We start from the raw sequence: 57,671 nt of genomic DNA, 5'->3' as shown, positions 1-57,671 counted from the left end.
GGATTACCATTAGTATCCAGTACACGGAAAATAACGGTAGAGCTTTCCTGACCACCAACACCTTGCAACGAAATATTCTCAGGCGTTGCACTGACAAACTCCAGGCTACCAGCATCCGCAGCTAATACGTTAACCGTTGCAGACGCGACAAGATTTACGCCACCGGCATTTGCCGAAACCGTAATAGGGTCGTCATTAACGCAACCTTTTGCCAGGTATGTGCTGCTTGCTTTACCATTTGATGTAGTCACAGGTGACGTCATGGTTGCCAGGCCATTGTTTACACAGTTTGACGTAAATTGAACATCTACCGGCAAAGTATAAGGAACGCCGTCTGCATCGACGATATCAACACTTACTACGGTTGTGCCACCTGCAGAAATTTGTTCTAAGCTCAATTGAGCAACGCCTTCAACAAATGGCGAGCCACTTCCCATAATTAATTCTGTAGCGCCCACAACAATCAATTGTTCGCCAGAAGAACCATCTGGCAAAGATGCGGTAACAGTGCCTGCGCCTAAGTCATTGCCGGCGTAGATATCAACGATCGCCTGATTATTTTCATCAGTGATCGCGGTTGGGATTGGAATTTCACCAATATTCGAAGAAAATGTCACAATCACTGGCTCAGACACACCAATAACGGTGGCCACAAGCTTGCCTGGATTCGTCGCATTGATTACCGATGTTTCCACACCGGTATTCGCATCCAACATGCTTAAATCAACTACGATTTGTGAAACCTGATCACCTGCTGTTTCAAAACCCACAGCAGCGCTTTCGCCACTATCGATACTTGCTACGACCGTGGAAGCACCGCCGGTAGCACCTGCTGTCAATCCAATCGTCGCTACCCCGTTATCATTGGTCAATGCCGTGCCTGACTCAACGTCAAAACGACCAAGGTCAGCGGAAAATGTGACAACGATACCGGCAACCGCATCACCGTCTGTTGTGACAGTCGCGGTGACTAAGGCTGGGGTAGCCGCAGTGATATAGTTATTATCAATATCTATAGTTACTGTGGTATTGCCCTGCGGCGTGGTTACGGGTCCTGACCCACTTTCCACATTACCATTTGTAGACTCGCCATCACCTAAGGATTCACCACCACAGGCGGTCAATAGAGTGATAGACAAGAGGAAAAAAAGTTTATGAAACAGCTTCATTTAAAGCGCACTCCCTGAGCATATTTTTATTAGCGACGACCATATTAACCGATAATTTACCAAAGCGTTACACTTGATTACATATTCAAAGAGAAAAATTTCGGTGGCGGTATTCTGACAAATGGTTAACAATAGCGGACACTAACTAGAAACAGGCGCAATGCCTAATAAACAGACAATTTTATGGATAAACAGTTTGCACAAAGCCTAACGACTCGCATCGTAGTAGGTATGGGTGCCGGTATCGCGCTCGGCTTTATTTTCAAGTTAATTCTAAGCTTCGGTGAAAATGGGGAACTCCTCATTCCACTAGGATTGTTCGATTTTGCTATCAGAGGCTTCTTCGTTGATGGCATCTTCCACGTCGGTGGTCAGATATTTATTACCAGTTTAAAGATGCTGGTTGTTCCTTTAGTCTTTGTATCATTAGTTTGCGGTACAACGTCTCTGAATGACACGTCGAAACTGGGAAGAATCGGTGGCAAAGCCGTGGGCCTGTATTTAGTGACCACTGCTATCGCGATATCTCTTGCCATTATTGCTGCCCTTTTGATAGCACCCGGTGAAGGCATTAATATGACCGCAGAAGCCACCTATGCTGCAAAAGAAGCACCGTCTCTGGCGCAAGTCATTATTAACATGTTCCCTAGCAATCCATTTGACGCGTTTGCCAAAGGCAATATGCTGCAAATCATCGTGTTTGCTGTGCTGTTTGGTATTTCGGTGGCTTTGGCCGGGGATGCTGGACAACGCATCGCTAACCTTTTTCAGGATATGAATGAGGTCATTATGCGACTGGTGATTATTCTGATGAATCTAGCTCCTTATGGTGTGTTCTGTTTAATGGTGAAACTATTCACCGATCTGGATTTAGGTGCCATCTGGTCGTTGGCTCAATACTTCCTGGTTGTACTGGGTGTTTTAGCGATTCACGGTTTAGTAACCTACCCGCTACTATTGAAAACGTTAACAGGCCTGAACCCTATTACGTTCTTAAAGAAAATGGAAACGACAGCGCTCTTTGCATTTAGCACCTCAAGCTCAAATGCGACGATTCCATCGACATTAAACACCACGACCAAGAAAATGGGTGTCGATAACTCCATCGCTTCATTTACCGTACCGTTAGGCGCCACATTGAATATGGATGGCACCGCGATTATGCAAGGTGTTGCTACCGTGTTCATCGCTCAGGTATTTAATATCGATTTATCCATCACTGACTTTTTGATGGTAATTCTTACCGCAACACTCGCCTCAATTGGTACTGCCGGCGTCCCCGGTGTTGGCATGATCATGCTAGCTATGGTTCTGGCCCAAGTTGGGTTGCCGGTGGAAGGAATCGCGTTAATTATTGGTATTGACCGTTTATTGGATATGGCACGAACCGCGGTCAATGTTACCGGTGACTCTATGGTAACGGTTATCGTTGGAAAAACCGAAGGACAATTTAACGAAGAAGTCTTTCACACAGACATCAAAGCAACGGATGATAAAGTCGATTTTCATCATCTCAAAGATAAGTAGTCAGATACAATTAATCAATAAATAGAAAAAGCCCGTAGCGGTAATCGCTACGGGCTTTTTTCGTTTTACAAGCCTCTCATCTATTGCTCAGATAGACCTTCATCCATGCGCGTACCTTGGGTTAAACCCTACGGCAATTTCCGGTTAAGCACTCAACAGCATATTGTCGTTACAACTACCTTGAACCACAAAGTCTCCGATACACATATCGCCGCTATAAGACGCTCGATGACGCTCGATGACGCTCGGTAATACTGCAAAGCGATTGGGTAATACCAGATGCAAATACAGACTAATGGAAATCTCCTAATGAAAACCACATTGATAGAAAACGTATGGCGCCATAGTCGCGCTATACATGGCTTTACTTAGGTGCAGAAGATACAAAAATACCGGCCAAAGCCGGTATTTTCATCGTGTAAAATGCCTAGCTAAGCCTTAGCTTGGAAAAATACGATTATTTTGCCACAGCTTTAGGACTACATTTTCAATGGATAAAGATGCCGCTTTACCCAGTTTTTCGGCCAGCCCTTTTTTCATTGAATATTTAACGGCCAGTACTGATCTATCTTTCGCACACGCCATTAAGTAATCATCACTGGTTTGAATCGTATCGACCAACCCCAGTTCTTTTGCTTTTAAGCCAAACCAATGCTCACCAGTGGCAACCTTATCGATATCCAGAGATGGACGATGCTCGGCCACAAAGTGCTTGAATAAATCGTGAGTTTCTTCCAATTCTTCAACAAACTTAGCCCGGCCTTTATCGGTATTTTCACCAAACATGGTAAGGGTACGTTTGTATTCGCCTGCGGTCAGTTGCTCAAACTCAATATCATTTTTTTTCAATAACTTATTAAAGTTTGGTACTTGGGCAAGCACACCAATGGATCCTAAAATAGCAAACGGTGCGCTGATAATTTTATCGGCAACACAGGCCATCATATAACCACCACTAGCGGCGACTTTATCGACGGAAACGGTTAATGGGATATTGTTTTGACGGATACGATCCAGCTGCGACGATGCTAAACCATAGCCATGCACCATTCCCCCTCCGCTTTCTAAACGTACCAGAACTTCATCCTGCTCGTTTGCAACCGATAACACAGCGCTGACTTCTTCTCTTAACCCTTCGACTTCACGGGCATCGATACTGCCTTTAAAATCCAATACGAATAGGCGATGTTTACTTTCTGACTCAGCGTTATCGTCTTTCTTGGCTTTTTGCTGAGCCTTTTCCTGCTTTTTCTGCTCCTTATGACGAGCTTTAAGCGCATCTTTATCCAGCAGGTGGGTCGCTAATTCTTCTTCAACGTCTTTAAATTGCTGAGTCAGATCGGTTAATTCAAGCTCGCCTTTTCGTCCTTTTTGTTTTTGTGCAACGCCTGCGGCAGTTGCAATAATCGCAATAATCGCGATAACAAAGGTAATGACCTTGGCGAAGAACAAGCCATACTCGTAAAGAAATTCCAATTTCTTTCTCCTGGGGATTCAATGGTTAAATTAAAAGTAAAATTAAAAAACAGATACTGATTGATGTTTTGATGTTATCTCATTATGACAAAACATTGAATACAAAAAAGGAGGCTTAGCCTCCTTTTCACGCAATTATTGCAAGCAAATATTACTGCAGAACAACTTCAGTATCCGTCACCGGGATAACCGTACCACCGGTCAGGAAGTATGTTACCACCTGGTTTTGCATTTCCTGTGTCGTACGTGCACTCAATGCTGCATCTGGTGAACCCGCCGTCGGGAACGGAGATAAGATTGAGCCATGATGACCATTAACAAACTTAACCGCACCTGAGATAGGCATACCATCAGTTGATGCCGTTGTAGATTTCACAACATTTAGCATTAGATTATCAATTAACGGCGTTGAACCAGAAATTGGATGATCGGCAACCGTATTCGGGATGACCTGATCCGGCAGGTTATCCATACCATTACCTACAACTTCAAGTACATGGATTGGCGCACCGTTGGCAACTAGCATAGGTGCATAGTTCAGAGGGTCACCCGCATCAAGAATAGACTGCGCGGCGAAAGTAAACTGTGCAAACGTGCTATTAAGAGCCCCCAACTGTGCAGGTGTCAATAACCCAAGGAAATCATCCCAGATAGCAGCTAACTGCTGTGGATCTGCAGCTCCGGCGCCTAACACTTGATTAGCATATTGTTGAAACTCTTCAGAGCTCGAATAAGCTAGATTTGCTTTGATCAGGTTTTCAAACGATGGTGAGGTCACCAGGAAATTAGGAATCGCACCACCTGGTGTCGATAACGTACTGGCTTTCACGTCAAACATCGCATTTAACACCGCGTCCTGCTGAGCACTACCGGTCATTACGCTAGTGTTACTCAATGCAACAAAGTTAACACCGGTAATTGCACCAAGCGACGCACCTAGGAAATAGGTTTGTGACGCATCGATGTTCGCACCTTGGGTAAAATTCAAACCTAAGCGAAGCGCTAACAAATCCGCCGTACTTTGACGTAAGTTATCGCGAGAGTTTAACAGGTTAGCAATATTCAAATAGGCAAATGGATTCACCGACGCATCGATTGGACCATAGCCCCGGCTCGAATGCAGTGGGTGATCAATGGCTACGGTTGCGAAACCGGCAGCAGACAATACCCCACTAATTGCTAACATTTGCTCTTTATTACCTGTAACACCATGTTGCAAAATAACCACAGGCCAACCGTTATCAGGCTCAACCAAATCAGGCAACATACCTAGTGCCGGACGAACCGCATTCGCACTCGCCACATCAGGTACGGTCATCTGCACGTCAACCGCCTGAACTTCTTTCATCTTAGGAATGGGATTGAATTTGGTGATATTACGCTCTGTATCTAATCCAAGTTGAGGTAAATCACGTAAACCAAACTGCATACAGGCACCATCCGACAAAGACTGCGGTTCTGCAGGCAATATTGATGGGTCAATGGCGGCTAAAACAGCGCCTGAATCGCACATGGCGGTCCACGGTTCGGTAATAGCTGGTGTTGGGTCAACAATATTGCCGTCTTCATCTCTGACTGGAACGCCCAAATAATAAGGTACATTTATTTGGCCGGCATATATTTTTGCGCTAGCGTAAAGAGCACCTAATTGCGGGTCACCCGTTAAGCCAAGAGCTTGCGCAGCGTTAATGCCCGTATTTTGAACACCAACGACAGGTGTCGAGAATAAAGCCGTTTCAGGGTTAAGGCTAGCCGCGAGCAATTGCTTGGTAACTAATAATGAATCTTCGATCGACTGAGTGGTGAACGCCGCCGTATAAATAATGCTATCGCGGTTAATATTAAAACCTTCAGCAATGCTTTCAAAACTATTGGTTTGTGCCTGCAACGCTAATTGCGATGGGTCAGCAAGCGGTGTAGAGATATCGGTTCGGATTAATTCATACGTGGAAGACGGAGCAATTGGCAAGCCTTCCGTATCCATTAAGCGATCGGTTAACGCTAAAACGTATGTTGTCTTCGCTTTAAGTGGTTTTAGCGGTACGATGGCTAAATCATTACCGGCAGCCTGGACGATAAAATCTTCACCTAATACTAATTTTGCACGCGGCGCACAAGCCAGTCCACGGGTAAAATCAGGACACTCGGCATCTCCACCAGCGGCAACTTCAAACAAACTTACCGCATCGGTGCTGTATATCGCAACGGGATCAAGGCCAACGCCTTCGGCAAAATTAAAGGACTGAATAAAAGGTTGGTTGGTTGACCAGCCATCGAGTGCGTTTGCCGCCACTAATGGATCCGATAAATTCGTTGGGTCAACAACGGGCAGGTTTAAGGTGCCATCGGTTGTTCCGGAAAACAGGATGTTGTTGGGGAAAGAAAGTACCCCGTTAGAAGGATCGAAAGCTACCGTAGAAATCGGTTTAACAGCCTCGCCAGAATTCTCATTGACAACATCATCAATGGATTCAGAATCACATCCACTTAGGCCCAAGGCGCTGGTAACCGCCAGACATAGTAAGAGCTTTTTCATGTATTCTCCCCAAAAGCCAGTAAAGTCTTTATTTCTTGTTGTTTTTACAAAGTCACTTTACAGTTCATTGTTATTTTAAAAGTACCTGTTCTGTCATTTCTCTTATTAAATTAAGAACAGATATAACTAGTTAGACCAGTTAGTTTTTTCTAACTTAGCTCAAGATGGCAATCTAATCTAGCGTTTTTTTGCAGAAAATAAAGCAAAACCGGCTTTTCTTATATAAATTATTAATAAATTCTCGAAAGCCAAACTTAGCCTAGGTAGAATACCTCTATCAGTTTCCTTTATCTATATTCTTATGATTGATTATCAACCGAGTGCGCAATGTTTAGCCAATAAAACCCTTTTAGTTACAGGTGCGGGTGACGGCATTGGTAAGCAGGCATCGATTCACTATGCAAAGTATGGCGCGACGGTCATTTTGTTGGGTCGTACTGTTGCCAAGTTGGAACAGGTTTACGATGAAATCGTAGCCGCAGGCTACCCGGAACCGGCGATTGTCCCTTTGGACATGAAAGGTGCAACACCGCAAAACTATCAAGATATGGTGAATACCATTACCGACCAGTTTTCTCGATTAGACGGCGCTCTGTTAAATGCGTCGATGCTGGGCGAGCTTACCCCGTTTGTGAATATCGCCGGGCAGATTTGGGATGACGTTATGCAAGTAAACCTAAATGCGCAATTTTATCTCGCGCAAGCATTGATCCCAGCGTTGCAAAAAGCCAACAATAGCTCATTATTGTTTACCACATCAGGCGTAGGTAATCAGGGACGAGCATATTGGGGACCTTACAGTATCTCAAAATTTGCCACCGAGGGCATGATGCAGGTGATTGCGGATGAATATGAAAAAAGTGGCCTTCGCACCAATGCGATCAACCCTGGCGCTACAGACACTAAGATGCGACAAACCGCGTTTCCCGCGGAAGATAAAAGCAAAATAGCAAGCGCCGAAGCCATTATGCCAGCATATATTTATCTGATGTGTGATGACAGTATCGGGGTTAACGGTCAGCGCATAAACGCCCAATCGTAAATGATGATGACGCCATAATGATGGCGTCGCACTTGCCATTGCCCAGGGGCACCTAGTGCCAACGTCCCTTCGTCATCCGTGGCTGGTCGTTATAATCCTTTACCGTTTCAATATCACCATAGCCATATTCCTGGTATATCTGCTGAATAATCAGGTGTTGCTCAAATCCATGTTCAATATACAACATTCCGCCGCGCTTTAAATAGCATCGACTGGTGGCGATAATATCGCGGATATCTTTAAATCCCTGCTCCTCGGCGACCAGAGCCGATTTTGGCTCAAAGCGCACATCCCCCTGAGAGAGATGCGGATCCTGTTCATCGATATATGGCGGGTTGGATACGATGACATCAAATTTACTGGCTTTGGACACGTTTGCAAACCAGTCGCTTTGATAGATATTTACCCCTGCGATTTCTAACTGCTCGGCGTTACTTTTCGCAAGCGCAACCGCATCATCATTAAAATCAACGGCGTCAATTTGCCAATCGGGTTTTTCGTGGCCGAGCGCTAAAGCAATAGCGCCAGTGCCGGTACCTAAATCCAATAGTCGAATATTCGATAATGCCGGGTAGTCATCCAAGACGGTTTCCACCAGAACTTCGGTATCGGGTCTTGGGATCAATGTACATGGGGAAACGTTAAAGGGTAATGACCAAAACTCTTGCTTACCCAGTAAAAAAGCAATGGGCTCGCCTTGAGACCGTCGATTTAACAGCTGCAAGAAATCGTTGTGTTGTTGCCCGGTAATTTCTTTTTCCGGCCAGGCAAGTAAGTAACTGCTGCGAACATTCAGCACAAAAGCCAACAATAGTTGGCAATCGAGCTTAGGGCTATCGACAATCTGATGTTCCACTAATTGCTGCTGCCCCCGTTGCAAGACTTTGGCAATGGACAAGCATTGAAAATCGGTTTTAACGCCGTTTTCTACACCGTTTTCTACACCGTTTTCATTAGCGGTTTGAGCAGCGGTTTTTTCAGATGAGCTCACAGGCGTATCGATAGTTAATTTTGTTCAGCTAGCGCGGCTAACAAGTCCGCCTGATTTTCCTGCATGATAGGTTCTAAAACCAATTGCAAGTTACCTTCAATCACTTCATTTAAACGATACAAAGTCAGGTTAATACGGTGATCTGTCATCCGGCCTTGCGGATAGTTATAAGTACGGATCCGCTCTGAACGATCACCACTAGCTACTAGGTTACGACGGGACGATTCTTCTTCACTGCGACGCTTTTCATCTTCAGCCTGCTGCAACCTGGCTTGCAATACCGACATCGCCTGAGCTCGGTTTTTATGCTGAGAGCGCTGATCCTGACACTCAACGACAATGCCTGTGGGCACGTGCGTTATACGTATAGCGGAATCGGTTTTGTTAACGTGCTGTCCGCCAGCCCCTGATGCCCTGAAAGTATCTACTTTCAAATCAGCTTTGTTAATTTCTATGGCTTGTGCTTCCGGGATCTCAGGCATCACCACAACGGTACAGGCGGATGTGTGAACACGCCCTTGCGATTCGGTTTCCGGCACTCGTTGCACACGATGGCCACCACTTTCAAACTTCATCTGACCATAGACGCTATCGCCATTGATTTTAACAATGACTTCTTTGTATCCGCCGTGCTCACCTTCATTCATATTCAGCACTTCGGTACTCCAGCCTTGTTTTTCCGCATAGCGCGTATACATGCGGTACAAATCACCTGCGAAAATTGCCGCTTCATCACCACCGGCACCGGCACGAATTTCAACAAAACAGTTGTTGTCGTCGTTTGGATCTTTAGGTAGCAATAAAATCTGTAGTTGCTCGGTCAAAGATTCAATCGCCTCTTTTGCGCCTTTGAATTCTTCCTGAGCCATCTCACGCATATCCGGATCATCATCCTTGAGCATTTCCTGAGACATTTCCAGATTATCTTGAGCCTGCTTGTACTCGTTAAAGACTTTAGTCACTTCTTCAAGCTGAGAAAATTCTTTGGAAAGCGCGCGAAATTTTTCCTGATCGGAAATGACATCCGGATCAGATAATAACGCCTGAACTTCTTCAAAACGTTCAACCAGAATTTCCAGTTTTTGATAGACAGATTGTTTCATTTAATTTGAATTCGCAATGTTGTTTTTTAAGAGTCTTTTTTATCTAAATCAAAGACATCGTGCAGATAAATAATTTTATCCAGTTCGCCACCCTGCGCGGCATTTTGAATGGCACGCGTTGGCGCATGCATTAGATTATTGGTTAACTTGGTGGCAAGTTCGGCGATAACCTGTTCAGGATCTTTACTATTGGCCAGTTGTTGTTTGGCTTTTTCCAACAACATATCGCGTCGTTCCATACACTGTTGACGATAAGCGATTACCGCATCCTGCGTATTCAGCCCGCGCAACCAAGCCATAAAATCATCGCTTTGACTACCGACAATGGTTTCCGCCTGTTCTGCAGCTTTACGACGGTTTTCCAGATTTTGCGCAACGATGCCCTGTAGATCATCGACGGTGTAAAGAAATACATCTTCAAGTTCCGCAACCTGTTCTTCAATATCCCTTGGAACAGCGATATCCACCATAAATATCGGACGGCGACGGCGACGAGATAACGCGCTTTCAATCATCCCCTTGCCGATAATTGGTAAGGTCGAGCCGGTTGAAGATATGACAATGTCCGCATCGCCTATATGCTCTGGGATCTGCGCCAGCGTAATAACATCGGCACCGACGCTCTTGGCCATATGTTCAGCGCGCGCTACGGTGCGGTTCGCAACCGTGATTTTACCAACCTGATTGTCATATAAATGACGAGCAACCAGCTCAATGGTTTCGCCAGCACCAATCAATAACACTTTGGTTTGTTTTAACTGACCAAAAATATGCTTGGCTAAATTTACAGCCGCAAACGCCACAGACACGGCACTGGCACCAATTTCGGTTTCCGTTCTGACTTGTTTAGCAACCCCGAACGTGCGTTGGAACAACCGTTCCATGATGATTTTCATCGAGCCCGCAGCTTTTGCCTGACTGTAGGCTTGTTTCATTTGTCCGAGTATTTGCGGTTCGCCCAAGATCAGCGAGTCTAGCCCGCAGGCAACGCGCATCATGTGATTCACCGCTTGTTGATCATGATGCCAGTATAAGGTTGGCGAAATAATACTCGCAGGCACCTGATGATATTGCTCTAACCAACCCGTAACTTGCTGCTTAACCTCATTAACGGGTTGCTCTTGCACGAAATAGAGTTCAGTTCGATTACAGGTCGACAGGATCGCGGCTTCTTTGCAGGACAACTCACTAACCATTTCCTGCAGCGCATTGGTTAAATTGTCTGGACTGAATGCTATTTTTTCACGCACAGACACTGGGGCTGTTTTGTGATTAATTCCAACGGCAAAAATGGGCATAGGTTAGAAGCTGTGGTCCGGTTGTCGAATAAGGCTTATCTTGTTATCTTTGCTGCGTTCAATACGCAATATCGATAATAACAAGAAACAATGTTGCTAATTTTACGAAATTAAACGGATGATTGAAAGTACCCTGATAAATGTGGTGCAATATATGCCACTCAAATTCGCCATTCTATTTTGGTAATAATGTAATTTATGACTCTACCTATTGCGCGTCCAACCCCGAGCCTGCTCTCTGCAACACGTATCTCAGGCTTAAAACAATGGCGTTTAATCTTACAAGCCGCATTAATTTCGACCACATTGAGTGCCTGTGCGCTATTTAGTCAGCCCCCCGAACCGCAAAGCGTTGCCGCGCAAAAACTGCGTCAACAGCAAATGACAGAAATTAGCGAATGGCTGGTAAAAGGCAAAATTGCATTTATGCAAGGCTCTGAACGCAAAAGTGCCAACCTCTATTGGCGTCACGATCAAGATCAGGTGATGCTAAATTTAACCACGTTTCTTGGTGTAAACGTGTTAACCCTATCTTCGATTGATTCCGGTTATGAATTAAAAATCGATGGTAAACGCTACACCGGTGAACAGTTACAGCCTTTATTAGCGGGCATTTCCGGTATTCAATTGCCTGTAGATGATCTGACGTACTGGATAAAAGGTGCAAAAGCGAAACCTCAGGATGCATTATTTTTTAATTCGGAAAATGGTTTACCGGCCAGAATTCAGGCACGGCGTGATAATCAACTGTGGCAAATTGATTACCAGGCATTTACCAAAGTAGATGATCATTACATGCCCAGTAAATTAACCCTAAAACATGGCCAGCTCACGATCAAACTGGCAATTTCTGACTGGCAACTCGATTGATAGAGCCTGGCGAACAAAATCTATGAATACATCACTCTCTTTTTCGTCGGTGGCAAAAATAAATCGATTTTTGCACATCACCAATCAACGCGCCGATGGTTATCATGAGCTGGAAACCGTTTTTCAGTTTCTCGATTTCGGCGACAAGCTCACATTCACACGTCGTGACGATAACAACATCACCTTAACGCCAGAAATACCAGGGGTGCCACTTCAGGAAAACCTGATTTACCGAGCCGCACTATCGTTGAAAAATGCAATTCAAGAGCACTGTGCATTGACACATAGTTCAGCCCCCCTGGGTATGGATATTGTGCTGGAAAAGAAGTTACCCATGGGCGGTGGCTTAGGCGGTGGTTCATCGAATGCGGCAACCACTCTACTGGCATTGAATAAAATTTGGGATTTGCGCCTGAGCCGACAAAATCTGGCCGACATTGGCTTAGCGCTGGGAGCAGATGTGCCGATTTTTGTTCACGGTCACAGTGCGTTTGCCGAAGGCGTCGGGGAAATCATTACCCCGGTCAACATTGACTGTCCGGTATTTTTAATTACTGTGCCTTCGTGCCATATATCCACCGCCAGTATATTCCAACATCCGGATTTGCCTCGTCACACCAAAAAACTGACGACACAGCAAAGAGCCCACCTGGATCTACAGGCGTGCCATAATGACTGTGAAAAATTAGTCACTAACCTGTATCCCGAGGTTGCCAAATTAATGGCTTGGTTGTTAGAATACGCCCCGTCTCGACTGACCGGTACAGGTGGTTGTATTTTTTCCAGTTTTACCTCGCTGGAAGAAGCCAGACAAGTACAGTCGAAACTGCCTCCTGATGTGCGTTCATTTATCGCCAATGGGGTAAATTCATCACCGGTTCTGGCCGAGCTTGAACGGGTGAGTTAAGAATATTTGGGGTATAGCCAAGCGGTAAGGCAGCGGGTTTTGATCCCGTCATTCCAAGGTTCAAATCCTTGTACCCCAGCCAATTTGCGAGTTGCATGCAACTCGCAAATAACAACACCAGGCAATATTCGTAAGAAAGTTGTCTGCGTGTAATATCACATTAAAACTTAGTTTTAATGTACTAACATTAATGATGTCTAAGTTTCTGAGGAACAGACAGTGCCTGACATGAAGATTTTTGCGGGTAATGCCACCCCTGAACTGGCTAAGAAAATTGCAGACCGCCTTTATATCGGAATTGGCGATGCAAAAGTTGGCAGTTTCAGTGATGGCGAAATCAGCGTTGAAATTACCGAAAACGTCCGTGGCGCGGACGTATTTATTATCCAATCTACTTGTGCACCAACTAACAATAACCTAATGGAATTGATCGTCATGGTCGATGCATTACGTCGGGCTTCTGCCGGCCGTATTACCGCGGTTATGCCCTACTTCGGTTATGCTCGTCAGGACCGTCGCGTTCGCAGTGCTCGTGTTCCTATCACCGCAAAAGTTGTTGCGGATTTCCTGTCCAGTGTTGGTGTTGACCGGGTACTAACCGTTGACCTGCATGCGGAGCAAATCCAAGGCTTCTTTGACGTTCCGGTAGACAACGTTTTTGGCTCACCAATTCTTTTAGAAGACATGTTAAATAAAGATTTGGAAAATCCGGTTGTGGTTTCTCCGGATATCGGTGGTGTTGTTCGTGCACGCGCCGTAGCCAAACTGCTTGATGACACAGACTTAGCGATTATCGATAAGCGTCGTCCGAAAGCGAATGTTTCTCAGGTAATGCATATCATTGGTGACGTTGAAGGTCGCGATTGTATTATTGTTGATGACATGATTGATACCGGCGGTACACTTTGTAAAGCGGCTGCGGCTCTGAAAGAGCACGGTGCTCGCCGTGTATTTGCCTATGCAACTCACCCTATCCTTTCCGGTAATGCTGCCGAAAACATTGCCAACTCAGAAATCGATGAAATGATCGTTACCGATTCCATCCCATTGAAACCTGAAATTCAAAAACTGGATAAAGTTCGTCAATTAAGCCTTGCCGGCATGCTTTCTGAAGCCATCCGCCGTGTGAGTAATGAAGAGTCTATTTCGGCAATGTTTAAAGCCTAACCTCAGGTTTTAACTGGCGATATTCAATATTTTTAGAAAAAGCACGCATCCGGCGTGCTTTTTTATTTTTAGGGTGTGAAATTTCTCAACAAAGTGTTATCATGCCGCGCCTTTTTAGCAATAGGATCTGTCCTTTGTTGAAAAGCCCCCTTCTGCGGAAGGGTTAGAGATTATTTTTTGGTCGCGAAAAATAATTAAATTTTACTTTAAATTGAGTACATTACTATGGATTTATTCACATTAGATGCTGAAGTGCGTACTGACATGGGGAAAGGTGCGAGCCGCCGCCTACGTCATGCGAACAAAGTTCCAGCTATCGTTTACGGTGCAGGCCAAGAGCCAGTATCTATCACTCTTGCGCACAACAAAGTTTTCCGTGCACAGGAAGAAGAAGCGTTTTACTCGCACGTATTAACGTTGAACATCGGCAAAGACCCGGTTGAAGTTGTAATCAAAGATATGCAACGTCACCCATTCAAGCCGCAAATCATGCACATGGACTTCTTGCGTGTTGATGCTAAGAAAGAGCTACACACGAATGTTCCTCTACACTTCATCAACGAAGACGTAGTTGCAAAAACTGGTGCGGTTATCACTCACTCTGCGAACGAAATCGAAGTAACCTGTTTACCAGCAAACCTTCCTGAGTTCATCGAAGTTGACGTGAAAGACTTGGAAATTGGTCAAACTATTCACTTATCAGACATCGCGCTTCCAAAAGGCGTAACATCTGTTGAGTTGTCAAAAGGTGAAGACCACGACCAGGCTGTTGTTACAGCTAGTGCTCCTAAAGGCGGCAGCGGCAGTGATGACGATGCAGCTGATGAAGCAAGCAGCGAAGAAACCACTGAAGAATAATCGCTGAGGAATCTCCTTGACGACTAATATTCAATTGGTTGTGGGCCTGGGTAATCCAGGCCCCGAATACTCCAAGACTCGCCATAATGCTGGTGTCTGGTTCGTAGAAGAACTCGCCCGCATGCATAATATTACCCTGTCTCCGAACACTAAATACTTTGGCCTTTATGGCAAAGGCTTAATTGCCAATCAATTAGTACACCTGCTGATCCCAACCACATTTATGAATCGTAGCGGTCAATCTGTGGCGGCACTGGCTAATTTTTTCAAAATTCCGGTTGCCGATATTCTGGTTGCTCACGATGAGCTGGATCTCGATCCCGGTGTGGTAAAAATTAAGCAAGGTGGCGGACATGGTGGCCACAATGGTCTGCGCGACATTATCGCGCGTATGGCAAACAATAAAGATTTTTATCGGTTGCGGATTGGCATTGGCCATCCGGGACACAGAGACCGGGTGACAGGGTTTGTATTGGGTAAAGCACCTCAAGCCGAACAAGGTCTGCTCGATCAGGCAATAGACGAAGCCAGCCGTTGTTTTTCAATCTGGCTTGAGCAAGATCTTAAAAAAGCCCAAAACCGACTTCACACTTTCAAAGCGACAAGCTGATTATCTACAGGAATTTATCATGGGATTTAAATGCGGTATTGTTGGATTACCTAATGTTGGCAAATCTACCCTGTTTAACGCACTGACCAAAGCGGGCATCGAAGCCGCAAACTTTCCGTTCTGTACCATAGAACCAAATACCGGGGTTGTTCCGGTACCGGACCCTCGTCTGGATAAACTGGCAAAGATTGTAAATCCAGAACGTGTTATTGCTACCACGATGGAATTCGTTGACATCGCCGGTTTGGTTGCGGGCGCGTCAAAAGGTGAAGGTCTGGGTAATAAGTTCCTGGCTAACATCCGCGAAACAGACGCCATCGGTCACGTTGTGCGTTGTTTTGAGAACGATAATATTGTTCATGTCTCGGGTAAAGTGGATCCTGTTGAAGATATTGATGTTATCAATACTGAGCTTGCCCTTTCGGATATGGAAACCGCGGAACGTGCCATCCAGCGTCAGGCAAAACGCGCCAAAGGTGGCGATAAAGATGCAAAATTTGAAATCCCGGTTTTAGAAAAAATTCTAGCTCATGTTGAACAGGGCGAAATGATCCGCTCTTTGGATTTAAGCAAAGAAGAAAAAGCTGCGGTTGCCTACCTTAACTTTTTAACCGCCAAACCAACCATGTACATTGCTAATGTCAATGACGATGGCTTTGAAAATAACCCATACCTTGACCAGGTGCGTGCAATTGCCGAAAAAGAAGGGGCGGTTGTCGTACCTGTCTGCGCGGAAATCGAAGGCGAACTTGCTGAGATGGACGAGGAAGATCGCGTTGAATTTATGGCAGAGATGGGCTTAACCGAGCCTGGTCTTAACCGCGTTATTAATTCTGGCTACAGCCTGTTGCACTTGCAAACCTATTTTACCGCTGGCGTTAAAGAAGTTCGCGCCTGGACCGTAAAAGTTAACGCAACCGCACCACAAGCGGCTGGTGTTATCCATACTGACTTTGAAAAAGGTTTCATCCGTGCCGAAGTGGTAGGATATGACGATTTCGTTGAGTGTAATGGTGAATCCGGTGCAAAAGAAGCCGGTAAATGGCGTTTGGAAGGTAAGGACTACCTTGTAAAAGACGGCGATGTGGTTCACTTCCGTTTCAACGTTTAACGGATAAAACCTTCTCGACAACAACCGGCTTGATGCCGGTTGTTTTGTTTTGAACGGTTTTTAATAATACCAATCACATTAAATTATTGCTCACTCAGTGAGAATTTAAAGGCTTTTAGGCAAGGCTTTGATTGCAGAGAATGGTCGCTCCATTGTCAAAATCAGTAACGCAGCATAAATGCCTTTAAAACTCACCCGCAGGGAGTTAGTGAGAGGCCCATTTACTGCCCTATATTTCATTAATATAGAATGACTATATCAATAAAATCTATGTTGTAAATGAACCTCGGCCCTAACTCTGAGTTGTGCACAAACTTAATGTGATTGGTATAAACCGCTTCTGGCAATCCTTGTGACGACGTAGCTCTTTTCGCTCTCACTTTCAGCTTTCAGCTTTCAACTACACCCTCTGGCATATCTCCTACATCCAGAAAATTCTAGGTGTTTTCAACTCCGTTTATTTTGATTTATTTTCGTTAAAAGATGGAAAAATCAAGCCATTGGATTATTTTTAATAAGCATAGTAATGAGAAAAGCGTAGCGATTTCATCAGCTATCAAAAAGAGTTATTAAAATCCAACACCAAATGGCTAATGGCATTTGCTAAAGATGCAATCGGCTAAACATGTCACGTGAAAAAATGTCATTGGTTTACAGAGTGACACAATGAATCACGACGTTGGCATTTTATTATCTTATCTATTCCCCTATAAATTGGATGCTGGGGTTATGCATTACATAAACGCAATGTTGCAACCGGAAACCGCAACTGAGCCGAAATATTCAGGTGTGATATGAAAACCTTAACATCCACGTTCGCCCTACTCGCATTGTCCTCCTCGTTGCAGGTATTTGCCAATGAAAGCGATGGTCCGACGGTATTACTCTGGGGCGACACTCATCTACATACCAATTTATCCCCAGATGCCTACGTTAACAAGAACACCAATGTCGATCCCGATACCGCTTACCGATTTGCCAAAGGCATGCCGGTAATGTCTGATGACACTAGAGCGAAAGTTAGATTGCATACACCCTTAGATTTTCTGGCAGTAACCGATCACGCAGAGTACGCCGGTGTACCCAAAATGCTTTGGGATGGTGATGAAGAATTATCAAAAACGAAAACCGGTGCACGTTATATCGAGATGATTAAAGATGGCAAAGGCACCGACGTATTCTTTGAATTAATTGCCGACGTTAATGCCGCTAAACCTAATATGGAACTACATAGTCAACGGGTACGGGATACGGTCTGGAAACAAATTTACGAGGCAGCAGAAAAACATAACGAACCGGGCAAATTTACCGCCTTGATCGGTTGGGAGTGGAGTTCATTGCCAAATGGTTCCAACTTACACCGAGTCGTGTTTATGCCGGAAGATGCGTCCGTGGCGGAAAAATTTACCCCCTACAGCGCGTTTGAAAGTGACCGCCCGGAAGATTTGTGGAATTGGCTGGAAAAAACGGCGGAAGAAACCGGGGCAAATTTTGTTGCGATTCCACATGGCTCCAACATTTCCAATGATCTAATGTTCCAAAACGTCGACAGTGATGGTAATGCCATCACCAAAGAATACGCGAAAACCCGTATTCGCTGGGAACCCGTTATCGAAATCACCCAAATTAAAGGGGATTCAGAAACCAAGAGCGAGTTGTCTCCGGATGATGAATTTGCCGATTTCGAAACCTATGAACACTTAATTAAAGTCGGTGGCACAGAGGAAGAAAGAGAAGCAGATCCTGCGGCAAGTTACGTGCGCAGTGCCCTTATGCGAGGATTGGAAATCGAGCAAAACGTTGGCGTAAACCCTTATAAGGCAGGTCTTGTCGGTTCAACTGACGCACACACAGGCCTTGCAAGTTCCGAAGAGGATAACTTCTGGGGTAAATTTTCTATTGATTCAAAACCAGAAGGCAAAGATCTCGAAGGGGCGCCAGGCGTAACGGGTTGGGATATGTCAGCATCGGGTTTGGCTGCGGTGTGGGCTAAGGAGAATACCCGTGAAGCCATTGTCGAAGCATTTAAGCGCAAAGAAGTTTATGGTACGTCAGGACCGCGAATCAAGCTTAGAGTTTTTGCCGGCTATGACTTTAAAGACAACGATGCCGAATCTGCGGATTTAGCCAACATTGGCTATGACAAAGGCGTTCCTATGGGTAGCGATTTACCTCCTGCGGGTAAACGCGATAACCCAAAATTGTTGATTCAGGCGGTAAAAGACCCTGTTGATGCAAATCTCGACCGAGTACAGGTTGTTAAAGGTTGGGTTGATGATTCCGGTAAAGCTCAAGAGAAAGTTTATAACGTCGCCTGGTCAGGTGAACGCAAACAATCCAGCGATGGCAGCATCGAGGCAGTTGGTAATACCGTTGACATGGATACTGGGTTGTATACCAATGACATAGGTACCGAGCAGTTAACCGTTGTCTGGGAAGATGTGGATTTTGATCCTGATATGCGAGCCTTTTACTATGTCCGGGTTCTGCAAATTCCAACGCCTCGTCATACACTCTTTGATGCATTGGCGTTAGGCATTGAGCACCCCGAAGAATACGATGCAGTGATCCAGGAACGCGCCTACAGTTCACCGATTTGGTATACCCCTAAATAGCGGGCGAATCGATAATAATCTGGGGGTTGCTTCAAAGGAGCTGTACAAGCCCCATAAAATGGTTACACCAGTGTTGCAAAAGATGCAGTAAACGCGGTTATATTATGTCAGATTAAGTTAAATCTGGGAGGGGCTATTTAGCCATCGTTGCAAGATGCCATTCCCACATTCATCAATAAAATAACAAGGTATATGATGATTTCTCAACTATTTCGCGAGCCACTGCTGCACTTCCTGCTCTTGGGAGGATTCATTTATTGGGCCTTTGAGGCGTCATCTAATGATAGCACTGACACCATATTGGTGGATAAAAAAAATCTGCTGACCTTTATGCAGTACCGCTATCAGGCTTTTGACCCGCAACAGGCAGACAAGACATTTAACAACCTCCCCCCGGAAAAATTGCAGGCGCTTATCAAGGAATATACCCAAGAAGAAGCATTGTATCGCCAGGCACTGTCATTAAACCTCGACAAAAATGACTACATCATTAAAAAACGCTTAATCCAGAAAATGGAGTACATCGCTGAAGATTTTAACCTGCCAGATAATGCAGATAACCCGGATAATGAGCAAACCCTGATTGCTTACTTTAACGGACATCAACAAGACTACGTTCAGCCTGACTACATTACCTTTACTCACCAGTTTTTTTCCAATGACAGCAAAACAACATCATTATCTGCACAACAACGAGCTTTACAGGCACTGGATCAATTAAATAATGGCGATAGTGGCTCAAAAGCCATCAAACAAGATTTATTTATGTACAACCGACACTATGCAGAGCGCCCACAATCTTTGGTCGCCAGCCATTTTGGTGATCCCTTTGCACAACAGTTATTTACCCAAACCACGGTAAATGAAGCGCTTTGGCAAGGCCCGTTTGAATCTCCTCATGGGTGGCACATTGTTAAAGTGTTCAAACGCCAACCTGAAAAATATCCTGAATTTGCGGAAATAAAAGCACAGGTCAAAGAAGACTATTTACGAGAGCAACTACGTCAACAAAAACAACAATCCATAGAAAAAATTGTCGACCAATATCAGACAAAGGTTGAACTGTGAATCATACCTACCATCAAAACAATCTGAGTCGATTTATCGCTGATCAGCTAAAAACACCAGTGCTTATCCTATTGGCGTTTTGGCTGATAGCATCAGCACAAGTATTTGCCCATGAATCTCGCCCCTTGTATATCAAGATTGTTCAGGACGATAAGGCCAGCTACACCCTAAACTGGCGCTCACCACAAAGTCTGAGCTGGGACAATCAACCGAACATTTTGCCCCCGGAAAATTGCCAATTTAATCAATCAAAGGCAAACATAACCGCTGCAGGCATTTATCAAATGCAATTGCGCTGTGATGCATTCACAGACCATGATGTGTTTACCATCGACTACCCATTTGCCAACCCATCAATCAGCAGCCTGATTGACATTCAATTGTTAGCGCAGCCAAAACAAACGGTGTTGTTAGGCCCAGAACAAAAAACCTGGCGACTAATCTCTTCTACAGGCTCCGATAAAAGTTGGTTTGCTTATGGCGAATTGGGGGTCAAGCATATTTGGATGGGCATTGATCATCTGTTGTTTGTCGGATGCCTGATATTTTTTGCCCGCGGCTGGCGCAAATTATTTTGGACGATAACCGGATTTACCCTAGCCCATTCCATAACACTTGGACTGACCAGTCTTGGTCTAATCCGAGTCAATATCGTCCCTATCGAAGCGATTATTGCACTGTCGATCATATTTCTTGCGGTAGAGTTAACCAAACCCAAAGACACCACCCTAACCTGGCGCTATCCGGCAATCGTGGCGATCAGTTTTGGCCTATTGCACGGGTTTGGCTTTGCGTCTGTATTGAGCGAAATCGGCTTACCCGAACAAGATAAGATATTGAGTTTGTTGTTTTTCAATCTTGGCATTGAAGTGGGACAATTAGTGTTTATTGCACTGATATTTCTTATTGCATGGCCCTTTAAAAACATCACTCATGCAAACAAACCGAACGAGGAGGTCGTTGATTTAAGCCGTTATTATCGACTCGCAGCCTATTTTATTGGGCCAATAGCCGCATTTTGGTTCTGGCAGCGGCTCGCACAGTTCTAAAACACATTTAGTGGCATTGCTATAAGACTATTTTTCAAAAACAATCGGTTGCTTCACCGAAGTTGGCAGCTTGTGTACATAATACTGCTCAATTTCATTACGTTTGAGTTTTAATGTTGGGGTCAGAAGTTCATTTTCTGGTTTCCAGGAATGCAAACAAACCATGATGTAATCGAGCCGTTGATGACTCTCTAACTCCGCATTTACCTGTTCCAGTAACGTTGTTAAAAGAGTGACTTGCTCAGCCTGAGATTGCGGCGCATTTTCACTCATAACCACCAAGGCGATGGGCTGTTTCATACCCGAACCTATCACACAGGCTTGTTCTAACGCGCTATTACTCAACAATAATCGCTCTATCGGTACCGGTACCACATATTTCCCTTTCGCCGTTTTAAATTGCTCTTTAATCCGACCAACAATTTTAAAATCGCCGTCGCCACTCATTTCGCCCTTATCTCCGGTATGGAACCAGCCATCGGTAAACGCTTGTTCGGTCGTTTCTGGCGCAAGGTAATACTCGCTAAACACCGCATCGCCACGGATCATGATCTCCTGTTCAGCGGAAAGTTTCATCTCAACACATGGCAGAGCTTTACCAATGGTACCGATACGCTTTTCATCGAATGGCAAATTACCACAGGACAACCCTGAGGTTTCCGTCATACCCCAACCTTCACCAATATTCATTCCCAGGCGTTGATACCATTTTAACAACTCCTCGGATACCGGCGCACTGCCACAGCCAAATACCTGAACCTGTTCCAGACCGAGTTTGGTACGAATTTTTTTTGCAACGAGTTTGCCAATTATCGGTAGTGATAACAGCAGATTCAGTTTCTTTTCGGGCATGGCTTTAAGGATTTGCGCCTGGAACTTCACCCACAGTCGTGGCACCGATAAAAAGAAGGTCGGTTTAGCATGTTGAACATCATCAATGAACGTATCTAAGTTATCGATAAAGAATACTTGCAGTGGTAACTCGTAAGCGATCCCTTCAATCAGTCCCCGCTCAGTAATATGTGCCAGAGGTAAATAAGACACCACTCGTTGTGGCCCGGCATCAGCGATGCCAATAACATCCACGGCAGCTTTGGCAGCTGCAGCAATATTTTTAAAGGAGATAACGACGCCCTTTGGGTTACCGGTGGTCCCTGATGTATAGCAAATGGTCATCGTATCCGATAAGTCTGGCGTTGCAATGTCCTGCAAGGGTTGATGACTGGCAAGTTGCTCATCCCAGGTTTGGTGATTCTTCCCGGAAAAATTGGCTAGTTCCGGATATGGCATGGAGATGGTGGGCAATTCATCACTAAGTACTTGTTGTAGCGGCTGGTAATCATCTAAGCGACCGACAAACAAGGCCTTCATATCGCTATGGTCAATGACATAACTGATGGTTTTATCACCGGCCGTGGCATAAATAGGCACAGATATCATCCCCGCCATCATGATGGCAAGATCGGCAATAAACCAGTGAGCACAGTTTTTTGAAATGATCCCAACCCTGTCTCCGGCTACTAATCCCTGGCTTTGCAGTGCCTTGGCGATTGTTCGCGCTTGGTGTTCAACATTGCTAAAACTGTATTGTTGCCAACTTCCAGCAACCGGCTGATTTAAAAACGTTTTATCAGAATTTTGTTGACTATGCAGCAAAAAGCGTTGCAAGGAAGATTGATAAGCCATTGGCATTCCTTTAGATGAATTTTTATTAAGTATATAAACAACATACTCTTAATGCAGGGTGTTAGACAAGACCGACCATAGGAAAAGGCGGTTGATTGCAATCTTGTTGCTCTTCGGGAGTCAAAACCTAATACACTGCGCGCATTAGCTCTCAGAGGATGGAAGCGATGTTAACCAAGGTTTCATGACAATCAAAGTTATCCGCCGAACCTTGTATCGATTGTATTATGTTCTCGGTAATAGCGCTGGTGCGGTCTTTATCAATGACATTTGACTATCTACAGAGGCTATCAACAGCAGCTATCTACACCACTTATACCAATCACATTAAGTTTGGGCACAACTCAGAGTTAGGGCAGAGGCTCAGTTACAACATAGATTTTATTGATATAGTCATTCTATATTAATGAAATATAGGGCCGTAAATGGACCTCTGGTAAACTCCCTACGGGTGAGTTTTAAAGGCGTTTGGACTACGTTACTGATTTTGGCTGATTTTGAAAGCGGAATAACCATTCTCTGCAATCAAAGCCTTGTCTAAAAGCCTTTAAATTCTCACTGAGTGAGCAATAATTTAATGTGATTGGTATTAGTCTTGCCCCTTTCCTTTAGCCAACAAAAAAGGCAGCCTAAGCTGCCTTTTTTTCAGAATTTTTTTGCTTATAACGCTTTAACGTTTTCCGCTTGAGGACCTTTTTGGCCTTGAGTTACTTCAAACTCAACTTGTTGACCTTCAACAAGAGTTTTACGACCTGTACCTTGGATAGCACGGAAGTGAACGAAAACATCCGGACCTTCAGATTGCTCAATAAATCCAAAACCTTTATCGTCGTTAAACCATTTTACTTGACCTGTGCGAACATCAGACATTATGTGTATTCCTAAATTTCTAAATTAATATTTCAGGCTCCAATTAAGGAGCTTCCTAGCTTATTGATGTATGTGTTTAATATGTCGAGATGTATGTACTACTTAGAACGATAAACCGAGATAAAACGTATAGCATTTTCAAGCTTGCCCGTTCAGTATACAGCTTTTAAAAATGGACACAAGATTTTCAACCATGAAAAGTGTGTGAAATTGTTGATTTCATTGACTTGTCATAAATGTTTCATAAATTAAACCGACTCGTTCCAGGCTCATTTATGGATGATAAAGATCCACAATTGAGCATCTAAAACCGTGTGGAAATTGAAATCTCACACGCCAATCTCCAGCACAAGTTTATATCGGCTAACACCGCCCATTATAGGATGGAAATGGATGAGCAAACTTATGTTGGGTTTCGATCTATCGAGGTCAGAAAAATATGCACTAGACTTGGATCAAGTAATGCCTAACTTCAATGCTGGCATTGCTGCATATTCCAAATTCAGGAGAAAAATATATGGATATTCAAAAACCGTTACAAACCCTTGCCAGCCTTGCCCGAGGCGTTGATCCGATATCAAAGCAAGCATTTGCAAAAGATTCACCTTACAACCATCCACAAATCATTCGCGATTTATTCAGCTGTGTCGATTACATTAATGAACGGGCACAGCGAGTAAGAATGACTCCGGAGCAAATCAAACAGAAAAATATTGATAAGGGCTTACCGATTAATTGCGGCATGCCCTGGACACAGGATCTTAAGCATCAATTGGCGGAGCAATTTCGTCAAGGACGCTCCGTTAAGGAACTGGCAAGTCATTTCCAGCGCACCCATGCATCGATTAATGCTGAGTTAAAACGCCAGGGACTGATCACAGAAGGTGCCGCGCCACCATTCTAATGTCGCCAAATCGATTTAATCATGCGAAATATCCGGGTTTTGCCATTGCAATGCTGAAAATACCTGTTGCCACTGTGTATCCAAAGACGCCCGGATATTTATTTTCTGCCGTGTTATTGGATGAATAAAATCCAACTGCCAGGCATGGAGCATTAATCGTCGAAACCCAAAATGCTTACCAAAAAATGGATTTTGCTTGTTATCACCATAATTGATATCACCCAACATTGGATGACGCAAGTGCGCCATATGGCGCCTTAATTGATGCCGGCGCCCGGTTTTAGGTTTCAGTTTTAGCAACGAGTATCGAACCGTTGGAAATTTACCCAACGGGACAGGTAAACTTGCCTTAGCCAGGGTTTCATATTCACTTGTCGCTTGTTGAGCAGGCTTATCCTCACTGACAAATCTATCCCCCAATTTATCAAGCTTTTCTTTTAAAGGATGATCGATAATGCCCGAATCAGGGGTAAAGCCACGACACATGGTGATGTAGGTCTTCTGGATACGATTGTCACTAAACTGCTCGCCCATCAATCGTGCGACGTCTTGCGATAAACCAAACAGCAACACTCCTGATGTCGGTCGATCTAATCGATGCAAAGGATAGACATATTGACCTATCTGATCGCGCACCAGTTGCAAAGCGAAATACTTTTCGTGGCGGTCCAGATAAGAGCGATGCACAAATAATCCTGCCGGTTTATTAACGGCAACCAAATAGTCATCCTGATAAAGGATTTCAAGAACCGGAGCCGGCTCCGACGGTTCATCACTGTCTACGGCATCTGTACTTTGTTTATCCAAGCGTTGTTTATCAGCGGTCATTAGCCTAGTTTCCAATTTTCATTTGTCATCACTTAAGATTGACAATACAGGGTTTGCTGACGTTGACCGGACAGCAGTTCATCAATATCGGCAATGACATTGATCAATGCCGCTATCTTATCACCGTGCGCTTTAAACGATTCTTCCGCCATAGGACACAGGCTGATTTGAGTTGGCAGGGGTGAATTTGCCGCAAGCATTGCGGAAATTTTAGGGATAAAGATAAACTGCAGCCATTGTTCAAATGTTAAGGTGTCGACACAAAATGGTTGTGTCGATAACAATCGCTCAGGTTCCGGCGCGTGTTTTTGCCACAGGGACAATGTCTGTAATTGAGCTTCTAGATGCGTTAATAAATTAACCAATTGCTGGTTTTTGTTCATGACCACTTCACAACAGGAATGTTTGCCGCCAATTATACCTGCGCGCGATTCCCTTGGGCAACCTGCCATGGGACACAATCAAAATTGCAGGTGTACTCAATACCGGGAGTTGCTATAATCGCGCCCACGAATTTAGTCATCCATACGCAGTTATACGTCGTCACTTATGTCGAAAATTGATACCCTATCCGAGCTGTTGCAGCTTTCCCAAAGCAACTACAAAGTATTTGACCTTGGCCGTAAAGTCGAAAAAATCTCCAAGTCAGATTTTGAGCGTATGGAGCAGGCAATGATGCCTTACCCTTCACCATTACAGGGTCACGCGCACCTGGCCGTAGTTTTTTGGCAAAAACGCCCGGATAAACCTTATATTTGGTTTATTAAACTGCCTTTGGATGAGCGTGGATTGCTAAATCAGGCGGCTCGCAATCATTTTATCGCCATCATCATCGATGCACTGGGTAACGATCTAAGTGTTGATCCGACAGAGCAGCAAGAAGAGCTATTGAAAAGCAATCCTTATCATTTCACCCCTTCGCAATATAAGTTAGCGGCGCTCAATGCAACGCTAAAGCAGGAATTTAAGCAGCCAGCTTCTCAATATTACGAACATTGTCACCTGTATTTTACCGGTGCGCTGGGTTGGGAAACCTGGCAAGGAATCGGCGTACAAGGGTTATGTGATTATGCCGCCCGCATCGATGAAAATGACAACGCCCAGCATTTACAAACAGCCTTGCAGCATATTCCTGAGCAAGTATTCACACCTTTGAGTGCTGCCCTTGAAAATCAAAAACTTCCCTTAATTCTAATGCGCGAATTGTCAGCACTGGCAAATACACATTTACAACAATCTGATGTAAATACCAATCAACTGAGTGCGATAGTCCGTGCAATGAGTAGTAATGCGTTAAATCAATATTTTTGGGATTTAGTGGATACCTTGATTAGTGATAAACGCTGTCAGCAGTTAGAGATTTTCGTGGCGATATCGGGTCGAGGCTGGATGGCCCTGGCCGATTATTCTCGGATGCAACGTTTTCTCGAAGCCGCTGTTGAATTTATGGATCAACCCACATTCTTTGCCCTATTCCAGGATCTGGTAGCACTCCCAATGATTCGTCCCATTCTGTTACAGGTAATTCGCTCTCAAGACCGAAGTAAAGCGCTGGAGCGAGCCATTGGAGAATTATTTCAAAGCATGCAGACGCAAGCGAATAGACAAGGATAAACGTTATGGCAGAAATTTATGTAGGCTTGGTTGGTTTTGTCATTATCTGGTATTTATTTTTTCTGCGCAAAGTCGCAGAAACGGCGCGTTTGTTTGCCAAAAAACACTGCAACCAACAAGGCCTGCAGTTTATCTCCATTGCCCGCACGTCATCCCGTTGGGCAGTAAACAAGCGCCAGGGCTTGCATCTGGTTAGTGTGTTCGAATTTGAGTTTTCTGGTGATAACTTATCTAGCTATGTCGGCACGGTACAAATGCGTGGCAATCGCTTAGAACAGATTGAATTACCGCCTTATAGTATTTCTTAAGACCGCTCCGATACTCCATGGTCACATCAGAGATTGAAGCATGGAGATTAATGGTTTAAACGCATTAATCTCCGCCGAGAACTGAAATCCTGCATCCGCAACATAAAGCGTTGCTTCGAGAAAAAGCTGCAGTAAATCTTATCTGAATTGACAATAATTTTTTGTGCATTGAAATATTCAAAGCTAAAAACGGTCCAGAGTTCCGGGTTCTTACCATATTGAAGTAAATGAGATTGGCTAGCGCTATTGTGTTATATTAGTTCCAAGATATTATCTATTAGCAACATACGCTCATCCGAGTAAGTTACTTGATGTTATAAATACTACCTGTTAGAAAATTTACAGCACTAAACAAGCGAATACTGATAACAATACCCACAAATTGTTCTCTCTTTAGATTAAATTTCCGTAATTCAATTTCAATGAGAATAATTCATGCCATCATAAATAAACTGAATACAGTCGATAAAGTAAAAGTTAGACCGAAACTTAGTTTTTGGTCATAGTTTTAAAAAGTAGAGCCTGTAAATAATTTTGTGTAACTACCTTCAATCAATGCCCTATGAGGGTCAATGGAATGAAGAACATGAATAAAAAAGAACTAGAAGCGTGCGCATAAGTACCATTAGAACTCCATAACTTCTAATTTGCTTTAGGCTTCATTTATATATTTTTAAATTTCCATATCTCAACATTTCCACCGTTCACACGTTCAAGGGACGAGGTTTCCCTCCCCTTGATTACATTTCTTAATTATTGAGAGAAAAAATGAAAATCGCCATCATAGGGGCTGGTAATGCTGGCTCTGCTTGTGCGTTTATGGCTGCCGAAGCAGGACATAAAATCAGATTATTGAAAACTTCAAATCACGTTGCTCATGACGAGCATTTTGAAAAAATGGTCGAAAATAAAGGTATCTATTGCATCGACAATACAAAAACAGGGAATTTTACCGATAGCGCGGACGATGTCGAAAAAACATTTCAACCATTAGAAATAATTACAAGAAACCCTAAAGAAGCTATTGAAGGGGCAGATGTAGTTATGATTTTTATTCAAACTACATATCATCCTGCATTAGCTGAAAGAGTCGCAAAATATTTTCAGGATGATCAATTGGTCATATTAATTCCAGGGTATGCAGGTAGCATTTATTATAGTAAGTATTGCGATAACAACCCAATATTTGCAGAAGGAGAATCAACACCTAACGATGCAAGAGTGATTGAACCTGGCACGGTAAAAGTGTTATTTAAAAACGCCAGAAATTCATTGTCTTTTTTCCCTGCTACAAAAACTGCACGTGGCATGGCAATTGCTGCCAATCTATTTCCTGCCTACCACATTAATAAGAAAAGTGTTCGAAAACATATCTTCGAATCGGCGCTACATAATCCTAATATTATTGTTCATACCGTGGGGCTATATGTCATGTATCCAATGCTTGAGTATTGTGCAAAACATCACCCTGACGAAGTGCCGTATATGTATCGGGATGCGCTTTCAACTGACATGGCATGGCTAATGATAGAAAAGCTAGATGCAGAAAAAACGGCGGTGTTAAGTGCTCTTGGTTGTGAGCCAACGCCTTACCTAGAAGCCTGCCTATTTAGAAATGAAGAAGATTTAACACAAGACCCTAAAGAAGTTTTTGAAAGCTACAAAATATCATCACCTCCAGGCCCCTATAGTTTTGATAATAGATACGTAACGGAAGATGTCCCTATGGGACTGGTTTTACTATCTTCGTTAGGTGTGAAATTAGGTATTAATACGCCGGAATGTAATCGTTTGATCGAGATGTGCGGTGGGCTTTTAGCAAGAGATTTTTTTAAAGAAGGAAGAACACTCACTTCTTTAGGGCTCGGTGACTTAACAAAGAAAGAGCTATTACATTTTATAGAAGAAGGAAGCACCAATTCAGAGCCGGTTTCCGTTGAACTTACCTGATATATGGCTCTTTCAAAGGTCGACTCGATGCTGTTTGATTCAATCACAAATGACATCGTTGATAAGGGATATAGTATTAGCCATTATGCTTTACCTAACGAGTTAACCACCTTGTTATTACAACATATCGCAACATTACCCAAAGGAAGCTATAAAAGAGCGGGAATTGGCAGAGCTAAAGAACATGCAATTAGTGACTTTATTCGCACCGATGAAATCTCTTGGATAACAAATAACAGTAAAGCTACTTGTGCGTGGATAGAATGGACAAAGTCACTCCAGAATCACCTAAACAGACGTTTATTTCTTGGTTTGTTTTCTTTTGAAAGCCACTTTTCCCTTTACACTAAAGGCGATTTTTATAAGAAGCACAAAGACGCCTTTAAAGGTGAAGGTAACCGTGTGGTATCTATTGTGGTTTATCTTAATAAAAATTGGTCTGTTGCTGATGGTGGGGAGTTGGTGATTTATGAAAACAAATCACCATCAGCATTTGTGGCTGATCATAGGATAGCTGCTGTAATGCCCAGTTTGGGCACTATTGTAGCGTTTTTAAGTGAAGAATTTCCACATGAAGTATTACCGTCAGAAAGTGACCGCTACTCTATTGCAGGCTGGTTTCGAATAAATAACAGTATTTCTAATAAGGTTGACCCACCAAGTTAATGTTAAATCACGCTGACTGGATATTATTTTCTGGAGGAATAAGTAATTGCCTAAATTGAATGACAAGCTTCATGTGATCAGTGAATTAACTGATGTCGATAATGAACTTACTCCGTTAAAAGAAATGGCCGACAGAGAATGCACAGCTACTTATGGGTTAACAGGGATGGTTTACAGACCACATTTAGATGCCTATATGCAAGGGTGTATAAAGAAGGCTGAAATATTAGCTTGTTTAAAAAGACAAAGTATTTTGCCTTTGTCAGAGGTCGAGCTTATTAGTTCAACGTTAGATAGTATGCATAAGGGGGCAAGAAATCATGCCATCGTTGAATATAAAGGAGATCATTATCAACGTATATTTTTACCATTAAAACTAAGTAAGTCAGGTAAGACTGTACAAAAATGGGCTAAAATATGGCTTTTACAACAAGATGATGGAAAAGTTGACTTGCAATGGAAATGTCAAGTGAAAGAGATTTGGCCAACCTATTTTTTGATTAGAATAAGCGATTTATAATTTAGGTAGGGCTGATTTTTGAATTATAGATTGGTTCATTACAAATATTACGGGTGAATCGACCAGATTTTCTTAGACACAATTGCGTAATAAACTTTGTGTCCTAGGGGGATAAATGGTGCCGACTCGGTTCGGGCATCGTCGACAATTGCTCCTGCATTGTTCTACTTACATACATCCATGTATTAATGCTTCACTCTACCTCCTCCATCACTGGAGTCGTGCCGGAGATACTCCGACAGTCGAACAAGCACAAAAAAGCCCCAGCAAACGCTGGGGCTTTTGTATGAATGGTGCCGACTGCCGGAGTCGAACTGGCGACCTACTGATTACAAGTCAGTTGCTCTACCAACTGAGCTAAGTCGGCACACAAAACTGTGTGCGATAAAAGAAAGAAACTTTCTACTTTTATCTTGGCACCGAGTTACTGTCATCTACTTTTAGAAACAATAACTTTTAAAAATGGTGCCCAGAGGCGGAATCGAACCACCGACACGGGGATTTTCAATCCCCTGCTCTACCGACTGAGCTATCTGGGCAAATATGTTTAAAGGGCAATCCCCTGTTGTCCTTGAGGACGGGCGCTATTAAACGTTTTTTCGTGCGCCCCGTCAACCCCTTTTTTTACTATTTTTTTCTGTTCGCTCAATTTAAAAGCAAGGTGCGCTTTTAATAAACAATAATTTACAGGAATATTACTTTTGCGGGGTATAACCTTCAATTTCAGGCTCTTTCCCTTCAAACAGGAACGCCACCATCGTTTCTTCCAAATACTTACGGTCTTCGGCATTCATCATCGACAGCTTGTGTTCGTTGATCAGCATAGTCTGCTTCTTCTGCCACAAGGTCCAGGCGGTTTTACCTATGTTGTCAAAGATTCGTTTACCAATTTCACCCGGGTAAAATTGAAAATCCAAACCGTCATCTTCTTTTTTTAAATGTTGGCAAAATACCGTACGACCCATTATGTGCTCTCTTTGCTGGTTGTTAACTTGGCTAATAAGGTTTTGCTTGATGCGGCCAAACCTATATCGGCACCGTGTTGCAGATGGTACCAAAGCTGGCCTTGGTGATCATTAATAATTGTCGGTTGTTTGTGGATTTGCAATTTTACCGGCACAATATCCAGATGAAAATGGCTAAACGTATGGCGAAACTCATCTAATATTTCCTGAGAATTCACTTCCAGACCGAGGTTTTTGCCAATATCGATGATTTGTTCAGGTCGTTCCGCTTCGTAAAAACTCCACAGCCCTCCCCAAATACCCGACTGCGGACGCTTATACATCAGTACCTGGTCACCATCAGTAAACATTAACATGTAGGTGCGTTTTATTGGTTTTGCTTTTTTCGGCTTTTTACCTGGGTATTCATCCGTTGTGCCGCTGCGCTGCGCTTTGCAGTCTTTGGCAACGGGACATGCTTCACAACGAGGCTTACCGCGGGTACAAACCGTTGCTCCCAGGTCCATCATCGCCTGATTGTAATCCGCCGCCCCATCATTAGGTGTTAATTTTTCACTAAATGCCCATAGCGCCTTTTCAAATTTACTTTGTCCCGGGTAACCCGATTCGGCAAAATACCGGGCAAGTACCCGTTTAACATTACCATCAAGGATTGGATGGGACTGGTTGAGCGATAGCGACAATATAGCACCGGCGGTGGAGCGGCCAATGCCCGGCAATGCAATCACAGATTCAATATCTTGTGGGAACTCACCATCATAGTCATCACGAATTATCTTCGCCGCTTTATGCAGGTTTCGAGCTCTGGCGTAATAGCCAAGACCGGTCCAGTGATGTAAGACGGAGTCTTCATCGGCGTTGGCCAAATCCACGACAGTAGGGAATGACTCCATAAACCTTTGATAATAAGGGATGACTGTTGCGACTTGAGTCTGTTGCAGCATAATTTCAGAAATCCAGACTCGGTAAGGAGTTTTGTTTTGCTGCCAGGGAAAATGTTTACGCCCCTGGTCTTTAAACCAGGACAACACGAGTGAGCTAAACGACATACATTCTACAATTTTGTTTTTGCATCATTGTACCTGTAACGCATTATCGCGCCAATAGTGCTTGACCCGCTATTGGTGTTTTTAAGTCGTGATGTTTGATCAGGTTTATTAATCAGTTTTTCATATCAAGCGTTTAAACGTTGTCTGTCGCCCTTTTGACCCATCCCGGTTTACTTGAGTTTTGAATGCAAAACAAAGATAATACGCGGCGCCTTAAAGCGCTATGCTTAGTATGGGAATACGCCAAATCATTGCTTATTCTTGCGTACATATACAGGCTTAACCCCATTATCATTTATCGATAAACCAATTGAGTGCAATTCATGAGTAACGACAGAACCCATAAAACCGTAGAACAAGCAGAAGCGGAAGGTAAATACATTCGTAAAGTTCGCAGCTTTGTCAAACGCGAAGGCAGACTGACGAAAGGTCAAGCCAAAGCTTTGGAGACTTTGTGGGATACCATGGGTTTAGATCACAGCAAAGGTATGTTGGATTTAAACAAAGAGTTTAACAATGACAACCCTATTACCTTGGAAATTGGCTTTGGCATGGGCAAATCGTTAGTTGAAATGGCAAAAGCTGCACCTAATCGTAATTTTATCGGTATTGAAGTACACCGCCCTGGCGTTGGTGCCTGTCTGGCACTTGCCGAGGCCGAAGGGGTGAGTAATTTAAAAGTGTACGAGCACGATGCTATCGAAATCCTTGCGGATTGTATCCCTAAGCAATCTGTCGATACGGTGCAATTGTTTTTCCCGGATCCCTGGCACAAAGCCCGTCACCATAAACGTCGCATCGTAAAACCTGAATTTATTGAAAGCATTCGTCAAATACTGAAAATGGATGGTGTGTTTCATATGGCGACTGACTGGGAAAACTATGCGGAGTGTATGTTAGACGACATGCGCCAAGCTGAGCATTTTGAAAACCTGTCAACGACTAACGATTACGTGCCACGCCCAGACAATCGACCACTCACGAAATTTGAAAACCGCGGACAAAAGCTGGGCCACGGTGTGTGGGATTTACAATTCAAACGCATTAGTTAACGTATGTTCTCACCAGACCACAAGGACTAACAATACAGGACTTGTGGTTTGTCTCCAGCTTCAGCTTATCGCCACAAAGCGTGTAAGACATATCTCACAAGAGAGTGCGATAACTACCGCAATTTTTCCTTTCAGTTACGGCCCCTATTCCCTGCATCCCTTTTAAAATATGGGTTTTCCTGATTTACACGGTTTATGACAAACTTATGACAGCAAAGAATCGAAAAAAACTCGCTATTTTTTACGATCGCTTACGTCAATAATTAAATCGTCAGGATGACAGAGAGGTTCAGGATGAGCCGGCAAGGAAGCAACAATTCATTTTTAAGCGCAAGCTTAAAAATAATGCTCGCAACAGGATAGGTCTTTCAATCATAGATTGTTTTGACTCCTAACAAAAACAAAGTTATCCACTGAGCGAGTTTAAACCAAAAATAACAGATGTATTGGATGAAAGGATACCGGTTCACCAAGTCGTAATTACTGGCTTAAACAGAACTCTAAAGCAGCAGGATGCTTAAGTTTAAGATATGGGGCGTTTTCGCCCCTTTTTTTATGCACTTCGGATAAAACCGCACTAGACTCTAATAAATAGACTTCGGCTGAACTCCGAAATACCAATAATACTAAGATAATACATCGGCCAGCAGACCCTCGCCTGTAGCTCGCCAATCAAAATAATGAAACGACATTTTTGCATTAGCGACAACTTATCTCACTTACACTTGTTCTCTCTTGAGTTAGAACAAAAAGGCTTTTTACCGCCGCAATTTCGAATACTCAGTGATCAACCAGGTATTAAACAGCTTAAAACCTATTTCCCTTCCGGTTTCTATTGGTTTATTAATTTGTATCGTTCTGAAATTCATACCATTTTTTGGTATGTCATCGCTGGATTTTTATTATATCTGGGATATATCTTAGGCTTGACCAACACCGATGCAGGCTGGATCCCGTTAATCGCCATCATTATTGTCTTTGTCGCACTAACGACCGTGTTAAGCTCCCCTGATGGCAAAGATTCTATTTTAATTAATCGGCAACGACTGGCCCATGAACTGGAATCAGGCAAATATGTACTGTTACTTGAGGTAGAAGAAGAGCAGGAAGTGACTCTATTTCAAACAATTTTATTGCACCCCGAGCTCGAATTCGGGGAACTAAAAGAATAAATCACCGGACTAAAAGTACTGACAAGCACCAGCACTTTTGAAAAATCAAGATGAAACTACTCTAACGGAGCTGTCCAGTATTTCGCTTTCACATCATTAATAAATTTTTGCCATATCTCATCGGGTTGCCAAACTGCCAGTAAATCTTTCTTCGCTATCGCTTCGGATTCATTTAATTGCGTTACTCGGTATAGGTAGGTAAATACCGCTCCGCGCCAGTTTAGTTTACAATGAGTCAGGGTAATCCCATCGTTTCCATCAGGCTGCTGCATCAAGGCCACGTAATGTTCGAAATCTTCAATCCTTGGGTTTTCCCATACGACCGGAATATTGTGATAGGTAAGCCCTAATTTGGCCAGTAACGCTGATTCTTCGCTACGATCCGATGGGATCAAATCGATAACCTTGGTCACTCCGATTGCCTGTAATGCTTCAAACTGCTGTTGATTGGGCTGGCCGGAGCTCATCATATTCTCGTTATTCACCTGAAAGTTTTCCAAACCCGATAGCCTTGAATATGACTCGGTTTCGTCGGCTGTTACCAGGTTGACGCTGGCAAGATAAAGCCCGGCAAGCGCAAACAGATGTAACAAATACTTCACCATGGATTGTCCTCTCCCAATGATTGTTTAACGTCCGCAAACACTATGCCTGACCTGCATTTGCACAATAAACTCGCCAAATTAATTGTCGATACCCGCCGCCCAATGAATTCCGCCACTAAGATGCTGCAAGAATTCGGGGCTTTGATAAGATTTTTGGGTATGCCCTAAACCGGTATAAAAGGCTCGGCCCTGCTTTACGCGGTGTTGCCAGGCAATCGGATGATCACCTATAGCCCCGGATCCTGCATCATAACTGCGTTCATCGAGTGACAACAACACCTCAACCTCTTCTCGTGGGTTGCGATTAAAATTATACCACTCATCGCTATGTAACCAGGCGTCATTAAGGTGTTGCGTTGCCAGCTGATCATTGTCTTCAACGATCAACCTCGCCTGCTGTACTTCAGGGTGGCTGATAAATTGTGCCCCCACTAACTGTCCATACCAGGGCCAATCGTGTTCCGTATCGCTGGCAGAATGAACGCCGACAAAACCGCCACCTGTTTCAATGTAGTGCTCAAATGCCGTTTGTTGTTCGTCATCAAGGACGTCGCCTGTGGTATTTAAAAATACCACTACCGCATATCGTCCCAGGCCTTCTTTTGAGAAAGCTCTGGCATCTTCGGTAAAACTTAAGCGCCAGTTGGCTTGTTCGCCAAGCTTTATCAGGGCTTGCTGACCACTGGCGATGGAATCGTGTCGAAATCCCTTGGTTTTACTGAAAACCAAGATGCGCGCTGGCGCTGCCGTTGTCGCACCAATTTCTTTCTTATTCTTTTTCGTTCCAACGTCTGAACTTCCTTTGGTTACTGATTTTTGACTCAACTGACAACCACTAAATCCCAACACAGCGATCAGACACAACAAATAAACGCCAACAGTTTTCATAGTAAAAATCCATCTTTGCAAATGCTATTGTTCGCATAACAAGCTCAAGGAGCATCAATGGCGCTTGTTCAGGCTTCACACCTGATAATTCCCATTTAAAAACACCATTATTATCAGCATAATACATTAAAGAGACGAGAATAAAACCAGGCCACTAAATATATTCATCGATTCCTGGCACGGTTGCATTAAATAGGCGTTAACCAAGTCGGTAAATCTTTCGGATTGTGATTCACATCATAAATCGCCAGAGCTTTGCCGTAACACAACGTGTAACGCAAGAAATTAATGATTCAACACCATTAACGCCTTTTTCTTTAGCATCGTTTGTTTTATCGTTTCCACTCTCCTTTATTGATCAGAACGATATTAATTAAGAGCAAATAACAATGAAATTATCAATTCCACTGATTTTAAGTGCTTTCATCATAGCCTGCGACTCTAAACCTTCAACACAGACTACTGACGAAGACTCAAAAACCGCAGAGCAATCTCAAACCTTAGAGCAACGTCTTTTGGATTCACAACAGCAATTTGAGCAAACTCTAAAAAACGCTGAAAAGCAGGTAACGGATAAATTGCAAAAATCCAAAGACACGCTTGAAAAAAACGTTGATGAACACGTCGCTTCAGTACAGAAGTCTATTGATCAACACCTTGATCTATCTGAGATAGATCTGGATAAAAGTGTAGAAAAATCAAAGCAGAGTGTTGAAGAGACTTTAGAAAAGGGTGAGAAATGGCTGGCTAACGAATTGGAAGAATCGAATGAATTGAAAGAAAAGCTGAAAAAGTTGGACTCGATATTTTCTGGAAATGGTAAAGAATAGACCTTTCAATCAGACAACATTCGTTTGCAGGTCAAAATCGATTAAGCGACAAGCAGTTAAGGTACCTTTGCCTTAACTGCTTCATATAACTACAGGCTTTACCTTCGTTGTTTTGACATAAAAAACTGATAGGAGTTAACATCTTGCAGTTTTTGTGAAAAGCTTAAGCCCAACTGCACTAGTTGCGGATCGTTGTTATATCTTGCCAGGATCTGTTTTAATCGATTCAGGGCGTCGCGGGTATTGCCAACGCTGTCCAAGCTCAATAGATATACATACACATACTGCACGTTTTCGGTATCTAGTTGCGAGGCTTTTTCAAAGGATTGCAGAGCTGCTTTCTTATCACCAGCACGAACCAGGTGCATACCGTAACCATAGTGCAGCATTGCCGATTTTGGCACAGCCTTAAGACCTGCCTGATAGGTCGTGAGTTCCTTATCCACCTGATTTAACCCACGGTATAAATCCGCAAGATTGACATAGGCAGGATCAAAATATGGGTCGGCAACAATGGCTTGTTCCAACGCCTGTTGGGCTTTGTTGTATTCACCCAATGCAATATGCAACATACTCTGGTTTAAGCCGCCTTCGCCACGCCAGCGGTTTTGTTCATTACTCTCAAAAAGCTCTTTGATGCCATTGGCTAACGATGGTGAAAACTGTACACCTAAGTTCATTACTTGCTGCGCGGCAGCCACTCGCACTGCTTTGTATTCGTCATCAAGAAGGTTCATATATAAACCTTGCTGCTGATCTGTTGGTAGCATAAAGCCCATATGCGCCATCGCCAGGCGAATTAACGGCTCATCCGATTGAATCCAGGGTTTTGCCATCGATTCATTGATTGATTCGGTGCTATTTGCAAGCAGGCGTATGGCACTGGCGCGATGTATTTCATTCAATGAATCGCTATTAATAACATTTAGGTGTTGTTGTAAAGTTATCGGGTTACCATGCTGTAAATTGCGATAATGTAGCTCATCGCTACTCAATGCTTTGGGTTTGCCGTGCAGTTTTCGAAGCTCGCTACTCGCCCAGCTATTAGATTTATCGTCATGACACTTGGTACAGGCATTCGGGCTGGAAAAGCGGCTGCTTAAATCAGGACGCGGGATTTTAAAGCTATGATCTCGCCTGTCATCAACGCCCATATAGGTGGTTTCGCTCATATGACAATCAACACATTGGCCGCCTTCTTGATCCAATGGATGGCCGGTATGCTGCGTTTGTTGATATTTGTCAGGGCTATGACATTGCAAACATAAGCCGTTACCCTCAACCTTGATTTTCATCGTATGTTTATCGTGACAATCAAGACAATTGACCCCGGCTTTGAACATTTTGCTCTGTAAAAAAGAGCCGTAAACATACACCTCTTCTTTAATTTGCCCGTCACTGAAATACAAAGGATGTGCCAGCATACTCGGTGAAAACTGATCTAAGAATGCGGTGCCCGGCTCAATGCCATCGGTAAGAGGTGAGCGCAGCGAATGGCAGGCAAAACAAGAATCCATGAATTGATTATCTCGTTTCTCGCCTTGCCAACTTGCCACATCTTCACCCGCCATTCTTAACCACTGGCCGATATCCTGATTTGATCTTGTTACGGATGGTGCTTGTACGAGTGCAGAATATGGGTCTGCGCTTTGCGACTGATGATTTTCCATATCGCCATGACAAGACTGGCACCCGACATTGATATTGTCATAGTGGCTGGAAAAAGTATTTTTGCTGGCGTCATAATTGCGCGTTAAGCCGTCGGAGTGACAATCGGCACACATGCCGTTCCAGTTTTGCATCGGTTGTTGCCAATGCAGTCGATCCGCCGATTTAATGTCTTCATCCGCATACATAGGATACCAGCGTTGGCCACCATCGTCTTTGTTGCGACTGTCCCAGGCGAACGGAAATACCTGTAAACGTCCACCATCGGCTTCAATCAAATATTGCTGCAGCGGGAAGTGACCAAAGACAAATTTTGCTTCATATTCAACGACGTTATTTTCATGGTTCAGCGACATGAAATACTTGTTTTGTTTTTGGAAAAATTTCGCCGTCTGGGAAAAGTGCTGAACACTGACACCATTGAAATTGCCGAGTACCGTTTGCTCACTCACTTTCGCCATGGCTTTGGCATGGTCCGATTGCTGCCACGCTGTAACCTGCTGTTGATGGCAATTCGTACATTGTTCCGGCGCACCAGTATTAGCAAGAGTGACATCGCTAAAGGCAATGAAAAGTAGGAAACTGATTAGATAAGTTGAAAACTTCATTATTATTTTTATCTGGGTAATTCTAAAAAATGTTGTGATCCAGACATATCGCCCGAGCCAAAGTTAATGCCAATCACACTAAGTTTGTGTACAACTCAGAGTTAGGGCAGAGGTTCAATTACAACATAGATTTTATTGATATAGTCATTCTATATTAATGAAATATAGGGCAGTAAATGGGCCTCTCACTGAGTGAGCAATAATTAAATGGGATTGGTATAAGTACTTCATTAAACCACAATTTATTGAAACTACCCTATGGCTTTCGGGTATTAAAGTCAAAAAAATCCCGCCGAAGCGGGATTTTAACTTAAGTGAAGTGTCTTTGATTTAACCGGTTATCGTACCGAACGTCTTCTTAGTGCAAGAGGAAGCATTAACAGGGTGAGCCACGCTAAAGCACCACCTGATTTTTTCTTCTCTTTCTTCTCTTCTTCCGGATAGATACAGCTACCGTTATCATCGGTTGCATTTTCATCGAAGTTGTTGGCATTTGCATCCGTACAACCATATTCAATGCCATCAGACAGAACCGTCAGCATAAAGCTGGCACTTGCCATATCGCTCGGATTTGACGCATCAGCAACCGTTACAGTCACCATGGTTTCACCATGGAAATCCAGTTCAGGCAACAATGAAAACGTACCGCCCGGCTGATGACTGTGGATTTCCGCTGTAACGTTATCACCGCTCACGTTAACGATATTGCTACGATTATCCGCATCTGCATAGGAGATCAGAAGATCATTTACCGATTCGTTCTCGTTGATCGTTAAGTCAGGATATACGCCCATGGTCAGGTTACCATTAACAGTAATTGCCTGTTGAACTTCAACTGTCGCGATACCTTCAACGTCGCTCGTCGTGGTAATGTTCAGATCTTTACCTGCAGCATCTTCATCAACGCGAGCTTGCAATGTCACCTCAAACCGACTCATCTGCGGGCCAACATAGTCATAACAAAGCACCAGACCATTCGATAATTTCTCATCGATATCATCGAAGGCGTACTGAGTGCCGGAATAACCATCCAGAGGACCAAAGGTAGAGCGAATGCCGGAATAACCATGGATACCCACAGTACCAGCGCTTTGACCTGCGAAATCGAGGTTATCATAAGCCATGATCACTTCATACTGACCAGCACCAAACTGGTAAGGACCTAAGTTGAAAATCACCTCAAAGTCGTAACGGTCGGTATTATTCTCAACCACGTTTTCCTGCAAAATCCAATCCCAGTATGACGATTGCGAACGGACATTATCCCACTCAACAATCACGGTCTGATCTTCAGTGTAAGCAAAGGTAATACCCGAGTTTAACTCGCTATCCCAAATATTTGGCTCATACGGCGTACCAAACGCTTGTCCAAAGAACTCACCTTTCCAAAGCGGTGCTACCATAGCATCTGGGAAGTTAGTCATTGGGAATGGCATGTGGAATGGGAAGAACAGCGGCAGATCATCGAACTGCAGATATCCCATCGGACTCAAGGTAAATTGTGGGTAAGACTGATACTCGTGATTATGATACAAAGAATACGTCGGATTACCGCCCCATAACCAGGCAAATGGTAAGGATAAGTTTTCATTCCAGACGCCACCCCAATCCGGGCCAAAGCCGACTTTAGTTAACAAGTCGATATAACCGCCATCATGATTCGGCAAACCGAATGATGGTGTACGACACATTGCATCCTGTAAGTTAGTTGTTACCAGATACTCAGGTGCCACTTTCGAGGTATCGGCTTGCACGCCACTAACCACAATCGTATTACCGTCAACCATTAGCTGCTCTTCACCAGAGTTATGCAATTGTATTGAATCAGCAATCGGGCTCATGCCTTCAGGTAAGGTCGTGGTCAAGGTAAAATTGCGATCACTACCTGTGGTGTTTTCCATGACATTTATGGTGACATCAACAACATCGCCACCAGCAGCCATAGTTTGACTGGTCTGGATCTGGGTGTCGTCTTTTTCGCGGTTTAAACGATACGGAATTAACCCAAGATCTGCCATGTTATTGGCATCAGAGCCCAGCTCCATTGCGCCGTAATAGATATCGCCGGACATCATGTCCATGTTCCACTCAACATCTAACTCGAATGAAGATGCACCATCATAGCTTTGCGGACCACTTACCTGAATGCTGTCGGATAAGTCATTACCAACAACTGCCGTTGCTACCGTATAGGTATCCACTGGAATCGGCTGAGATGGATCCCACCAGTTTTTCCAGTTATGGAAGACAACCCAGTATTTACCCGCATCAGGGTTATTGATGTTACAGAAATCATTTCGTAAATCGCTTAACGAGATACAAATTGCTTCTTCATCCATCTGTACCATGTTATCGCCATTGGCATCGATACCAACGATAATATCTAAGTCACCACGAATGTAATCTTCAATTGCGGTGGTATCATCAGAGCTAATCACCTCGGCGATCAAACGCTTGCTACCTGCTGGCACATCAACCCAATGTGTATAGGTAGATTCATCAAGCACACCACTGATAAACGGTGAAACTGAGGTTTGTGCCTGAGGTAAGGAAAAACTCGTCAAGTCCGCTTTTTTCTCTTTGTAGCTCGTGACATTCAGATTTTTGAAGTTTGCACTTGTCAGGCTACGTAACGTGTATACATCGTTATTACGGTGTGCCGACATGGTGATGTTTTCAGGTAACGTACCGTGGTTGTATTTCAAAGCAACCGGTATATAACTATCGGCACTTTGTTGATTATCTTCTTTGATAACCACGCTACCATGAACTTCTACTTCGGAATTGTTGATGGCCGATTGTGAATCGAGTATTTTCGCTTCAAAAACAACCGATTGCTTCTGGCCTTTTTTCAGTGCAAAGCTTGAAGGGTAAGATGCCAGCTGTACCGAGTATTCGCCGGTTTGCGTTTCTACCGTCCAGCTGCCGTCATGAGTGGCTTCAAACGTGCGTACCCAGCTACAGCTACCTTTACAGTTAAAGTTCACCAATTCTGGCATATTCAAGGCTTTCACATCACCGCCGTTTTGCGGATTAGCAAGCATGAAGTTTTCGGATGTTTCATCCAGAATAAGGCCCGCAGACGCTGCCGCGGCCACATCGACTCGGCCAGAACCTGCACGATAAATACCAGCCTGGGTAATACCATCCGGCCAGCCCGCATCATAACGAACGTTACGATTGGCAGTCATCATGATCGCGGATTGAATTTGCGTCGCTGTCCAGTCTGGATTTACCTGACGGATAAGCGCTGCTGCACCACTGATATGAGGTGATGCCATCGACGTACCGCTATAAACCGCATATTTGCTCGACAGATTTACAGTTGAGAATGGATGCTCGTCGGCAGCCCCAGCATAAATATCAACACCAGGCGCAGAAATTGACGGGATCAGATGCTCAGGGTTAGTTTGGCTAGGTCCACGAGAGGAAAAGTCCGCCAGCATATCGGCATTATCTGGATTCACATTGCGGTTTATTTCACTGGCTGTGATAGTTGCCATGTGGCCGCTACCGGATTGCAACCAAGGGATCAATGACCACTGTGCATCGCTGCTGATATGTACACCCGGTATCGAGTAAACGTCATTGTTTAACGAATCGCCATATTGGGTGTTATAAAGAACAAAACCGCCAGCACCACCGGCAGCTACGTTATCGGCTTTAGCAACCCGGGCAATATCACCGCGTTTACAAACAACGATTTGATTTTCGGTAAATGTATCCGCTGCAAATGGCTCAAGACAAAGCTCGTCACCATAGTTAGCGGCTAATACGATTTCACCACTGAATTCACCAGAAATACCTTTACCTTCAAACATGCCAGGTGCCGGTGTGTCACCGCCGCTCAAGCTACCTAAAGATTTACCGGTAATATCGATAGTACGTCCAGTAGTTGTTGCACCAACGGTTAATAACCAAGGTGACGTATGATCTGCAGAAGACATGTATTCGTGGAAACCATCGGTACCGCTATTACCTGCTGATGCGGCAACGACTATGCCTGCTTCCTGGGCCGATAAGAAAGCAAGTTCAACTGGGTTTTCCCATGGGAACTGCTCACTACCACCTATGGAAAAATTAATCACATCAACGCCATCTGCAATGGCATCTTCGATACCCGCTAATAACGCTTCGGTCGGACAACCGGCGTACGGATCACCAGCGCCCCCCGGATAACAAACCTGATAAGAGATAATGTTTGCATGTGGAGCCACCCCCGAAATGGTGCCCATATTCAAACCCGTGTCGATACCATCGCCATCACCAACCTGTGGTACTACATACGGTACATCATAAAGGATGTTACCGGCTGCCGTACTGGCGGTATGGGTACCATGGCCGTTGTAGTCTTCACCATTTTTCGGTCGAATTTGCACCCCTTCCATCCACTCTGGATGATCTGGCGCCTGAAATTCTAATGCGTTATAAACATCGGTAATGACATCATAACTGCGCACACCAATCAGTTTGTCGTTACAAAGACTGACAAATTCGTCCTTAGCACAATCACCGACATAGTTGCCATCACCAAACGGGTTAACATGTTGATAGCCGTCGCCGCCAATGGCAGCAAAAGATGGATGATCGGTATTAATACCGGTATCTAGGACACCAACGATCAGTCCTTCGCCTTTCATTGCTGGCACGCCTTCACCACCCGATTGCCATACTTGCTCGGCACCAATCAGTTGTGGGCCGATATCGGTGTGTAGCTCATGTAAGGTTGAACGAGTTACCGCAGTAACCTGAGGTAAACGGGCCAGTTCACTTGCCTGTTGCTGATTTAACTCAACCGAGAAACCATTGATCGCAACGGTAAACTGCTTTCTCGCTTCAATCGCCATGCCACGAGCGCTTAAATTATCGATAAATTGATTTTGTTTGTTTTTCAGATAATTTTGATAAGCATTGATATCTGTCTTATTTCCAGCACCAGCAAAAAGGTTGAATTTCCCTTGAATGCCTTGGTTATTGGTGTTTGACAGAGCCGTAGCGTTTAACCCCTGAACGCCACCTTGGTATTGAGTAACCGGCGCTTCTTTCATACGCACGATGTAGGTATGGCTACCATCAAGTCCATCTTCCGGACTGAATTTTTCGGCGCTGTTAGCACGGGTAATATGTTGGTTAACATTGTCAGCACGCTTTAATACGTTGTTTTGCGTACGGCTTTGTTGGCGGCGCTGTTGCATCTGCTCGAGCTCCGCTTTATCGAACGGTAATTTTTTTAAACTACCACTGCTTAGTGTTGCTGATGAAGGCTCTGCCAATGTGGCAGCCCCTACTCCTAAGGCATAGCAAGCGCTGGCTATGCAAAGGGAGATAGATTTTAGTTTCATCGTGTTCTCCATGATTGTTATCATTTTTAGTTATGATTATGCGAACCACTCTTACTGGTGGACCACTCATGTTAAACACCATCGCTGTGCAAATACCCGTCAATTATTGTGCAAAATTGTGTACGAAATGAGGTCTGATGTTGTTGCGATTAAGTTGTGCAAAATTGTACACAGACCTTTAAGTACGGTATATACAGGGTTAGTATCTACTGTCACAAGCGCTAATAACCCAATATCAAAATAACGATAACAAGCAGTTAACAATAATGAAGTATTCCCGAGCCTGTATATTTGCCGCTCTATTGTCGGCCAGTGCAGTTGCAGCTCAGCCATCTGATCAAGAGCCTTCTGAATCATCCGGGATTCAGGAGCGAAATGTGTGTGAAGGTGATTGTGTCGAGAGCAACAGCTGGGCTGTGGGTGCAGCACTTGGTTACGGCAAATATTCCAGTCCTTTGCATAGCGGTGCAGGGCTTAGTGGTAAAGAACGACATATCGCCTTCCTCCCCTCTTTCTATGTCTATGCTGACAATTTCTATATTGAAAATACTGCGATCGGTTACACCTTGTTTGAAGATCAATTCTGGTCCATTGATATCAAAGGCGAGCTAAATCCAGATGGGGTTTATTTTCAACGTAATAAACTAGATGCGTTTTTAAGTACCACAGGCAGCGCTGGGCTATTTCCACTCCCTTATCCAGACGAAGATACAGAGCCCAAAGACGTTGAGCGTTCTCTGTCTTATCTAGGTGGTGTTGGTGTCGACTATTATCCTAATGCCAGCTGGCGATTAAGCATTGATTTATTGACCGATATCTCAGCGGTGCATCACGGTCAGAAACTCGGTCTGGGTCTGGCCTATCAAAATCAGTTTGGTGACTTAACCTATCAACTAAGTACAGGCGCGCAATATCGAAGCCAAGCGCTAAATGATTATTACTACGGCGTCGAAAATGGCGAGTTAATCTACAGGAGCCCTGCTTATCTGGCAGATGCAGGATGGAATCTCAATTACGAGCTAAATTTTAATTATCCTATTTATGAAAAATTTGCTGTTATCGGACGTTACCAGTATCAGGATTTAAGCGAACAAATCGTCCTCAGTCCACTGGTAGAAGACAATTCTACTCACTATTATTTTATTGGGGTGAGTTGGCAAATCGGAGGGGGATTTTAATGAAACCCTGGTGGTTATTAGGTTTTCCGTTAATTTCTCCCATCGATAGCGCCCGCGCTAATCAAGTAGCTCTGTCGCCAACCCATTGTGTAAAAACCCAGCATTCCTGTGAACTTCCGCTCACCATCACCTGGAATTTCGACCAACCCAGGGACTTTTGTCTGCGCAGAAAAACCACTAACGAAGACTTGTATTGTCATAAACAAACTCAGCAAGGGAAAATTACGATTCATGTGCCATTTGCGCAAAGTGAGCCACTGCTATTTATTGATCTACAAACCAAAACTACGATTAAGCAGTTCAGCTTGAAAGTTATGGTCCCCAGTACCTTGCGCAAACGCAAACGACACGCATGGAGTATCCTGTAGTGATCACTCATCAAGAAAATACATCGAGGCTATGCCTGATTGAAGACGATATAAAACTGGCGGCATTAATTTCAACCTTTTTTGTCAATAATGGCTTTGAGGTTTGTCATTTCGAGAATGCTGAATCCTTTCTCACTCACGGTAAGCTATCCCAGTTCGATGTCATTGTTTGCGACATTAATTTACCCGGTTTAAATGGCTTTGATATATGCCAACGGTGCCGTGAGTCTTACCGCGGCGTTTTTATCTTTCTTACTGCAAAAACAGAAGATATTGATCATATTTCGGGACTGGATATGGGCGCTGATGCTTATATTGCAAAACCGGTAAGGCCGGCAATTTTACTGGCAAAAATTAACGCCTTATTGCGGGCGGTAAATCGTCATTCGTCGACAACAGATTCGCAATGCATTGAATTGCCAAAATTGTCCATTGATAATAACGCCCGAAGCATTCATGTCTGTAACAAACGCTTAACATTAGCCACCGAAGAGTTTGATTTACTCTGGATTTTGATCAGTAATCGGAATCAAACCCTGAATCGGGAGCAGCTATTTTTACAAGCGGTTGGAAGAGAATATGACGGGCAAGATCGGATTATTGATGGCCGAGTCAGTCGAATTCGTAAGAAGTTTAATCAGATAGAAGACAACCCATATGAAATAAAAACCGTATGGCGTAAAGGCTATCTGTTCGCCCAGAGATAGCGAGTCCGTCCATGCGATTACAATTTATCAAACTATTCTTGCTGATTTTTGTCACCTTATTCTTTGTTGCTATCGTGACCGACAAGCTTTCTCAGCTTTCCAAAAGCCCGACTCAGCACAGCATAGAACTCGAGCAAGTATTTAGTACGTTTCAAACGAACAGTGAGACGGACATGCCTTCCCAAATTGCCCGTTCCATTGCCATCACCAATTTGCACTGGCCGGGCGATATGAAAGCCAAGCTATCTGCTGCACAAGTTGTTGCTCTGCATGATGGCAGGCAAACTTTCTACTATCGGCTCAATGACAAAGATAAAACCAGGGTTTGGGAGATGGGGCCCTTTCAAAACCAGATTGAAGACGATGTGATTGAGCCGATAGTGATCATTTTCTATTTCAGTTTTGCGGTGTTTTTGTTTTTATGGATATGGCCAATGTTTCGCGATTTAGAAACGTTGAATCAAGCCAGCAAGCGATTTAGTAAACACAGAGAAATCAGCAAACTTGCTATCAGTAAGACATCACGGGTTTATCCTCTGGCACAAAGTTTTAATCAAATGGCTAACCAATTACTGCGCTATATGTCATTGCAACGTTTCCTTGCCAGTACCCTATCCCATGACATTCGCACACCAGTCACTCGCATCGACTTTTGTTTAGAAGTGATGGATCACAAAAACTTTTCAACCATGAAAACCTCCATTCAGCAAGATATCGATGAAATAAACGGTTTAACCCATGAGTTTATTGAATTCTCTAAGCTTGAAGAGGAATATGACAATCTGGATATTAAGCGCCACAATGTAACCTCGATGCTTTGCTCTTTAACGGAGAAAATGCAAATCAGTAGTCATAAAGCCATTAACCTCGCTAATGATTGTCCCTTGTATTGGCGTTTTGATGAGAGTTTTTTGCGACGCGCGGTGCAAAATGTCATCGCTAATGCCCTCACCTATGCCACGCTGCAGATAAAAATTGAGGCGAAGGTAATTGACAATAACTTGCTGATTGCCATTGAGGACGATGGTAAAGGGCTAAGCACCACGTCATATAAAGACGTCACTCAACCTTATGTCCGCGGTAAAGATATTGAGGATCTAGGTAATGGCTACGGATTAGGGCTGGCATTTGCCAAAGTGATTTGTGAATGGCATCAAGGAAACCTAAAAATAGAACAATCACAATCCCTGAATGGCTTAAAAGTATTGTTCCGATTACCGAACATTACTTGAGCGCGCTGCACCAAAAGCTTACTTGAGCGCGACAATGTCGTGTAAATCTCCGGTGCGACCTAACGATAGAGACATGATTGGGAATGCATTACCGACAGGAATGAAAAACAATCGACTGTCTCCCTTGCCTCGAAGGTTTGGATCGGAGCTCGATACCGTACCTCCTGCGATCAGGTGATTATCAATTAAGGTCAGCCCACGCAAAAAATAGCCTAATTGAATGTTCGGCAACTTGGGATGAACCAACTGACCATTAGCGGAGTCGCAAATATAAAACCCTTGCTCACATGGCACGAGATTATGACAAGCTTTACCAACATTATCGGTGCGCTCAATCACATTGAACTCATGATCCAATTTTAAATAAAAGCTATTTTTACTCTTGTCGGAGCCTGCCGAATTATGAGCAAGTAAATACAGGAAATTCTCATCAATATGGATGGAATTAAAGTGATGATAGTCCTGGCTATTACGCGCGGTTTTTCGAACATAGTCCGTCGACATACTTCCGGGCTGGTAATCAAATCCTTGCGTATATACAAATGTGTTTTCAATCCGACCATCAAGATTGCAACGCCAGACTACATTTTGACGGGTATTGGTAACCCACAACTTATTGTTAAAACAGACAATTTGATGCACTCTGACCGGTATTTTCACCTGTCCTTCTGCACTAATAAAATTGAAAGCTTGTTTCTCACAGGCTTTATTGCCAGATAATTTAAACGTAAGCGCCAGGCTGCGTTCGTCCTGGGTACCTTTTTGCACGTAAGTCACGGCGAGATAACGGTTATCGGGAAGTTGTGTAATGCCGAAATAATTTCCCGACAGCAGCTTGTGTATTCGGCCCTGATCGAACAAATACAGACCTTTGCTGCTACTGAACAAAAATTTAAAATGAGATCGTTGCTGGGTAAAGCCGTATTGGCCAAGCAGGCTTTTGAATACGTTAAAACTGTAACGTTTCATGTTTTGTATACGTTCTATGCGCATAGCTTCTCTCTTATTGTTGATCGCACAGCGTTGTTATATCGATTTACAACGTCCTCATATGCATGCGTCCCATATCAAATAGAATCGAATGGCCATCTTTGTCTGGGTGCATCCTAAATATAAGAGTATGCCATTTTGATAAAAATACGAGAATTTAACCGCAATAGCCGATAAACGTCAGATTTGACAATGGATTAGGCACAGACCATCCTGCGATGCAGTGTATCTACGTCCCTAAAAGCAAAATAGCGCCAGAAGGCGCTATTAAAAAGTGATTGGAAGTTGGCTTAGAAAGGAAGTTTCATGCCCGGAGGCATCTGCATACCGCCAGTTAAAGAGCCCATTTTATCTTTTGTAGTTTCTTCAACACGGCGCACTGCGTCGTTAAACGCCGCGGCGACTAAATCTTCTACCATTTCCTTGTCGTCTTCCATCAAGCTCTCATCAATCTCAACACGACGGACGTTGTGGTTGCCGGTCATGGTTACTTTAACCATGCCTGCCCCGGCTTCACCGGTGACTTCCATACTGGCGATCTCTTCCTGAGCTTTCGCCATCTTCGCTTGCATTTGCTGGGCTTGCTTCATCAAATTGCCCATGCCACCTTTCATCATATTCGATTCTCCAATATTAATTTGGCTGAAAATATCAGCGCCTAGCCCATCCAGATATATTACATAAGATCTGGGGGCAGAAAATGAAAACGCTATGAGTATACCAGAAGTTTATGTGCCCTAACCAGACGCTTGTTATCTCGACCTTATAGGGCCTGAATACTGTTGTTGGCCACTTGAGCCTGAAACTCTTGCTGTAGTTGACGAACAAACTCATCATCACCGATCACGTCTTTGGCATATTGTAATCGTCTTTCATTGATAAGCAGTTGAATGGCAAACGGCGTATCGGCAACGTTATCCTGGACATCAACCACGACTTCAGCAGGTTGCTGTTTTAGCATAGAGTAGCATTTGGTTAAATGATCCATGGCCGCCTGACTTTGCAAATGAGCAAATTCACTGTCCAGAATAATATGTAATTGTTGCTCGCTGCAGTTATCGCCCAACACCGCATTTAATGCCAATTGCCTTAGCCGTCCGCCAAGTCCCATGGCATCGATCATATTTGCCCACAAATCAATTTGGCTGGCATCTCGTATTTGTGTGGGATCAATTAAGTCTGGGGTAAATCCATTCTCGGTATCAATATTTACGACCCGCTCTTCGGATTCAACCTGTATTTTAGGTTCCACCTCTTTGGACGATTGTTGTTGCGCCCGCTCAATCAATTGCCTGGCAGGTAAATCATCTTCGATAGCAGTATCAACACCATCGCCTTTTGTTGCAATGGTATCGGCGGCCTGAGTTGCCGGCGAATTAACGACTGGAGCTGTCTGGGGCTTTTTTGCCCTACCCTCCACGAGCTTTTTACGGCTCCTCAACATATTCCGTGTTGCCAGTACATTATCGACCGGACTTGCTGCTTCAAGCCCGCCGTCAGATGCCGTAGAATCGACATTTTTTTTCGGTTCTGTAGGTTCTACCTGAACAGTCTCGATTGCTGCACTCGCGCTATGTTTAGCCTGTTCCTGTTGCGGCGCTTCGGGCCATAATCCAGCATCCCTTGCCTGTGCTTCAAGCCCTTGTTGTTCAATGTCAAGCGTTTGCGGTTCTTCTGGCAGCGGTGCGGCCGCAGTAGACGCTTGTTCAGGGACATTATTGGCCATCAGATTAGACTCAATGGCTTGCTCTGGTTTATGCAGGTCGCTTACCACAACATCATTGGTTGATGTTTCGCTGGCAGGCAATGCAGGTTCAGGTGTTGAATTGGCGACTGGCGCCTGAGGCTCTATATTTTGTGTATCAGCAGATTCTTCCGACAAAACAGATGGTACTTGTTGTGGCGTTTGTTGATCTTCTTCGGTGTTTATAGAAGCGCGTGTCTGGGCAACAGCATCCAATTCCGGTTCAAGATCATTGTCATCGATAACATCAGAAGCAATCTTATTGACTAATGCTGTAGCAGAAACGGCTGCTTGTTCCGGTAACTGACTGCGCTGGGCGGGTTTAAACGCCAGCATGCGCAATACCACCATATCAAAACCGGCCTGTTCATCGAAACTAAAAGGTAAATCACGACGACCGTTTAGGACGATTTGATAATACAGCTGCACATCCTCCGGACTCATCGACCTCGAGAATTTTTCGAGCAGGTTATGACGTTGTTTATCAACATCAACAGATTCGGGCAGCAGTTGCCACATCGCAATTTGATGCAACAATTGCAACAGTTCGGCCAACAACCGCTGATAATTCGGTGCATAGCTGGCAATGGTCTGAGTCAGAGTCATCAACCCTTGCGAATCCTGTTTGATCAAAGCGATTAAGATTTTATACACCCAATTTTGATCGACACCACCCAGCATTTGTTGCAGGTTAGGTACCGTTAGGTGTCCCTGCCCCTGAGCGATAGCCTGATCGGTCAGACTTAAACAATCACGCATACTGCCGCGAGCCGCTTTGGATAACAGCCCCAAAGTTCCGCCATCAAAAGTCACCGTTTCGGCGTGCAAAATCTCGATTAATTTGGTTTCAATTTGTTTGGGTGTCAGAGCTTTGAGGTGAAACTGCAAACAACGGGATAACACCGTCACCGGGAGTTTTTGAGGATCGGTTGTTGCCAGAATAAATTTAACGTGCTCGGGCGGCTCTTCTAAGGTTTTTAACAGTGCATTGAAACTACTTTTTGAAAGCATATGCACTTCATCAATTAGATATACTTTATAGCGGCCGCGGCTTGGCGCATATTGCACGTTATCGAGGATCTCCCGAGTATCATCGACCTTGGTCCGGGAGGCGGCATCAATTTCCAATAAATCGACAAATCGACCTGCATCAATATCGACACAGGCATGACACGTACCGCATGGGGTTGCGGTAATACCTTGCTCGCAGTTCAGGCTTTTGGCAAAAATTCGCGCGATTGTGGTTTTCCCGACACCGCGAGTGCCCGTAAATAAATACGCGTGGTGGAGCCGTTGTTGGGTCAGTGCATTGACCAACACTGTTACAACATGCTCTTGTCCCATTAATTGTTGGAAATTTTTGGGACGCCATTTTCTTGCCAGAACTTGATAACTCATAATGCTATTTATTCGCCTTCATATTCAACCATAGAAAACACATCGACATTTAAGGCATGCAAACGCTCATGACCTTTTAATCCCGGCAGACCAATAACAAATGCCGCATGACTGACCTTTGCACCCACCGCCCGGATCAAATGAGTTGTCGCTTCTATGGTACCACCGGTGGCAAGTAGGTCATCAACCATCAACACAACATCTTCGTCAGTCAATGCATCCTGATGTATTTCCAGTGTATCCTGTCCATACTCAAGTTCATAGGTTTGCGTGTGAGTCGCCCGGGGTAACTTACCGGGTTTGCGGACAGGGACAAAGCCTACGCCCATCGCGAGAGCTAGCGGCGCGCCAAATAAAAAGCCCCGAGCTTCGGTGCCTACGACTTTGGTTATGCCCAGCCCTTGATATCGTTTTTTCATGGTATCAATACAAAGCTGGAAGGCTTTGGCATCATCAAGAATGCCGGTGATGTCACGAAAAATAATGCCGGGTATGGGATAATCCGGCACATCGTGGATTACGCTTTTCAGGTAGGATATGTCGCTTTCAGTCATGGTTAGCAAATACAAATTCAATTTGCTAACAGGATAATCGAAATCGACAAATATTTATAGTCAGAATGCCAGCAATTAATACAGATTATTAAAACCTGATTAACCTGCTGCGGCCCAGCCCTCGGATTCAAGCAACTCACCCATAACATTTAAAAATGCATCTTTTTCAATGGGTTTCGATAAATAGGCATCCGCCAGTTTAACTTCCGCCAGGCTTTTGACCATTTTCGGATCTTGAGTGCTTAAAAACATAACGGCACGTGGCGCGTTTTTTTCCATTCCCTTCAGATTTTTAAGTAGTTGCGGGCCATCCATAAGCGGCATCAAGTGGTCAACAATACACAAGTCATAGGTATCAGCTAACGCTTTGTTATAACCATCAAGGCCATTACAGGCGGTTGTTACCTTATGCCCTTGTTGTTCTAATAGCTCTTTTAACTGAGCCTGAACGGACTTATTATCCTCGACCAGTAAGATTTTCTCGGCCATTGCGCTTCCCCAATCAATCTTGATAAACAGGTAAATTAATTTTTATTAAAGGTATGTGTACCAGCCCATAAGCATAGGCAATAACGGCATACCGACTAACGCCAATAAGGCAAAAAACAAGTGACGTTTAGAAGAACTTTCTTTGAAAGAATTATTGTGAGACATTGCAAATACTGCTCCGCATTGAACAAAAACGGCGGGCATAATACCTGAAGATTCGTCTATTTAATAGTCATTTTTTCATCAATTTCTTATTTGTTCAATTATCAACACCCAATTCATCAATAAATAACCTAATGGTATGAATTAGCAGGTAAAAAAAATGTTAAAAATTGAAATCGAATTGTAATGTCGATATTTTTTTTAAAATATCTATAAGAAAAGTAGACTAAAACTATAAGATTTAAAGGCTTAATCGCTATTATTATCTATAGCCTACTAAAGACGTTTTTTATCAGCAGTCACCGTCTATTAAAGCAAAACGCGATGCCATCGCCAAAATTGAAAATCCAGGTCGGTCTATTGGCTAACGGTGAGCAAGAAGCGTTCTAACGAAACTGAAACAGCTCTTGATGAAAGCCCTGTAATTTGATGCGTTGACGCTTTAACGATTTTTGCAACGTTTTCGCGAATGCCCCTGGCCCACAAAACCACATATCGGCGGAGTCGAGGTTGCCGGTCTGTTGTAGAATATCTTCCAGAGACAATAAACCATCTACATTTTCATCGATAACAAACACATTAATGTTTGCTTTAGCAGCGAGTAAGTGGATTTTGTCAATAAACGCTTTATCCGGCATTCGCGTGCAATAGAACAAATCAATATCCTTGCCATCACTATGTTGCTCCAAATCCTCCATGCGCGCCATAAATGGCGTAATACCTATTCCGGCGCCTATCCATACCTGGCGATTAGCCGAAGATTTAAAATTAAATTGTCCATAGGGGCCCTCAATGGTTACCAAATTACCTTTTTTCAGGCGTTCAGGTAATATATTGGTATAATCCCCTAGGCCCTTAATGTGAAAACTGAGTTTTCCATCATCATGCCATGAAGACGTTATCGTAAAGGGATGATGTCCTTCGTTGCTGTCAAACTGAACGAAAGCAAATTGTCCTGGCTCGTGTCCCGGCCAGCGATCTTTCAATGAAATATCGACCGCTAAAACCCGGTTATCAGGATGCAATTCAATATCATCAATCACCCCTACGGCCGATTTACGGTTGCCGATTTTGCGAAGCAAGGACAACAATGCCGCTAACACGCCTAACCCCATGAGTGGCCCCACAAGCCATGCTAACGGTGTCTGCCAATAACTAAACTTCATTAACACTACGGAATGAAATACCAGCATTAGAAAAACAATGGCCAATAAACGATGGGTATTGAAGAACAAGCGGTAGGGAAACCATTTAATTAAGGCAATTAGGATGAGCAAAGCGACAAAATAGAACCCCCACTCACCGATTGTTTCAGCTAATTCGTGCCAATTGCGAAAAAATGCTTCGGATTCACCGTTCGCAGCAGATTTATGGGGGCGATTCGGTTTACTCATCAATCCCGCATCAATTAACCAATGTGGCGCTTTTATCCATAGGTAGTGCGCTAAAGAAAATATCAACGCCGTGATCCCAAGCCATTTATGTAAACGGTAGGTCTTATCCAGTCCTCCTAAGTACTGAGATAAAAACTTAGGTCTTAAGGCAAGCACCATTGCAAATGCCATGACCGTTATGGTCACAATACCTGTCAGATAAATCATAGATTTTCGAAACGAAAAGAATTCGTAGTTAGTTGCGAGGATTTGTTCGGCCCCCATCCAAAGGCCTATAACGAGCAGGAGTCCAATCCAGAGAACGGTTTTAATTCTAGTCATACGACACACCGAATGATTCAACTGGAATCAAGGTTAGATGAATGAAATTAACATAGTTGCTTACGATTTGATGGGGTTAATAATAGGACAGAATTATTTTCGCGCAAATTCAATCAGATAAATTGACGAAAAGCCATTTCATTATTGCATTAAAACGCAGTATTGACTGTTTGCAAACCGGCTACAATAACCAATTGGAGTATTTGCATGTTGGGTATCTATGGCCTGCGTATCTAAAAATACAAAAGGTAAAGGCCTGAAAAATAAAAACCCTGGAAGTCCAGGGTTTTCAAGAAAGTTAAGGTTGTAAGTTACTCACCACATTTACCTTCTTTCTTTTTACCTTCGCCGCATTTACCTTCGCCGCATTTTTCTTTCTTTTTACCTTCGCCGCACTTACCTTCGCCGCATTTTTCTTTCTTTTTACCTTCGCCGCATTTACCTTCGCCGCACTTGCCTTTCTCTTTCTCTTTATCGCCAGCGTCAAAGTCAGCAGAGAAAGCCACGTCCTGTGCCACGAATGGATTAGATTCAGCTTTTGCTGGAGCACTGGCTAGCAAGCCAAGAACAAACGCCCCCATTAAAGCAGTAATTAAATGTTGCTTGAACGATTTCATAGTTATCTTCCTAAGTTATTGTAACGTAACCAAATAGAAATTGAGGGTTGTTATTCTTTCGTGACCGATAAATTGCCCTTGGCCTAAACTGTCGCCCTTGCGCTACTTGAAATCCTTTAAGGATCATCATTTCACGAGATGGGACGGGCTCAGGGTATTTAGCATATAAAGCAACCGCGAAAGAGCAAAAACCCACTCACATGGTGTTGATTAAGACCATTTGTGTTCTTAAATAATTTCATTAGATCAGGAAATTATCAAGAAATTAACGTTAAAGTTACAAAAATCTTGGATAAATGATACGAAAAGGATTCGGGTTTTAAGCAAAGACTTCGAAAATCGGTAGATTTTTAGAACAGACTCAACAGTATTTACTCCGGATACTCAAGACTTTTTAAACATTACTATCAATCTATATCGATTAGGTTTATCCAATAAAAACAGGACGTCAAGACACACAGTAAACGCTAAGCACCGATAAAACCTGTTAATTGAATAATTTTCACCTTGTTTGGAATTGCCTGTTGATAATTTTCTGGCTAAAGTGAAAATGTAGCAATTGCTTTTATCTTAAAACAAGGTAACCACCTGTTTTAAATAGATATTAACGATAACTACATAGCCAGGAAGGCTGTAAACAAGGACGATGTAAAGTCGTAAAGGCAGGATGCCAAAGCATAGGGATATGCCATGTTGTACGTCACGGAGGATTAAGAGGTGTTTTAATAGTTATTGGCATGGACGCCAGACAGAATACCAGAGCGGTTTTCTATCATTATCGATAACTATTACCTCTTATGAATCTGAGACTTGGCCCCGCGCCTTATCTAAAGTCAATGAGCACCTTTCGCCATCAGCCAACTTCATGCCTACAAACCGGTAACGTCAAGGAGCCATTATGCCAAGGAAAGCGCGTAATTACTTTGCTAACACCCCGTATCTCATTTTTCAATTCGGGCACAACTTCCAACCCTGTTTTTTTGAACCACTGGACTATCAGTTTTTTATCGATCTGGTCGAGACAAACGGTGTTCAGTATCAGGTGCAACTTAACAAATATCAATTATTCAACAATCAATTTTTTATGGTAATTACAGCCGCGCATAGTCACAGCATCCCAAAAGTTTTGCAAAGTTCATGCAGTATCTATGGACGTTACGTGAACGATAAATACCACCGCACAGGCTCACTTTGGCAAGGCCGTCACAAAGCAAGTCCGGTACAAGCGGGGCAATTTCTAGAGGCTGTTTACGAATTTATGGAAACACCAATTTTGCCAAGACAGTTCAACAACAGTAAAAATGTTGAAGCCCAGTTGACAAGTGCTGATGAATTATCGACCAACATCATTAGCCGCTTATTGAAAAATCAAGCGATTGGCGATAGTACGTTTTTGCAAACGGTAAATAATCATAAATTGGTACAGTTGCGAAAAACCATCGTGCCGCGCACCCGAAACGGTTTAATGCCGCTACTTAGCGACAAGCCCGGAATCATGCGCACCTGAATCTGCAACCGACTTATACCAATCACATTAAATTATTGCTCACTCAGTGAGAATTTAAAGGCTTTTAGGCAAGGCTTTGATTGCAGAG

Annotated in this window: 48 protein-coding genes and 3 tRNA genes (1 of these 51 running past the window's edge); 26 read left to right on the top strand and 25 right to left on the bottom strand. The window is 43.7% G+C overall.

Translation table 11 applies throughout. The features are described 5' to 3' along the window. Nucleotides 1-1,169, bottom strand: partial view of a hypothetical protein gene (locus ACHUFQ_RS08555; RefSeq protein WP_394174726.1) — the 5' portion only. 1,237 nt of this gene lie to the left of the window's left edge; 1,169 of the gene's 2,406 nt are visible here — the first part of the coding sequence; its start codon is at nucleotides 1,167-1,169; the stop codon falls past the left edge of the window. A 183-nt stretch (nucleotides 1,170-1,352) separates the two neighbouring features. On the opposite strand from ACHUFQ_RS08555, the gene ACHUFQ_RS08550 reads away from it, so the two are divergent. Continuing rightward, entirely contained in the window at nucleotides 1,353-2,696 is a 1,344-nt protein-coding gene (locus tag ACHUFQ_RS08550) for a dicarboxylate/amino acid:cation symporter (RefSeq protein ID WP_138318132.1), read from the top strand. A 438-nt stretch (nucleotides 2,697-3,134) separates the two neighbouring features. On the opposite strand, the gene sohB is transcribed toward ACHUFQ_RS08550, so the two are convergent. Together sohB and ACHUFQ_RS08540 are read right to left on the bottom strand one after the other, a co-directional pair. Further along, entirely contained in the window at nucleotides 3,135-4,172 is a 1,038-nt protein-coding gene (sohB, locus tag ACHUFQ_RS08545; RefSeq protein ID WP_394174724.1) for a protease SohB, read from the bottom strand. Between the two features lie 151 nt (nucleotides 4,173-4,323). After that, nucleotides 4,324-6,708: a VolA/Pla-1 family phospholipase gene (locus tag ACHUFQ_RS08540; protein ID WP_394174723.1), complete on the bottom strand. Its 2,385-nt coding sequence runs from the start codon at nucleotides 6,706-6,708 to the stop codon at nucleotides 4,324-4,326. A gap of 301 nt (nucleotides 6,709-7,009) precedes the next feature. On the opposite strand from ACHUFQ_RS08540, the gene ACHUFQ_RS08535 reads away from it, so the two are divergent. After that, on the top strand, nucleotides 7,010-7,750 hold the full coding sequence (locus ACHUFQ_RS08535) for a YciK family oxidoreductase (protein WP_394174721.1): 741 nt from the start codon (nucleotides 7,010-7,012) through the stop codon (nucleotides 7,748-7,750). 52 nt (nucleotides 7,751-7,802) lie between these two features. Here ACHUFQ_RS08535 and prmC read toward each other — a convergent pair whose 3' ends face one another. From prmC to hemA, 3 genes are all read right to left on the bottom strand, one after another. Beyond that, nucleotides 7,803-8,648: a peptide chain release factor N(5)-glutamine methyltransferase gene (gene prmC, locus ACHUFQ_RS08530; RefSeq protein ID WP_394174767.1), complete on the bottom strand. Its 846-nt coding sequence runs from the start codon at nucleotides 8,646-8,648 to the stop codon at nucleotides 7,803-7,805. 107 nt (nucleotides 8,649-8,755) lie between these two features. Next, a complete protein-coding gene (gene prfA / locus ACHUFQ_RS08525; RefSeq protein ID WP_394174720.1) occupies nucleotides 8,756-9,844 on the bottom strand; it encodes a peptide chain release factor 1 in 1,089 nt (362 codons plus the stop codon). Nucleotides 9,845-9,870: 26 nt separating this feature from the next. Continuing rightward, a complete protein-coding gene (hemA, locus tag ACHUFQ_RS08520) occupies nucleotides 9,871-11,142 on the bottom strand; it encodes a glutamyl-tRNA reductase (RefSeq protein WP_394174718.1) in 1,272 nt (423 codons plus the stop codon). Nucleotides 11,143-11,340: 198 nt separating this feature from the next. On the opposite strand from hemA, the gene lolB reads away from it, so the two are divergent. The 10 genes from lolB to ACHUFQ_RS08470 all read left to right on the top strand — a co-directional run bounded on the left by lolB (nucleotide 11,341) and on the right by ACHUFQ_RS08470 (nucleotide 21,397). Beyond that, nucleotides 11,341-12,012: a lipoprotein insertase outer membrane protein LolB gene (gene lolB / locus ACHUFQ_RS08515; protein WP_394174716.1), complete on the top strand. Its 672-nt coding sequence runs from the start codon at nucleotides 11,341-11,343 to the stop codon at nucleotides 12,010-12,012. A 22-nt stretch (nucleotides 12,013-12,034) separates the two neighbouring features. Then, nucleotides 12,035-12,919 carry a 4-(cytidine 5'-diphospho)-2-C-methyl-D-erythritol kinase gene (gene ispE / locus ACHUFQ_RS08510; RefSeq protein ID WP_394174714.1) on the top strand — a complete coding sequence of 295 codons (885 nt, stop codon included), beginning with the start codon at nucleotides 12,035-12,037 and terminating at the stop codon, nucleotides 12,917-12,919. Between the two features lie 7 nt (nucleotides 12,920-12,926). Next, a tRNA-Gln gene (locus ACHUFQ_RS08505) sits at nucleotides 12,927-13,001 on the top strand. 137 nt (nucleotides 13,002-13,138) lie between these two features. Then, the gene (locus tag ACHUFQ_RS08500) at nucleotides 13,139-14,086 is read left to right on the top strand and encodes a ribose-phosphate pyrophosphokinase (protein WP_394174712.1); all 948 of its coding nucleotides are present in this window, start codon (nucleotides 13,139-13,141) and stop codon (nucleotides 14,084-14,086) included. A 225-nt stretch (nucleotides 14,087-14,311) separates the two neighbouring features. Beyond that, complete coding sequence (locus tag ACHUFQ_RS08495) at nucleotides 14,312-14,944, top strand: 50S ribosomal protein L25/general stress protein Ctc (protein WP_394174711.1); 633 nt, start codon at nucleotides 14,312-14,314, stop codon at nucleotides 14,942-14,944. 16 nt (nucleotides 14,945-14,960) lie between these two features. Further along, on the top strand, nucleotides 14,961-15,554 hold the full coding sequence (gene pth, locus ACHUFQ_RS08490) for an aminoacyl-tRNA hydrolase (RefSeq protein ID WP_394174710.1): 594 nt from the start codon (nucleotides 14,961-14,963) through the stop codon (nucleotides 15,552-15,554). Between the two features lie 19 nt (nucleotides 15,555-15,573). Then, nucleotides 15,574-16,665 (top strand): redox-regulated ATPase YchF, encoded by a 1,092-nt coding sequence (gene ychF / locus ACHUFQ_RS08485; RefSeq protein ID WP_394174709.1) that lies wholly within the window; start codon nucleotides 15,574-15,576, stop codon nucleotides 16,663-16,665. 794 nt (nucleotides 16,666-17,459) lie between these two features. Beyond that, a complete protein-coding gene (locus tag ACHUFQ_RS08480) occupies nucleotides 17,460-19,280 on the top strand; it encodes a DUF3604 domain-containing protein (protein WP_394174707.1) in 1,821 nt (606 codons plus the stop codon). Between the two features lie 195 nt (nucleotides 19,281-19,475). Next, on the top strand, nucleotides 19,476-20,348 hold the full coding sequence (locus tag ACHUFQ_RS08475) for a peptidylprolyl isomerase (RefSeq protein WP_394174706.1): 873 nt from the start codon (nucleotides 19,476-19,478) through the stop codon (nucleotides 20,346-20,348). Further along, complete coding sequence (locus ACHUFQ_RS08470) at nucleotides 20,345-21,397, top strand: HupE/UreJ family protein (protein ID WP_394174704.1); 1,053 nt, start codon at nucleotides 20,345-20,347, stop codon at nucleotides 21,395-21,397. Before ACHUFQ_RS08475 ends, ACHUFQ_RS08470 begins: the two co-directional genes overlap by 4 nt. Nucleotides 21,398-21,424: 27 nt before the next feature. Here the strand turns inward: ACHUFQ_RS08470 and ACHUFQ_RS08465 are convergent, their stop codons facing one another. Together ACHUFQ_RS08465 and ACHUFQ_RS08460 are read right to left on the bottom strand one after the other, a co-directional pair. Continuing rightward, on the bottom strand, nucleotides 21,425-23,083 hold the full coding sequence (locus ACHUFQ_RS08465; RefSeq protein WP_394174703.1) for an AMP-binding protein: 1,659 nt from the start codon (nucleotides 23,081-23,083) through the stop codon (nucleotides 21,425-21,427). A gap of 660 nt (nucleotides 23,084-23,743) precedes the next feature. Next, the gene (locus ACHUFQ_RS08460) at nucleotides 23,744-23,953 is read right to left on the bottom strand and encodes a cold-shock protein (RefSeq protein ID WP_394174701.1); all 210 of its coding nucleotides are present in this window, start codon (nucleotides 23,951-23,953) and stop codon (nucleotides 23,744-23,746) included. A 517-nt stretch (nucleotides 23,954-24,470) separates the two neighbouring features. Here ACHUFQ_RS08460 and ACHUFQ_RS08455 point away from each other — a divergent pair. After that, complete coding sequence (locus ACHUFQ_RS08455; protein WP_394174700.1) at nucleotides 24,471-24,857, top strand: hypothetical protein; 387 nt, start codon at nucleotides 24,471-24,473, stop codon at nucleotides 24,855-24,857. Nucleotides 24,858-24,872: 15 nt separating this feature from the next. On the opposite strand, the gene truC is transcribed toward ACHUFQ_RS08455, so the two are convergent. After that, a complete protein-coding gene (gene truC, locus ACHUFQ_RS08450) occupies nucleotides 24,873-25,685 on the bottom strand; it encodes a tRNA pseudouridine(65) synthase TruC (protein WP_394174698.1) in 813 nt (270 codons plus the stop codon). A 32-nt stretch (nucleotides 25,686-25,717) separates the two neighbouring features. Further along, nucleotides 25,718-26,068 (bottom strand): YqcC family protein, encoded by a 351-nt coding sequence (locus tag ACHUFQ_RS08445; RefSeq protein ID WP_394174696.1) that lies wholly within the window; start codon nucleotides 26,066-26,068, stop codon nucleotides 25,718-25,720. A gap of 166 nt (nucleotides 26,069-26,234) precedes the next feature. On the opposite strand from ACHUFQ_RS08445, the gene ACHUFQ_RS08440 reads away from it, so the two are divergent. The 5 genes from ACHUFQ_RS08440 (at nucleotide 26,235) to ACHUFQ_RS08420 (ending at nucleotide 30,743) form a co-directional block, all read left to right on the top strand. After that, on the top strand, nucleotides 26,235-27,299 hold the full coding sequence (locus ACHUFQ_RS08440) for a DUF3549 family protein (protein WP_394174695.1): 1,065 nt from the start codon (nucleotides 26,235-26,237) through the stop codon (nucleotides 27,297-27,299). A 5-nt stretch (nucleotides 27,300-27,304) separates the two neighbouring features. Beyond that, entirely contained in the window at nucleotides 27,305-27,607 is a 303-nt protein-coding gene (locus tag ACHUFQ_RS08435; RefSeq protein ID WP_394174693.1) for a DUF3301 domain-containing protein, read from the top strand. A 768-nt stretch (nucleotides 27,608-28,375) separates the two neighbouring features. After that, the gene (locus tag ACHUFQ_RS08430) at nucleotides 28,376-29,557 is read left to right on the top strand and encodes an NAD/NADP octopine/nopaline dehydrogenase family protein (RefSeq protein ID WP_394174691.1); all 1,182 of its coding nucleotides are present in this window, start codon (nucleotides 28,376-28,378) and stop codon (nucleotides 29,555-29,557) included. A gap of 27 nt (nucleotides 29,558-29,584) precedes the next feature. Beyond that, nucleotides 29,585-30,223: a 2OG-Fe(II) oxygenase gene (locus tag ACHUFQ_RS08425; protein WP_394174690.1), complete on the top strand. Its 639-nt coding sequence runs from the start codon at nucleotides 29,585-29,587 to the stop codon at nucleotides 30,221-30,223. A gap of 46 nt (nucleotides 30,224-30,269) precedes the next feature. Further along, nucleotides 30,270-30,743: a hypothetical protein gene (locus ACHUFQ_RS08420; RefSeq protein WP_394174688.1), complete on the top strand. Its 474-nt coding sequence runs from the start codon at nucleotides 30,270-30,272 to the stop codon at nucleotides 30,741-30,743. Between the two features lie 291 nt (nucleotides 30,744-31,034). Here the strand turns inward: ACHUFQ_RS08420 and ACHUFQ_RS08415 are convergent. The 4 genes from ACHUFQ_RS08415 to mutY all read right to left on the bottom strand — a co-directional run bounded on the left by ACHUFQ_RS08415 (nucleotide 31,035) and on the right by mutY (nucleotide 32,757). Next, nucleotides 31,035-31,110 (bottom strand) — tRNA-Thr (locus ACHUFQ_RS08415). A gap of 96 nt (nucleotides 31,111-31,206) precedes the next feature. Next, nucleotides 31,207-31,282: transfer RNA gene (locus ACHUFQ_RS08410), tRNA-Phe, on the bottom strand. 156 nt (nucleotides 31,283-31,438) lie between these two features. Beyond that, nucleotides 31,439-31,708, bottom strand: coding sequence for an oxidative damage protection protein (locus ACHUFQ_RS08405; protein WP_138318154.1), 270 nt, complete (start codon nucleotides 31,706-31,708; stop codon nucleotides 31,439-31,441). Continuing rightward, complete coding sequence (gene mutY, locus ACHUFQ_RS08400; protein ID WP_394174686.1) at nucleotides 31,708-32,757, bottom strand: A/G-specific adenine glycosylase; 1,050 nt, start codon at nucleotides 32,755-32,757, stop codon at nucleotides 31,708-31,710. Before mutY ends, ACHUFQ_RS08405 begins: the two co-directional genes overlap by 1 nt. 323 nt (nucleotides 32,758-33,080) lie before the next feature. On the opposite strand from mutY, the gene trmB reads away from it, so the two are divergent. Next, the gene (gene trmB, locus ACHUFQ_RS08395) at nucleotides 33,081-33,809 is read left to right on the top strand and encodes a tRNA (guanosine(46)-N7)-methyltransferase TrmB (protein ID WP_394174684.1); all 729 of its coding nucleotides are present in this window, start codon (nucleotides 33,081-33,083) and stop codon (nucleotides 33,807-33,809) included. Between the two features lie 680 nt (nucleotides 33,810-34,489). Next, complete coding sequence (locus ACHUFQ_RS08390; RefSeq protein WP_394174682.1) at nucleotides 34,490-34,981, top strand: hypothetical protein; 492 nt, start codon at nucleotides 34,490-34,492, stop codon at nucleotides 34,979-34,981. Nucleotides 34,982-35,037: 56 nt separating this feature from the next. Here ACHUFQ_RS08390 and ACHUFQ_RS08385 read toward each other — a convergent pair whose 3' ends face one another. Continuing rightward, nucleotides 35,038-35,586 (bottom strand): protein tyrosine phosphatase family protein, encoded by a 549-nt coding sequence (locus tag ACHUFQ_RS08385; protein WP_394174680.1) that lies wholly within the window; start codon nucleotides 35,584-35,586, stop codon nucleotides 35,038-35,040. Between the two features lie 78 nt (nucleotides 35,587-35,664). Next, a complete protein-coding gene (locus tag ACHUFQ_RS08380) occupies nucleotides 35,665-36,474 on the bottom strand; it encodes a ThuA domain-containing protein (RefSeq protein WP_394174678.1) in 810 nt (269 codons plus the stop codon). A gap of 389 nt (nucleotides 36,475-36,863) precedes the next feature. On the opposite strand from ACHUFQ_RS08380, the gene ACHUFQ_RS08375 reads away from it, so the two are divergent. Beyond that, the gene (locus tag ACHUFQ_RS08375; protein ID WP_394174677.1) at nucleotides 36,864-37,304 is read left to right on the top strand and encodes a hypothetical protein; all 441 of its coding nucleotides are present in this window, start codon (nucleotides 36,864-36,866) and stop codon (nucleotides 37,302-37,304) included. Between the two features lie 98 nt (nucleotides 37,305-37,402). On the opposite strand, the gene ACHUFQ_RS08370 is transcribed toward ACHUFQ_RS08375, so the two are convergent. Both ACHUFQ_RS08370 and ACHUFQ_RS08365 read right to left on the bottom strand, forming a co-directional pair. Beyond that, entirely contained in the window at nucleotides 37,403-39,580 is a 2,178-nt protein-coding gene (locus ACHUFQ_RS08370; protein WP_394174675.1) for a multiheme c-type cytochrome, read from the bottom strand. A 338-nt stretch (nucleotides 39,581-39,918) separates the two neighbouring features. Beyond that, complete coding sequence (locus ACHUFQ_RS08365; protein WP_394174674.1) at nucleotides 39,919-44,922, bottom strand: S8 family serine peptidase; 5,004 nt, start codon at nucleotides 44,920-44,922, stop codon at nucleotides 39,919-39,921. Between the two features lie 266 nt (nucleotides 44,923-45,188). Between ACHUFQ_RS08365 and ACHUFQ_RS08360 the strand changes: the two genes are divergently transcribed. The 4 genes from ACHUFQ_RS08360 to ACHUFQ_RS08345 are packed head-to-tail and all read left to right on the top strand — an operon-like array spanning nucleotide 45,189 to nucleotide 48,407. Beyond that, entirely contained in the window at nucleotides 45,189-46,100 is a 912-nt protein-coding gene (locus ACHUFQ_RS08360) for a MipA/OmpV family protein (RefSeq protein ID WP_394174672.1), read from the top strand. Beyond that, nucleotides 46,100-46,468, top strand: a complete 369-nt coding sequence (locus tag ACHUFQ_RS08355) for a DUF3019 domain-containing protein (protein WP_138318164.1) — start codon at nucleotides 46,100-46,102, stop codon at nucleotides 46,466-46,468. Before ACHUFQ_RS08360 ends, ACHUFQ_RS08355 begins: the two co-directional genes overlap by 1 nt. After that, nucleotides 46,453-47,175 carry a response regulator transcription factor gene (locus ACHUFQ_RS08350; protein WP_138318165.1) on the top strand — a complete coding sequence of 241 codons (723 nt, stop codon included), beginning with the start codon at nucleotides 46,453-46,455 and terminating at the stop codon, nucleotides 47,173-47,175. The genes ACHUFQ_RS08355 and ACHUFQ_RS08350 overlap by 16 nt, the downstream gene beginning before the upstream one ends. Nucleotides 47,176-47,186: 11 nt before the next feature. Continuing rightward, the gene (locus ACHUFQ_RS08345) at nucleotides 47,187-48,407 is read left to right on the top strand and encodes an ATP-binding protein (RefSeq protein ID WP_394174671.1); all 1,221 of its coding nucleotides are present in this window, start codon (nucleotides 47,187-47,189) and stop codon (nucleotides 48,405-48,407) included. Nucleotides 48,408-48,425: 18 nt separating this feature from the next. On the opposite strand, the gene ACHUFQ_RS08340 is transcribed toward ACHUFQ_RS08345, so the two are convergent. From ACHUFQ_RS08340 to ACHUFQ_RS08310, 7 genes are all read right to left on the bottom strand, one after another. Beyond that, entirely contained in the window at nucleotides 48,426-49,400 is a 975-nt protein-coding gene (locus ACHUFQ_RS08340) for a hypothetical protein (RefSeq protein ID WP_394174670.1), read from the bottom strand. Nucleotides 49,401-49,687: 287 nt separating this feature from the next. Beyond that, entirely contained in the window at nucleotides 49,688-50,014 is a 327-nt protein-coding gene (locus ACHUFQ_RS08335) for a YbaB/EbfC family nucleoid-associated protein (RefSeq protein WP_394174669.1), read from the bottom strand. 146 nt (nucleotides 50,015-50,160) lie between these two features. Beyond that, nucleotides 50,161-52,539 carry a DNA polymerase III subunit gamma/tau gene (dnaX, locus tag ACHUFQ_RS08330; protein WP_394174668.1) on the bottom strand — a complete coding sequence of 793 codons (2,379 nt, stop codon included), beginning with the start codon at nucleotides 52,537-52,539 and terminating at the stop codon, nucleotides 50,161-50,163. Between the two features lie 8 nt (nucleotides 52,540-52,547). After that, nucleotides 52,548-53,093, bottom strand: coding sequence for an adenine phosphoribosyltransferase (apt, locus tag ACHUFQ_RS08325; RefSeq protein WP_394174667.1), 546 nt, complete (start codon nucleotides 53,091-53,093; stop codon nucleotides 52,548-52,550). 99 nt (nucleotides 53,094-53,192) lie between these two features. After that, on the bottom strand, nucleotides 53,193-53,582 hold the full coding sequence (locus ACHUFQ_RS08320) for a response regulator (protein ID WP_394174666.1): 390 nt from the start codon (nucleotides 53,580-53,582) through the stop codon (nucleotides 53,193-53,195). A gap of 548 nt (nucleotides 53,583-54,130) precedes the next feature. Then, a complete protein-coding gene (locus ACHUFQ_RS08315) occupies nucleotides 54,131-55,459 on the bottom strand; it encodes a ferredoxin reductase family protein (RefSeq protein WP_394174665.1) in 1,329 nt (442 codons plus the stop codon). 311 nt (nucleotides 55,460-55,770) lie between these two features. Then, nucleotides 55,771-56,076: an HvfA family oxazolone/thioamide-modified RiPP metallophore gene (locus ACHUFQ_RS08310; RefSeq protein ID WP_394174664.1), complete on the bottom strand. Its 306-nt coding sequence runs from the start codon at nucleotides 56,074-56,076 to the stop codon at nucleotides 55,771-55,773. 898 nt (nucleotides 56,077-56,974) lie between these two features. Here ACHUFQ_RS08310 and ACHUFQ_RS08305 point away from each other — a divergent pair. Continuing rightward, nucleotides 56,975-57,583: a transposase gene (locus ACHUFQ_RS08305; RefSeq protein WP_394174662.1), complete on the top strand. Its 609-nt coding sequence runs from the start codon at nucleotides 56,975-56,977 to the stop codon at nucleotides 57,581-57,583. Nucleotides 57,584-57,671 lie beyond the last annotated feature (88 nt).

Origin of the sequence: Thalassotalea litorea, from assembly GCF_043642205.1 — a bacterium.
GTDB classification, from domain to species: Bacteria; Pseudomonadota; Gammaproteobacteria; order Enterobacterales; family Alteromonadaceae; genus Thalassotalea_A; species Thalassotalea_A litorea.
The sequence above is the reverse complement of the archived record's forward strand: the minus strand, read 5'-3'. Positions and strand labels throughout refer to the sequence as shown.

Bases quoted from the DNA above. Each gene is read 5' to 3' on its own strand.
- ACHUFQ_RS08440 (WP_394174695.1), top strand. From the start codon at position 26,235: ATGTCGAAAATTGATACCCTATCCGAGCTGTTGCAGCTTTCCCAAAGC.
- ACHUFQ_RS08335 (WP_394174669.1), bottom strand. From the start codon at position 50,014: ATGATGAAAGGTGGCATGGGCAATTTGATGAAGCAAGCCCAGCAAATG.
- ACHUFQ_RS08495 (WP_394174711.1), top strand. From the start codon at position 14,312: ATGGATTTATTCACATTAGATGCTGAAGTGCGTACTGACATGGGGAAA.
- ACHUFQ_RS08540 (WP_394174723.1), bottom strand. From the start codon at position 6,708: ATGAAAAAGCTCTTACTATGTCTGGCGGTTACCAGCGCCTTGGGCCTA.
- ACHUFQ_RS08480 (WP_394174707.1), top strand. From the start codon at position 17,460: ATGAAAACCTTAACATCCACGTTCGCCCTACTCGCATTGTCCTCCTCG.
- ACHUFQ_RS08340 (WP_394174670.1), bottom strand. From the start codon at position 49,400: ATGCGCATAGAACGTATACAAAACATGAAACGTTACAGTTTTAACGTA.
- ACHUFQ_RS08310 (WP_394174664.1), bottom strand. From the start codon at position 56,076: ATGAAATCGTTCAAGCAACATTTAATTACTGCTTTAATGGGGGCGTTT.
- ACHUFQ_RS08465 (WP_394174703.1), bottom strand. From the start codon at position 23,083: ATGGCTTATCAATCTTCCTTGCAACGCTTTTTGCTGCATAGTCAACAA.
- ACHUFQ_RS08345 (WP_394174671.1), top strand. From the start codon at position 47,187: ATGCGATTACAATTTATCAAACTATTCTTGCTGATTTTTGTCACCTTA.
- ACHUFQ_RS08435 (WP_394174693.1), top strand. From the start codon at position 27,305: ATGGCAGAAATTTATGTAGGCTTGGTTGGTTTTGTCATTATCTGGTAT.
- ACHUFQ_RS08375 (WP_394174677.1), top strand. From the start codon at position 36,864: ATGAAATTATCAATTCCACTGATTTTAAGTGCTTTCATCATAGCCTGC.
- truC (WP_394174698.1), bottom strand. From the start codon at position 25,685: ATGACCGCTGATAAACAACGCTTGGATAAACAAAGTACAGATGCCGTA.
- prfA (WP_394174720.1), bottom strand. From the start codon at position 9,844: ATGAAACAATCTGTCTATCAAAAACTGGAAATTCTGGTTGAACGTTTT.
- ACHUFQ_RS08445 (WP_394174696.1), bottom strand. From the start codon at position 26,068: ATGAACAAAAACCAGCAATTGGTTAATTTATTAACGCATCTAGAAGCT.
- ACHUFQ_RS08305 (WP_394174662.1), top strand. From the start codon at position 56,975: ATGCCAAGGAAAGCGCGTAATTACTTTGCTAACACCCCGTATCTCATT.
- ispE (WP_394174714.1), top strand. From the start codon at position 12,035: ATGAATACATCACTCTCTTTTTCGTCGGTGGCAAAAATAAATCGATTT.
- ACHUFQ_RS08350 (WP_138318165.1), top strand. From the start codon at position 46,453: ATGGAGTATCCTGTAGTGATCACTCATCAAGAAAATACATCGAGGCTA.
- dnaX (WP_394174668.1), bottom strand. From the start codon at position 52,539: ATGAGTTATCAAGTTCTGGCAAGAAAATGGCGTCCCAAAAATTTCCAA.
- ACHUFQ_RS08360 (WP_394174672.1), top strand. From the start codon at position 45,189: ATGAAGTATTCCCGAGCCTGTATATTTGCCGCTCTATTGTCGGCCAGT.
- ACHUFQ_RS08550 (WP_138318132.1), top strand. From the start codon at position 1,353: ATGGATAAACAGTTTGCACAAAGCCTAACGACTCGCATCGTAGTAGGT.
- ACHUFQ_RS08320 (WP_394174666.1), bottom strand. From the start codon at position 53,582: ATGGCCGAGAAAATCTTACTGGTCGAGGATAATAAGTCCGTTCAGGCT.
- ACHUFQ_RS08425 (WP_394174690.1), top strand. From the start codon at position 29,585: ATGCTGTTTGATTCAATCACAAATGACATCGTTGATAAGGGATATAGT.
- ACHUFQ_RS08370 (WP_394174675.1), bottom strand. From the start codon at position 39,580: ATGAAGTTTTCAACTTATCTAATCAGTTTCCTACTTTTCATTGCCTTT.
- ACHUFQ_RS08390 (WP_394174682.1), top strand. From the start codon at position 34,490: ATGAAACGACATTTTTGCATTAGCGACAACTTATCTCACTTACACTTG.
- ychF (WP_394174709.1), top strand. From the start codon at position 15,574: ATGGGATTTAAATGCGGTATTGTTGGATTACCTAATGTTGGCAAATCT.
- ACHUFQ_RS08475 (WP_394174706.1), top strand. From the start codon at position 19,476: ATGATTTCTCAACTATTTCGCGAGCCACTGCTGCACTTCCTGCTCTTG.
- mutY (WP_394174686.1), bottom strand. From the start codon at position 32,757: ATGTCGTTTAGCTCACTCGTGTTGTCCTGGTTTAAAGACCAGGGGCGT.
- ACHUFQ_RS08365 (WP_394174674.1), bottom strand. From the start codon at position 44,922: ATGAAACTAAAATCTATCTCCCTTTGCATAGCCAGCGCTTGCTATGCC.
- ACHUFQ_RS08315 (WP_394174665.1), bottom strand. From the start codon at position 55,459: ATGACTAGAATTAAAACCGTTCTCTGGATTGGACTCCTGCTCGTTATA.
- ACHUFQ_RS08430 (WP_394174691.1), top strand. From the start codon at position 28,376: ATGAAAATCGCCATCATAGGGGCTGGTAATGCTGGCTCTGCTTGTGCG.
- ACHUFQ_RS08460 (WP_394174701.1), bottom strand. From the start codon at position 23,953: ATGTCTGATGTTCGCACAGGTCAAGTAAAATGGTTTAACGACGATAAA.
- hemA (WP_394174718.1), bottom strand. From the start codon at position 11,142: ATGCCCATTTTTGCCGTTGGAATTAATCACAAAACAGCCCCAGTGTCT.
- ACHUFQ_RS08455 (WP_394174700.1), top strand. From the start codon at position 24,471: ATGGATATTCAAAAACCGTTACAAACCCTTGCCAGCCTTGCCCGAGGC.
- lolB (WP_394174716.1), top strand. From the start codon at position 11,341: ATGACTCTACCTATTGCGCGTCCAACCCCGAGCCTGCTCTCTGCAACA.
- ACHUFQ_RS08405 (WP_138318154.1), bottom strand. From the start codon at position 31,708: ATGGGTCGTACGGTATTTTGCCAACATTTAAAAAAAGAAGATGACGGT.
- ACHUFQ_RS08355 (WP_138318164.1), top strand. From the start codon at position 46,100: ATGAAACCCTGGTGGTTATTAGGTTTTCCGTTAATTTCTCCCATCGAT.
- ACHUFQ_RS08380 (WP_394174678.1), bottom strand. From the start codon at position 36,474: ATGAAAACTGTTGGCGTTTATTTGTTGTGTCTGATCGCTGTGTTGGGA.
- ACHUFQ_RS08535 (WP_394174721.1), top strand. From the start codon at position 7,010: ATGATTGATTATCAACCGAGTGCGCAATGTTTAGCCAATAAAACCCTT.
- apt (WP_394174667.1), bottom strand. From the start codon at position 53,093: ATGACTGAAAGCGACATATCCTACCTGAAAAGCGTAATCCACGATGTG.
- ACHUFQ_RS08385 (WP_394174680.1), bottom strand. From the start codon at position 35,586: ATGGTGAAGTATTTGTTACATCTGTTTGCGCTTGCCGGGCTTTATCTT.
- trmB (WP_394174684.1), top strand. From the start codon at position 33,081: ATGAGTAACGACAGAACCCATAAAACCGTAGAACAAGCAGAAGCGGAA.